Genomic DNA, 57,671 nt, shown 5'->3' on the forward strand with positions numbered 1-57,671 from the left:
ACAATGTTACCATTGTTCAGCTTTAATTTATAAATTTAATCCTTTAATAATCTGTATCGGTTATTTAGGACTAGACAGTACTATGAACAGCTATCTATCAAGTATTTTAAAACAATTTGAATATTATAAAAGTCTTGGCGATAAAACTTTTAGTCAACTATCTTTTGATGAAATGCAATGGCAAGCTAATGAAGACTCCAACAGTATTTCAATTCTTGTAAAACATATGGTAGGAAACATGTTGAGTAGATGGACCAATTTTTTAACTGAAGATGGCGAAAAACCCTGGAGAAATCGTGATGATGAATTTATTGGTAGCTTTCAAACAAAAGAAGAACTAATCGCTGCTTGGGAAAGTGGTTGGCGTTGCCTTTTCAAAGCTATTAGGCCTTTAATAGTAAAAGATTTAGAACATATTATCTATATAAGAAATGGCGGACATACGGTTCTTGAAGCCATTAACAGGCAACTGGCTCATTATGCTTATCATGTGGGGCAAATTGTATTTTTAGGCAAACTTTTAAAAGGCGCTGATTGGGTGTCATTATCCATTCCTAAAGGGGATTCTACAAAATTTAACAAGGAAAAATTCAACCAAGAAAAAAGCAAGCGTCATTTTACAGATGATTTGTAATATTCTTAATATTAGTAAAAACAAAAAAAGCCTTCAAATTTGAAGGCTTTTTGATTTTTATCAAATTCTATTTAGCATCCAAAGCCTTTGTGCTGATATAAGAAATCCCTCTTTCAATCATCCCTTCATCATTAAAATCGTGGGTGTACATGGCCGGTATTGTAAATTTCTTTTTATCAGACTTTCTGATTAGTTTAAAATTCCACCATGATTGAACGGTATAGTTGTCTCCAATCTCATAGTGCAATAAATCGGGGTATCCTACTACATCAATACTCTCAATAGTGTATTTTTCTAAGAATTTTTTATTGCGCTCCTTAAGCTCTTCCAAATTTATGCTTTGCCCAACAGGCATTTCAAGTCCCGTAAAACTAGCGTCATTAGCCATAAAACCATAAGCTTTTTCCATGTCATTATATTCAAAAGCAGCAAACATTCTACGTACTTTATTTATGTATTCATGCTCATTGTATATGGTTCCATTAGATCGTGGAGATAAGGCAGCTCTGATATCATTTCCTATTGGATAATTATAATTAAGGGCTAACTCGATTTTATTATCATCATTTAAGCGATACAAATTATGGACGGGCATTTCTATTTTAATGCCAGTTTTATCATGAACCCCTTTTAAATAATTCCATGTTTGCACCCAGATTTTACCATCTTTATATTCAATGGCATCAGGGTAAGCCTCACCATGTCGTGTTAAACTAGTGTATGACACCCATTCCTTTCTGCTTTCTACCCATTTTAAAAAACTTTCCTTGTCTGATCCTTTTGAATCTTTATCCATAGTTGTTCCACTATAGGATTTAAAATCATCAGCTAAAAAACCAGCTACTTTTTCGGCATCACCCGCTACGTCTGCTTGCTGCATAGCTTCTACCGCTGTAATTGCAGGATGCTCAATATAAACGGTTCCGTTTTTTTTCTTTTGGGAATACATGACGACAGATAGCATCATCATGGCAATAGTGACATGTTTTTTCATTGTTAAAAAATTTGATTAGTTAATTAATATTTTAAATGTAACTAAAATAACTGAATAACAACGGCTTATATCACTTTAATCTTACAAAGTTAAGGCAACTTATTTTTTCTTCAACTTCTTCTTAAACGGTCTGATAATTAATCTTGCTTCTCTATCAAAACGCACATAATTATATACCCAGTTTACAAAAACCACCATACGGTTTCTAAATCCTATTAAAAAGAAAAGGTGAACAAACATCCAAACATACCAAGCAAAAACGCCTTGAAACTTAAATCTTTTTAGATCTACAACGGCTTTGTTTCTTCCTATTGTAGCCATGGTTCCTTTGTCTTTATATTTAAAGGGTTGCATGGGTTGCTCTTCAATAAATTTTAACATATTGTCACCCAGCTGATCGCCTTGCTGAATAGCTGGTTGTGCCATCATTGGCAAACCATTAGGAAATTCTTCGGTTACCATACAAGCTATATCACCAATGGCAAAAACATGGTCATAGCCTTTTACTTGGTTAAACTCGTTAACCAAAATTCTATTGCCTGTAGTAATAAAATCTGCCGCATCCAATCCTTTTATAGTAGCTCCTTTTACTCCGGCCGCCCATACAACGGTGGCAGACTCGAACACTAAATCTGTATTTGTAGTTACAATTTTACCGTCATAATTAGTTACTCGAACATTTTTCCAAATATTTACACCTAGTTTTTCCAAAAAGTCTTCGGCCTTTTGAGATGCCTTATCACTCATACCCTTCAGAATACAATCACCGGATTGGATAATATGAATTTGCGCCGAGCGTGTATCCAAGTCAGGGTAGTCTTTCGGCAGAATACCTTTTTTAATTTCAGCCAAAGCACCTGCAAGCTCCACACCGGTAGGACCTCCTCCCACAATAACAAAGTTCATAAGGGCATTGCGTTCATTTAAATCGGAAGTTAACAAAGCTTCTTCAAAATTTTCAAGTATTAAACTTCGTAAATTCAAAGATTGTGGCACTGTTTTCATGGCCATGCTGTACTTTTCTATTTCAGCATTACCAAAATAATTTGTAGTAGATCCCGAAGCAACCACCAAATAATCAAATTTTAGTTTGCCTATATCTGTAATTACTTTATTTTTTTTTGTGTTTATCTCTTCAACGTTGGCCAGTCTAAAGAAAAAATTAGGAAAGTCCTTTAAAATCTTTCTTATGGGATAAGCTATAGAATCGGGCTCTAAACCACCAGTAGACACTTGATATAATAAGGGTTGAAATGTATGGTAGTTGTGTTTATCCAGCAGAACTACCTGCACTTCTTGCTTCGATAATTTTTTCGCGAGTGCAACACCAGCAAAACCTCCTCCAATAATAACAATTCGTGGGTAACTTGTTCTTGGTATATTCATAAATTGATACTTGCAGCACAAAGGTAGCATAAAGATGCAAATTTAAGCAGCTCTAAATTCTTTATTAGAAATCGATTTCGTAAATTCGTAGCCTAAAATTAAACACATGAGTAAATACGATATTATTGTTCTGGGAAGTGGTCCTGGTGGTTATGTTACGGCCATTAGAGCATCGCAATTAGGTTTTAAAACCGCTGTTATTGAAAAAGAAAACCTTGGTGGTGTTTGTTTAAATTGGGGATGTATTCCGACAAAAGCACTTTTAAAATCAGCCCAAGTTTTTGAATATCTGAAACATGCAGAAGATTATGGCTTAAACGTAAAAGACGCAAAACACGATTTTGATGCCGTTGTAAAGCGTAGCCGTGGTGTTGCCGATGGTATGAGTAAGGGCGTTCAGTTTTTAATGAAAAAGAACAAAATAGACGTTATTGAAGGGTATGGAAAGTTAAAACCCGGTAAGAAAGTTGATGTTGATGGAACTGAATATAGTGCCGATAATATAATTATTGCCACTGGTGCTCGCAGTCGTGAATTACCAAGTTTACCACAAGACGGTAAAAAAGTAATTGGTTACCGTGAAGCCATGAGCTTGAAAAAACAACCGAAAAAGATGATTGTGGTTGGCTCTGGAGCCATTGGTGTTGAGTTTGCATATTTCTATAGCTCTATGGGTACTGAAGTAACCATAGTTGAATTTTTGCCAAATGTAGTACCTGTTGAGGACGAAGATGTTTCTAAACAATTAGAACGCTCCTTCAAAAAAAATGGAATAGACATTATGACTTCAGCTGAAGTTACCAGTGTTGACACCTCAGGAAAAGGCGTAAAAGCTACTGTAAAAACCAAAAAAGGTGAAGAAGTTCTTGAAGCTGATATTATTTTAAGTGCTGTAGGTATTAAAACCAATATAGAAAATATAGGATTAGAAGATGTTGGTATTGTTGTTGACAGAGATAAAATTATTGTTAACGATTACTACCAAACTAACATACCTGGGTATTACGCCATTGGCGATGTTACTCCAGGACAAGCTTTGGCTCATGTTGCATCTGCAGAAGGTATTTTATGTGTTGAAAAATTAGCAGGCCATAATGTTGAACCTATAGATTACGGAAATATTCCAGGGTGTACATATTGTACTCCAGAAATTGCCAGTGTCGGGTTAACCGAAAAACAAGCCAAAGAGAAAGGAATTGATATAAAAGTTGGAAAGTTCCCGTTCTCTGCATCAGGTAAAGCTAGCGCTGGTGGAAACAAAGAAGGTTTCGTAAAAGTTATTTTTGATGCCAAATATGGTGAGTGGTTAGGTTGCCATATGATTGGTGCCGGTGTAACCGATATGATTGCCGAAGCCGTTTTAGGAAGAAAACTTGAAACGACGGGCCATGAAGTACTTAAAACGATTCACCCTCATCCAACAATGAGTGAAGCCGTAATGGAAGCTGTAGCTGCCGCTTACGATGAAGTGATTCATATATAAATTAGTATCTATTTATAAAAAAATGCAACTCTTTTTGGGTTGCATTTTTTATTTGTCTTTTCGCCATGAAACAATATTTACCTCTAGTAGTCCTATTTACACTCAGTTTAAACGTATATAGTCAAAAAAAAGGTGTCATAAAAGCTGATTTTTCTGGTGTTCCAGAATACAATTTTTATCAGTTAGGCTATGAATTTAATATTCAAAACAATAATTCAATTGAAATTGGATTAGGCTACGGATCAGAACCCGATATAAACCTTTTCGGAATGAGCATTCAATCTCGATACTATCTTAACCAAACTGCTCCCGAAGGATTTCATTTAGGACCTAGGGTTTTAGCTATTTACGCTCAGTCGAAAGAAACATCCTGGTATAATGGCAAACCAAATGCTTTTGGTTTCGAGCTAGATGGTATTTTAGGTCATCAATTTATAATAAGTAACTCGATTACGTTAGACCCTTATATTGGGGGTGGCGTAGCATTAGTAGACAATCAGGCCGTTGGTGGTTTTATTTGGGGCATTACGCTTGGCGTATGCTTTTAGTACGTCTATAAATAACTTTGAATCGCCAACTCATAGCTCTGCAATCCAAAACCTAAAATAACCCCTTTGGCATTAGGGGATATATACGATTGGTGCCTAAACTCTTCCCTGCCAAAAGTATTTGAAATATGGACCTCCACAACAGGAGTTTCGATACCTTTTATAGCGTCACCAATACCTATTGAAGTATGCGTATAGGCTCCTGCATTTAATATAACACCATCGTAACTAAAACCTACTTCGTGCAATTTATCAATAAGTTCACCTTCAATATTCGATTGGTAATAACTTAACTCTACCTTAGGATATTTATCTTTTATTTGATCAAAAAACTCAGTAAACGTTAAACTGCCATAAATATTTGGTTCGCGCTTACCCAACAAATTTAAATTAGGCCCGTTGATGATGATGATTTTTTTCATGGAGTAAATATATAAAATAAAGAATAAAAAAACCGAAGCGAAAGCTTCGGTTCAAGTATAATGTTTATTGTTTTACCTAAGGCATAAAAATAACACCAATATTAAAAGCCGAGGTGGCATTTGTAAGAGTAAAATCGGCATCGATAATATTGATAAAACCGTTGTAACCCTGATATTGAATATAAAACTGAGTATCATTAGAAACATCAAACTTATAACCAATACCAACGCCTAGACCTATATCGAAAGTACTGTCTAATTGATCTTTAATATCAAATTCACCATCTGGCGTATCGGCCTTAGCACTTGCTAAAACCCCTAGGGTAGGTCCAAAATTGAGAAACCAATTTCTAGATGACCCAAAATGCCAATTAACGTGAACCGGCAGTGCGATATAATTTAATTTATCAATATAGTCGTTACCTCCCTGTGTAAGCTTGGTTCCTTTTGAATCATACAAAAGTCCTGTACGCAAACTCCATCGGTCATTAAAATAATATTCTCCCAACACACCAACATTAAAAGCTGTTCTTGTCTTGTTACTCAAATCTTCATTACTATAATAATTCGATAAGTTTAGCCCCAATTGAGGCGCCAAGGTAAAATCTCCTGAATCGTTTTGTGCATTAACACCTGTAATTGCAAAAACAGATAAAATCGTAAGCAGTACTAGTATTTTCATAATCATTAAAATGTTTAGTTTAAAATTATGACAAATAAAAGCTATTTTTAAGACAAACGCTACAGAACAATCGGTCAATTTAGTAATTTGTTTAAGCTCAAATTTTAACTGAACTAAGAATCAACGAAATACAAATAAAAACTTCGCCGAAATAAATTACTAAGCATCAATAACGCACTAAAAAAGGGAAGCAAAAGCTTCCCTTTCATATTAATTCTTGTTAAATCAGGAATACTAAAACCTATATCCTACTCCTACGAACAAACCACTTAGTTTAACTGAATATCCACTTGGCGCATCTTCAATTAGGTTAGCTAGCCCCAAGTTGTATCTTGCTTCAATAAAAAATTCTTCAGAAATATCATAAGATGCACCAGCCTCAAGACCATAATTTAAAGAGCTCATTCCATCCTCAGAATCGAGCATAATTCCTAAAGTTGGACCCGCTAGAATATTGAATTCTTCAGAAATAGGAAATTTGGCCATCAATGGAATGTGGATTTGATCAAGGTCTTCTATTGAAACATAAAGCACCTCTGGTTGAAAGTTAAAAGATTCAGAAACTTCTATTTCCGCAAAAGCACCAATATAAAAACCTGTTTCAGAAACTGAGACACTAAACCCGTCTCCCTTAGTTTTAGCTGAAGCAAAATCAGCTCCCGCTTTAACTCCAAAACTTTGTGCATTAACACCTCCAATTGCGAATACCGCAAAAATTGACAATAAAAATAGTTTTTTCATAATATATAATGTTTTTAGTTTGATTATAACAAATTAACATTATTTTTTTGACAAAAACTATCGCACATACCTAGTTATTAACAATTATATTAACAAAATAAATTAAAATACTCATATTCAAGTACTTTAAAACATAATTATTAACAATATCGAATAAAAATACGTAGAAACACGTATAGTGTTCCATAGATATATTAGCTTAATTTCTTTATTTTTACCTTGATGAAATGGGAAAACGCATTAAAAGATTATCAATTATATTTAAAGATAGAGCGTGGACTGTCCCCTAATTCCATTGATAATTATTCACTCGACGTTAAGAAGTTAATTTCGTTTTTAGAAGACACTAATACCTTTTTATCCCCAGCTAATATAACAACAGGAGTTGTCCAAAAATTTATTTATGAAACTGCTAAAACTGTTAATGCTCGGTCTCAATCACGTTTAATTTCAGGGCTACGGAGCTTCTTTGATTATATGGTTTTTGAGGATTATAGAAAGGACAATCCTTTAGAATTAATTGAATCACCTAAGATTGGAAGAAAACTACCTGATACATTATCTGAAAAAGAAGTAGATTCTATTATTGGGGCCATTGACCTTTTAGCAGAATACAACAATGTAAGAATAGGAGAACGCAACCGGGCCATATTAGAAACACTATATGGATGTGGGCTGCGAGTTAGCGAACTTATAAATCTTAAAATTTCCGACCTCTTTTTTGAAGAAGGTTTTATTAAAGTTACAGGTAAAGGTGACAAGCAACGTTTTGTCCCGATTGTAGATTTAACCCAAAGGTATATCAATATCTATAAAAATGAAGTCAGACCCAAAATAAACGTTCAAGCCGGCTATGAAGACACCTTATTTTTAAACCATAGAGGCAAGCAACTTACTCGGGCGATGGTATTTACAATAATTAAAAAACTCGCTGAAAAAATTGGATTAAAAAAGAACATTTCACCTCATACTTTTAGACATTCTTTTGCTACCCACTTATTACAAAATAACGCCGATTTACGCTCCATCCAATTGATGCTTGGCCATGAAAGCATTACCACGACTGAAATTTATGTTCATCTGGATAAAAGCCATTTAACGGAGGTTGTTGAAAAATTTCACCCTAGAAAGTAACTACTAACCTATTTTCTGAACAAAAAAAATCCAGCGTTATGCTGGATTTTTTTTACTTATTATTTTTAAAATATTTTATTTAGCAATATTAACCGCCCTAGTTTCCCTGATTACCGTTACTTTAACCTGCCCAGGATAGGTCATATCCGTTTGTACCTTTTGCGAAATATTAAATGACAGATCTGCTGCTTTTTGATCATCGACTTTTTCACTCTCAACAATTACACGTAGTTCGCGTCCAGCTTGAATAGCATAGGCCTTTTTTACACCGTTAAACCCAAAAGCAATATCCTCTAAATCCTTTAAACGCTGAATGTAACTATCTAAAACTTGACGGCGTGCCCCTGGTCTAGCCCCCGAAATAGCATCACAAACCTGGATAATTGGTGCTAAAAGTGATTTCATTTCTACTTCATCGTGGTGAGCACCAATGGCATTGCAAACTTCGGGTTTTTCTCCGTGCTTTTCAGCCCATTGCATACCTAAAATAGCGTGTGGTGTTTCCATATCGGTTTCGGCATCTGGCACTTTACCAATATCATGCAACAGTCCTGCGCGCTTAGCCAACTTCGGGTTCAATCCTAATTCTGCCGCCATGACTCCACATAATTTCGCTACTTCACGCGAGTGCTGCAACAAATTCTGTCCATAAGACGAACGGTATTTCATCCTACCCACCATTTTAATGAGCTCTGGGTTTAGGTTATGAATACCCAAGTCAATTACGGTTCGTTTACCTACTTCAATAATTTCTTGATCAATTTGTTTCTTGGTCTTTTTAACAATTTCTTCAATACGTGCCGGATGAATTCTACCGTCAGTAACTAATTTATGCAGAGACAACCTCGCTACCTCTCTCCTAACAGAATCAAAGCAAGATAATATGATGGCTTCGGGCGTATCGTCAACTATAATCTCAACTCCTGTAGCCGCCTCAATGGCACGTATATTACGTCCTTCTCTACCTATAATACGTCCCTTAACGTCATCAGATTCTATGTTAAATACAGATACGCAGTTATCAACCGCTTCTTCCGTCCCTATACGTTGAATGGTGTTTATAATAATTTTCTTGGCATCTTGTTCCGCAGTCAGCTTAGCTTCCTCCATGGCGCTTTGAATATAAGACATGGCGTCATTCTTAGCTTCCCCTTTTAAGGACTCCACCAATTGTTCTTTGGCTTCTTCTGCTGAAAGGCTCGAAATAACCTCCAATTGCTGCACTTGACTTTTATGCAATTTATCAAGCTCATCTTGCTTTTTATCAAGCACATCTAACCTATGATTGTAATCTTTGATTTTAGACTCTAGATTTTCGTTAAGCTTACTGGTTTTTGAAAGTTCACTCGAAACTTGAGACTCTTTATCGCGTGTACGCTTTATAGCATCGTCCATTTTTTTGTTGCGCGATAAAATAACTTTTTCATGCTCAGATTTAAGTTCTATAAACTTTTCTTTTGCCTGAAGTATTTTGTCTTTCTTAATGCTTTCGCCTTCGCTTTTGGCTTCTTTAAGTATTAAAGCCGCACTTTTTTTTGCTTCCTTTATTAATTTTGAAGCGTTACTTTTTTCCAACATTCTGGCTATTACAAAGCCAATTATTAGTCCTAAAATAACACCACCCACTACAAATATAATTGAGTTGTCCATCGTTGTTTAGTTAATTTACATATATAAAAAAAGCCTACACCGGTATAAAGTTTTGTATAAACTCCTTAAAAACAAGTTTAGGGCTAACAAGCTGATCAAGGATCTGCTAGGCACCGAAACTAAGTCAGTACATGCAGCCTGCTTTTACAACTTAAACTCACCCTTTTTAAAGAATTAACGTTGAGTTTATCAAAAAAAATAACCAATGTAGGCAGTAACCTTTTTTATTTTAAAGAACGTTAAGAGACCATATGCGAATCAAGCAATTCATTTAGAGCATTTAATTTACTTTCTACATGCTCGTTTACATTTGCTTTATCGATGGATTTCTGTTCTACTTGAGACGCAAACTGCAAGGCACACATCGCCAATACATCTTGTTTATCTTGAACAGAATAACTTTGCTCAAACTGTTTAATCATAGCTTCAATGTTTTTAGCCGCTTTGCGCAATCCTTCTTCTTGACTAGGGTCAATGGTTAAAGGATAAACTCTGTTGGCTATAGATAGCTTTATTTTAAGCTTTTCTGACATTGATTTTACTTAACATTAATCAGACAATTGAGCAATACAATGGTCAATATCCCTAATTAATGCATTTATTTTAAGCTTAGTTTCTCTTTTATTATCGTCACTACCAAGTATCGTATTTGCCATTTTTAGGGCTTCATACTTTTCCTCCCAATTAGCGATGTGCTTTTTTTGGGCCTGAATCTCTTGCTTTGAAACCTCTAATTCTTCAGTTAATTTCACATTAGCAAGCTTTAAAAGCTCTAATTTGTGTAATACTTTGCTAATCTTGTTTTCTAAAGAATCGACAATATTCTCAATATTACTCATTTACAAATTTCAATACTTATCTCACAAAGTTAACATACCTAACCATAAATAACAATTGTTTTTTCATAAAATTTTAAAAATAGAAATTGCCCTACTTTCATAAAACCATGGCTTGATTTTTGTTTAATTCTTTGCGTTTTAACATCTAATTGATATTTTAGCACCAACACTTACTTATGCGTTTTTTACCAATACTTTTTTTAGTTATTTCGATAGCCTCAAGAGCCCAAAATAATTATCCACAAGATTATTTTAGCAGCCCTTTGGAAATCCCCTTAATACTCTCAGGCACTTTTGCCGAACTACGGTCTAACCACTTCCATTCGGGGTTGGACATTAAAACACAACAGCGAAGAGGCTTAAAAGTTAAGGCCTCAGCCAATGGGTTTGTAAGCCGAATTAAGGTATCGCATTATGGCTACGGAAAAGCACTTTATATCACGCACCCTAATGGTTACACAACGGTTTATGCACACCTGCAAAAATTTTCACCAGACATTGAGGCTTACGTAAAAAAGCAGCAATACAACAAGGAATCTTACGAAATAGAATTGTTTCCGGCGGTAGGTGTACTGGCCGTAGCAAAAGACAGCTTAGTTGCCTATAGCGGAAACTCGGGAGGATCTGGGGGCCCACACTTGCATTTTGAAATTCGAGATAAACAAGAGCGCCCCATGAACCCCCTGCTTTTTGGAATTGACATTAAAGACACCTCCTTCCCTATCGTAAAATCGCTTTACGCCTATACTTTAGATAGAAATTCCTTTATAAACAAATCTCAAAGTAAACAGAGATTACGTTTAACACCTTTAAAAAACGGCGATTATATTGCGGAAAATATTGAAGCCATAGGAAACATTGGTTTTGGCATTGAAACCATTGACCGTCAGGATTACGCAGCCAATTCAAACGGGGTTTACAACATTCAAACTTTCGTTAATGGGAGCAGCACATTCGAACTAGATTTCAAACGCTTTTCTTTCAGTGAGACCAAGCATCTCAATGAGTTGATTGACTATGAGCATTATTCAACCAAAAAAGAACGTATTCAGAAGCTTTTCAAAGAAAATAATCCGCTCAGCATTATTAAACCTAGGGTTAACGACGGTATGCTTTCTATTCAAGATAGCACTCAATCAGTTTATAAAATTAGAGTTTCCGATTTTAAAAATAACGAGTCTTGGGTTACCGTGCAGGTTAAAGGCACTAAAAACAGTACTGCTGAACCAGAAAAACCTCAAGTAACACCATATTATCTTAAATCCAATCAAACCACAAATTTAAAGCAGGGTGGCGTAAAGGTCGATTTTTACAAAGACACTTTTTATAAAGATTTTTATATTGACTTTGAGGTGAAAAACGATACTTTAAAACTTCATGAAGATATCATGGCCTGTCAAAAGAATTTTTCTATAAGTTTTGATGTGAGCAAATATTCCAAAGAGGACATTGAAAAACTATACATAGCCCGTCTTGTTGGCTATAGCCAATACCCTTCGTACACTCACACCAAAAGAAAAGGAAACCTACTAACGGCAAGCACTAAAAAACTGGGCACTTACACCCTTGCAACCGACAGTATAAAACCAACTATATCATCTTCAAATTTCAAAGATGGGCAATGGATGAGCAATTACCGCTACCTAAAAATCAAAATTGATGACGAAGGCTCGGGCATTTCAAATTATAGGGCCGCGGTTAACGGAAAGTGGATTTTAATGGAATACGATTACAAAACCAAAATCCTAACGCACGATTTTAATGACGGCATAATAACTGACACCAAAAACAATTTAAAAGTAATTGTTACCGATAATGTTGGAAATAATTCTACTTTTGAAGCGTTATTTTACCGTAAATAAACTTTTTACATCTCTTGAAGGCAAAACTTTTACTAACCACGGGTTTACTTTTTTCTTTAATTACCATTGGGTTTTCGCAAACTGCCACCATTAGGGGTGTGATTTTAGACGAAAACAAGCAGCCCATTGAAAACGTTAACATTAAAACGACCAAAGACAGTGGTACCGAAACCAATAAAAATGGGTTTTACACCATCGATATCCCCATTAACCAAGACGTAACGTTAAGATTCTCCCATATTTCACATAAAAAAATTGAAAGTACATTCAATTTAAAAAATGGTGAAGTTTACGAATTCAATCCAGTAATGAGTAGATCAGTAGAGCAAATAGCTACTGTTGTGGTAAGCAGCAACCGAAGGAAAGAAGTTGAAGGTATTGTCACCCTAAAACCTGAAGCCATAAGAAAAATACCGGGTGCGAACGCCGGCGTTGAAAATTTGTTGATGACGCTTCCTGGCGTAAGTAACAACAATGAGTTAAGTACGCAATACTCGGTACGAGGGGGGAATTATGATGAAAACCTCGTTTATGTAAACGGTATTGAGGTATATCGGCCGTTTTTAATTCGTTCTGGGCAGCAGGAAGGATTAAGTTTTGTGAACACAAATTTGGTTCAAAATGTCGATTTTTCAGCGGGTGGTTTTCAGGCCAAGTACGGCGACAAATTATCTTCTGTTTTAGACATTACTTATAAAAATCCTTATCAGTTTGAAGTGGATGCTGATATAAGCTTACTCGGCGGAAGCCTTTCTGTGGAAAACATCAGTAAAGACTCAAAATTATCCGGAATAGTTGGTCTTCGTTACAGAGACAACAGTTTATTGGTTAACGCAAAAGAAACCGAAACCAATTTTCAACCTTCCTTTACAGATGCCCAAGCCTATTTTACGTATAAGTTCACAAACAAATTCCATTTAAGCTTTTTAGGAAATGCTTCGCTGAACAAATACGAATACCAGCCGCAAACACGCCAAACCAATTTTGGTACATTGGCAGACCCGGTTGCGCTAGTCGTATTTTACGAAGGCCAGGAAAAAGACCGTTACCAAACCTTATTTGGCGCTTTTAAAGGATCTTATTTTGCGAACGACGATTTAACCCTTCATTTAATTGCATCTTCATACCACACCACTGAAGAAGAGTACTTTGATATTTTTGCTCAATACAGATTGGGCGAAGTAAACAACAATATTGGTGATGAAAATTTAGGTGAAGTAGAATTCAGCGAAGGCATAGGCAGCCAATTAACACACGGAAGAAACGATTTAGACGCACTAATCACCAACATAGAACATAAAGGCGATTTCAAAATAGAAGATAATCGTATTGAATGGTCTGTAAAATATACCAATGAAAATATCCGTGACCGATTGGTTGAATGGGAAGTAATTGATTCAGCCGGGTTTTCGTTACGACCACCAAAAACCTCCACCAACGAGCAGCCCTACGTGCCTTTTACAGGACCTTTGGAGCCATACAATAATGTGAGGGCTACCAACAATACCACAATAAATCGTTTTCAGGCTTATGCCCAGTGGAGCAAGCGTAGCGTTTTAGGAAGCAGCGAAGTTTGGTACAATGCGGGGGTTAGAGCCCATAATTGGTCTGTTAGTGGTGATGGCGTTTCATCGTCTTCACAAGTAGTGGTTAGTCCCCGGGCGCAATTCGCTATTAAACCCAACTGGGAAAAGGACATGCTTTTTAGGGTGGCTTCAGGACTGTATTATCAACCACCATTTTATCGCGAACTCCGAGATGCCGATGGTGTGATTCAATCTGATGTTAAAGCACAAAAATCTTTTCATTTGGTTTTAGGAAATGATTACAGTTTTAAAATGTGGGACAGACCTTTTAAGTTAACTTCTGAAGTTTATTATAAAAACCTAAGCGACGTTAACCCATATACGCTTGAAAATGTTCGTATTCGTTATCGTGCTAACAACAGTGCCAAGGCTTATGCATACGGATTGGATATGCGACTGAATGGAGAATTTGTTCCTGGAACCGAATCGTGGTTTAGTTTTGGATTTTTAAAAACCGAAGAAAATATCAACAACCAAGGCTATATTTCTCGTCCAACAGATCAACGTTTAAAATTTGCAGCACTGTTTCAAGATTATGTACCTAATGTTCCAAGCTTGAAAATGTATTTGAATCTGGTTTATAATACAGGCTTACCAGGAGGTTCACCAAGTTATGCAGATTCATATATTTATCAAAACAGATTACCGGACTACAAGCGTGCCGATTTAGGTTTACAATTTGTTTTGGTTGATGCAAAAAAACAATTCAACCGTGGTTGGAAAAAACCATTTAAGGAATTATCGTTTGGTTTTGAAATATTCAATATGTTTGATGTACAAAACTCCATTACCAATACTTGGGTACGTGATGTAGATACTAAACGCCAATATGCGATACCTAACTACTTAACACCTCGGGTGTTTAATGTGAGAACGACGATGAAGTTTTAAAGCTATTCAATAAACTCTTTTAAAACCTCAATAACATAATCTATCTCTTCTTTTGTATTATAAATACTGAAAGAAAAACGAATGGAAGGTTTCTGCAAATCTTCATCATTTAAAATTTCGGTCAAAACATGCGAGTTTTGTGCACTCCCACTCTGGCAGGCACTTCCTTTGGAGCAAGCAATCCCTTTTAAATCTAATTGAAATAACAACATCGCTGCTTTTTTAGACGATACAGGCAAACACACATTTACAATCGTATAGGTGCTTTTTTCGAGGCTTGGAGATTGACCGTTAAACGATATACCCGGTATTTCGGATTGAATCTTAGCAATAAAATATTTTTTTAAATCAACAACGAACTGCATTTCATGTTCCAGATTTTCATACGCCATTTCTAGCGCTAAGTCCATCCCTAAAATATTGTGCACGCTTTCGGTTCCTGCGCGCATGCCTCGCTCCTGCTCCCCGCCAAAAATCATCGGTTTTAAACCTGTATTTTTTCTAATAAAGACAAAACCAACACCTTTTGGTCCATGAAATTTATGTGCCGAAGCTGCCAAAAAATCTACTGGAATTTCATTTAAATCTAAATGATAATGCCCCACAGACTGTACGGCATCCGTATGTAACAACGCATTGTTGTCTTTACATAAATTGGCAGCACGTTTTAAATCTAAAATATTACCAATCTCATTGTTAACATGCATTAGGCTCACCAAAGTCATTTCATTGCTTTGTAACAAAGATTCTAAATAGGTAAAATCAATATCACCTTTGTCATTAAGTTTTACATAACTCACTTTAATGTTATAGTCAACCTCTAATTGCTGAACAGTATGCAAAACAGCATGGTGTTCTATCTTCGAAGTAATAATATGTTGAACTCCTAAATCTTTAACAGTACTTTTAAGCACTAAATTATCGGCCTCGGTACCGCCAGAAGTAAAAATAATTTCACTAGCCGTTACGTTAAAATATGCAGCAATGGTCTTTCTTGCTTTTTCAATTAAAACTTTTGATGACCTTCCGAAACTATGTGAAGATGAAGGGTTTCCGTAGTTTATATTCATGACTTCTAACATTTTATCTACCACTTCACCTCGCATGGCTGTTGTTGCCGCATTATCAAAATATACTTCTTTCATATTATTTTATCATCACAACCTAGAACAATTTAAAACTAAAATTGCACCTTTGAAACATCAAAAATACTTGAAATAAAATTATTATCAATACACTGCGTTATAAATAACAATTCTATTATTTTTGCCTAAAACCCAAAGCCCATGCGTAAGTTATTATTCGCCTTTATAACCTTAAGCTTATTGCCTCTTAACTCTTGTGATGATGGCGATGTTATTACCGTTGAATTGGATTTTGACAACACTTTTCAAGTTTGCGAAAGTGGTGATGATTTAGTCTTTTACAAAACTAAAAATGATCCTTCTGAATCTTTATCTTTAAAAGTTACAAATCTAACCTTAGAAGACATCTTAGAAGTTGACGAAAACGGCTTATACGAGAACACAATTACTTTAAGTGATGCTAACCCTTTTAATTACAGGACCTATAGTAACACTACTCTTCCAACAGATTTGTTTTGCAATGCTGTGCCTAATTCTGATGTTAAACTAAATGACGATATTGAAGCTAACAGCGGAAATGCTGATTTAAAGACCTCTTTAATTGAAGACGATAATGATGGAATCCCTGCAGAATTGGAAGATATTAATAATGACGGTGATTTAGAAAACGACGATACAGATGGTGATGGCTTACCTAATTATATTGATGCCGACGATGATGGTGACAATGTCTTAACCAAAGACGAAAAGCCGGACCCTGACAACAACGGTATTTTTGACGATGCACAGGATACTGATGCTGATGGCATTCCAGACTATTTAGACGATGATGATGACGGTGACGGCACCTTAACCCGTGATGAAGAAAACGAGTCGCAAGACCAAAATCCGGGCAACGATATTACAAATAGTGAGGTTGGCGCAGATTATTTAAACCCAGATGTTTTGAGTAAAGTTCCAGCAACCGAGTATAGGGAACACACGATATCACAAACTTATGGGGTTACCATGATTATTTCGAATTTTGACCTTACCCTTTTGTCGTTAGATGTTTTCAACTTTGGTAATTTAAAGAACAGTGCATTATCAACCAGCCGAAAAGTAACTCCAGAATTTAATTAGCGGTTTTTAGCATTTTGCAAAATATATACTTCAGTGGCTCCTAAACCGTATTTTTGATAATTGGCATCGTAAAATTTCACGTTACCGTATCGACCAAATAAATACTCCAGTTCCAATTTTAAAACACCTTCACCTACGCCATGTATAAAGACCACTTTTTGAATTCTATTGGCTATTGCAAACTCTAATTTATGTCTAGCCGTGTCTAACTGAAGCGTTAGCATATCATGATTGGTCATTCCGCGTGTAGATTTCACCAATTGATTAATATGCAAATCAACCTCCATAGGCGGAGTATATCGTTCTTTTATTTTCTTTTTGGGCTGATGTTTATTTTTTTTTGTTCTTTTTCCGAAATCACCGAATTGATATTGGAATGTGAAAACAACTGAGATTTTAAAGATTCCTTGGCTTTCTTTTTTACTAATTCGTGGCTTTCAAAATTCAACAAAAAACCCTCATCTGTTTCAATGGTGACCGAATTACCATTAATAGCTTTCACTCTCCCTGAAAGAGCTTCATCTAAAACCAAAACAAAATCTCCTGCTTTTAACGACATTATTGTTAATCTTCAGAATTATCAGAATCATTTTCTTCACTATTTCTACTGGGAATGGTTTTTGAAATCCTATAAACCCCAATCATTAGTAGCACAATACCAAGTATTAATACCGTTTGATTTTGTTTGGCTCCAGCTTTGGCATAAATAGCAACAAAGGCTCCGATAATGATTAAAATATAGTTTAAGTATTTCATTTAAGTTGTAAAATAATGAGCTGCAAATTACATTAAATTTAGTATTTAGACCGTCTATTTTTATCAATATTACAAATCAAGATTAATTCAAATAAAGTTGTCATTAAAATCTTCAGATTATTTAATATTTCCTTAATTCAAATATTATACAATTTGTAAAAATCAATTAAACTAGACAATTCTATTTGCAACCAAAAAATCAAGTTCGGTCAACGACCTAATTACTATCGAAACATAGAATCAACATTTTTACTAAAAATACAGTGTTAATTAGCTTTAACCGACAAGCTATTTTTTACGTTTATTTTTCTTTTTAGTAATTTAGCTGAAACAAAATTTTACCACTTCATGGAAAAGTATATGCTGCCCTGCCTCAACAAAAAACTTTTTGGTATTGAATGTTTGGGTTGTGGCTTACAACGTGCTGTGGCTCTAGTTTTTCAGGGTGAATTTATGGCTGCTTTTAAAATGTACCCCGCAGTATATAGCTTAATTATATTTGTTTTCTGTATCGGTGTAAATATTTTCTTTAAATTTAATCACTCCAACAAGGTTATTGGTGGGCTTGCCATAATTTCCGTTACTACAATTGTGGTAAGTTATATTGTTAAACTAATCATTTAAAAAACAAATATGGAACAACAAAAACTCAACCCAACGCTTGTTTACGTTTTAGCTATAGTTGGCCTTTTTTGCTGCTGTTTTGGTGGTGCTGGTGCCATCCTTTCAGGTATAGCATTCTTTATTGCACATAGTAAATTGAATGCTGTAAAGTTAAATCCTGAAAATTATGAAACTTCCAGTGTAAAAGCTATGAATACAGCTAAAACTTTAGCTTTGGTAATTTTAATTATTAACATCCTTTACCTTATTTACACGATTTATCAAATTTCCATCGTCGGATGGGACCAGTTAATGCAACAATCTCAAGAGATGATGGAACAAATTCAAAATCAATAAAACAAAATATTTCAAGCTAATGAAAAAGGCGACCTATCAGGTCGCCTTTTTTGTTTTTGAATAAGATGATAACATGAGATAATTAAAGCCAATAAACACCTTTAACAATCGGAAACCAGGGTTTAGGAGTAACAACACAAAACTTTAGAATTAAGTTGGTAATCTTATATTTAGAACTTAAAATACATAGACATATCACCCCACCTTCGAACTCTTCATTGAATCCAATATTTTTTACATTTTCCTAATAGACCACCCTAACACATAAAAAACCTCTTGGCGTATACCAAGAGGTTTTTTTATTATTACTTAATTTTCACAATCCTTTGTATGGACTGGTTTAGCTTTTTATCTAGTAACGAATTTTACTGATTTTTGTCCTTCAACTGTTTTAACAGTTGCAATCCAAAGTCCTGTTTTGAATTCGAAGTTTGTATCAACATCAGTTTTTAATGATTTAACCAATGCACCAGTAATACTGTAAATGTTAATTTCAGCGCTAGATGTTACGTTAGAAACATAAACTCTATTACCGATAGCTTTAATACCAGTTGAAACAGGAGAAGCTATCTCGTCAACATCTAGTAATGCCTCAAGATCACCACTTATATCTGTATCACTGATATAAACTCTATAAACTCTAATTTTACCTCCCCTATTAATAAGACTGTATTGTCCAGCATCTACAGCCTGAAACTTCATTACTCTAAAAGACTCGTCTCCTGAATCTGGGTTATCGATTGGACCATTTGGATCACCAGTTCCTGCTCCAATATCAACTACATCAACTGGTGTGCCAGTACCTTCATATAAGAACTGAAAATAACCAGTACTAAATCCTAAAGTTCCGTCGCCCTCAATGTCTGTATATTGGCCTGCCCCCATAACATAAACATACTGTCCGGCTGTTAATTGCATTTGGAAACCTCTTCCTCCTTGTCTATTATATCTTTTTTCTCCAGGAGTTGTGTATTGCAAACAACCTTTAAAATCATCAAGGTTTACATCATCAAGCATCTCTGTTCTTTCATCATAACGCGTAATGTCATTTCTTACCGTGTAAATACGGTCACTGTTACTATCTCTTTTAAAGATAAAATCTGTAGCACCATCTAAATCTGGTAAGTTTGTAGGTTTGGTAAAATCACTGCCTCCACTTAACAATGTTCCTCCTGGATCTGATGCAGACCCTTTAGAGGTAACCTGAAAATTAACCCCAGCATAATTAGCATTAAATGTTGTAGCATAAATAAGCGGTGCACTCTGTCCACTCTCATTAACATACCCTTCGTTCGGGGTATAAACTTGATCTTCGTAAGTTAACTCAATTTGGCGATTATAATTTGCAAATGCATTTAAATACTGCAAGGGCATCATGTTATCGTAACCGGCACCTAATTCTTTCGCTCCAAAATCCCAATACTTTACTTGTGCGCTAAGCGCTACCGCAAAAAAGAATAATGGCATAAATAGTAATTTTTTTTTCATTTTTAAATAGTTTTTTAGTCGTTAAAAATTAATTTTTTATTCATTTATTATAGAGCAATATCGCGAAATATAATTTCATTCACGTTTATTTTTGAACGATGGTCAATTTTGTAATTTTTTTATTAAAAAAACTAACCAAAACTGCACTATATTAAAGCATTTTTGACTTATTAAATTACAACTTTTTTTTGTACTTAAGCCAACAATAAAAGACTTATTCGCTAAAATTCATGTTTTACCGATATCCGAATACATCAATTTCATATTATCAGTCTAGTTTTTACCTAAATAATAACAAAATTATTTACTTTGTTTTGGTTTTTAAAATATTTTGCCAACCAATATAAGATTTATTCACCTCTGCGCTTTCTTTGGGATAATAACTTTTTATAATTTCAGAAGACGGTTTAGGAAAGTCCACGAGACTTTTCCAGTGTTTAATACCCAAACCAGCCATTAAAGCCGCGCCCCAAGCAGACACATCGGTAATACCCATATTGGTAATTGGTGTTTTTAATACATCTGAAAGAAACTGCATCAAAAATTCATTAGCCGTAATGCCTCCATTTACTTTTAATTCTTTTAAAGATGAATTGGTTTCTTCTTCTATAGAGTGAATCACATCTTTAATTTGAAAAGCAATAGACTCTAAAGCCGCACGAATCAAATGTTCCTTTTTTGTCCCGAAAGTTAAACCATGAATGGAAGCTTTCCATTCCTTTTGCCAATAAGGAGCCCCCATACCACTAAACGCCGGTATTAGGTACACACCTTCATTATCAGACAATGATGTGGCCATAGGTTCAATTTGGTCGTATGATGTAAATAGCTCTAATTGGTTTTTAAGCCATTCTATAGTGGAACCACAGCTTACAATCACTCCTTCTAGCGCATAATTTATTTGACCATTTATACTCCAACCAATTGTAGTGAGCATACCGTTTTCGGTTTGTTTATCCAATTTTTCAGCATTCCATAATATAGAAGAACCCGTTCCCAATGTGGCTTTTGCCATTCCGTTAGTAAAACATTCTTCACCAAAAAAAGCAGCTTGCGAATCACCAATTATTCCAGTAATGGGAAGCGGTTTGGAAAAAACACCATCAAAGTGAGAATCACCAAAATGGTCTGAAGAAAATGTAACCTCTGGTAAATTAAGATTCTCGAGATTGAAATCCTTTAAAAGCGATTGGTCCCAATCCAAATCATAAATGTTATAAAACAGTGTGCGAGACGCATTAGTGTGGTCTGTTTTATAACTTCTACCCTTGGTTAGTTTGTACAACAACCACGTATCAACCGTTCCAAAATAGGCATTACCTTCGTTAATGGCGTCGTTAACCTTCTGGTTGTTTTCATTCAACCAAATAACTTTTGTGGCTGAAAAGTAAGGGTCTATTGTCAACCCCGTAATGGCGTTTATTTTTGATTCCAGATTATTTTCTTTCAGTCTTTCACAAATAGAATTTGAGCGTTTACACTGCCAAACCACAGCATTTTGCAATGGGTTACCATTGTTATCCCAAAGCACAAAAGTTTCACGCTGATTTGAAATTCCACATGAAATAATATGTTCTTCTTCACCCGGAAATTGTATGCTAAATTCTGAAAGGCATTTTTTAACCGCTTCGATAACACTCTGGTAAATTTCCACAGGATCCTGTTCCACAAAACTAGATTGCGGATAATACGATTTTAAAGGGGCCGTACCTTTAATAACCACTTTTCCTGATTCATCAAAAATTATGGCTTTCGTACCACTAGTCCCTTGATCTATCGATAAAATATACTTTTTTGACATGATTTTTTAATTTAAAATAATGCTTTTAATCTTCGTATGGATGATTTAATCGGTCCATTATTACAGCAATCAAAATCACAAAACCTTTGATGATTTGTTGCCAAAAAGGTGATACATTCAGCAACACCAAACCACTGTTTAATACCCCAATGATCAGTGCGCCTTGTACCGTTCCCATAATGGAACCTCTTCCGCCAGAAAGCGATGTGCCACCAATAACCACTGCCGCAATGGAATCCAGCTCGTAGCTCATTCCTGCATTGGGTTGTGCAGAATCCAATCTTGATGTTAAAATAATACCGCCCACAGCTGCTAAAATACCAGCGATGGCATACACCCAAATTTTTATTTTATTAATATTGATTCCTGATAAGCGCGCTGCACTTTCGTTACCTCCTATGGCATAAATATGTCTACCGAATTTTGTTTTTTTAGTTAAAATTATCGCCAAAACCACTACAACCAGGGTAATCCAAACAGGCATAGGAATACCCAAAAACCACCCGGTTCCAATAAAAGCAAAATTATCGCCTAAACCTGTAATTGGAAAACCACCCGTCCACAGCATAGTTCCTCCTCTGGCAATGGTTAGCATAGCCAATGTGGCTACAAATGGGGGTACTTTAAATTTGGTAATCATCCAACCGTTGAACACTCCCAAACCTCCACCAACAATCAAACTGGCAAGAATGGCTCCAAAAACGGTAAAACCAACAAAAGTGTTTAAAGAAGGTATTTCTAATCCGAATTTCAACAGACCAGCTGCAATAGCACCACTAAACGCCAACATTGAGCCTACCGATAAATCGATACCCTTGGTTAAAATAACCAAAGTCATACCCACAGAAATACAAACATTAATGGAAATTTGTCGGGCTATATTCCAACCATTTTCCATAGTGAAAAACTTATCGGATAAAATGGTCAATGCAATACATAACACTAAAAGCGCTATAACGGATTGAAATTTTACTAAAGTAGATTTTACATCTGTCATTTTTCTTTGTGGTCGTGTTTAGTTGGTTTGTGGTTATAAAGTGGCTGCCTGCATAATGGCTTCTTCATTGGCGTTTTGTTGGTTGAACTCTCCAGATATTTTCGACTCGCTTAATACTAAAATCCTATCTGAAATAGCCATGATTTCAGGCAATTCTGAAGAAACCACGACTATACCCAATCCTTCTTTTGCCAAATTATTAATCAGGTGGTAAATCTCATTTTTGGCATTAACGTCAATTCCCCGAGTAGGTTCATCCAAAAACAAAACTTTTGGTTTTGTGGCCAACCACTTTGCTAGAACAACTTTCTGCTGATTGCCACCACTTAAGTTTTTGGACAATTGCTTTTCTGAGGGCGTTTTTATTTTCAACGCTTCAATATATTTTTTTGAAAGTTCGGCTTCCAACTTGGTGTTTAAAAAGCCGTTTTTAACAACGCTATCGATGGTTGCCATACTCGTGTTTTTGCTGATTTCCATTTGTAAAACTAAGCCATCTTCCTTTCGGTCTTCCGGCACCAAACCGAGTCCGTTTTTGATGGCATCGGTTACCGACTTTATTTTCACTTCTTGATTATCAATAAAAACACGACCGGACATCACTTTAGGATGCAATCCGAATATGGTTTCGAGCAACTCGGTTCTTCCCGCTCCCATTAAACCAAAAATGCCTAAAACTTCACCTTTTTTCAAAGTGAAACTAATATCTTTTATAATGTATTTTAATTTACTGCCCACATTAGGAAGGCTTATGTTTTCAACGGTTAAAATATCTTCACCCAGTTTTACATCGTCCTTTTTGTACATGTTTTTAATGTCGCGCCCCACCATCAAACGGATTAAATCGTCTTTGGTTGCTCCTTTAACATGTTCAATCGTTCCGACTGTTTTTCCGTCACGTAAACCGATAAATCGGTCGGCAATTAAAAACAACTCGTCAAGTTTATGTGAGATATAAAGGATAGAAACATTTTGTTTTTGTAACGAACGAATAATTTTAAAAAGTACTTCGACTTCCGAATCTGAAATCGCCGAAGTCGGTTCGTCCATAATCACCACTTTGGCGTCTTCGAGTAGTGCTTTAGCAATTTCAACGAGTTGCTGTTCGCCTACCCGTAAATCTGAAACTAATGTTTTCGGATGCAAAGCGCAATCTAATCTTTCAAGTAAAGCTTTTGTTTGCTTCAGCATTTCTTTGGAGTCTAGAATTCCGAATGCATTATGGATTTCTCTTCCTAAGAAAATATTTTCGGTAATGCTCAGGTAAGGAATTAAATTAAGCTCCTGGTGCATGATTGCTATACCTTTTTCCATGGCATCTTTCGGGGTAGTAAAACGTACTTCTTCACCATTTAAAAGTAGCGTACCTCCATAATCAGGATGGACGCCCGACAGGATTTTCATTAAGGTTGATTTTCCTGCTCCGTTTTCACCGACAATAACATTTACCTTCCCTGTGTGCACATTTAGATTAACATCATCTAATGCCGTTACGCCACCAAAACGTTTGGTAATGCTTTTCGCCTGAAGTAAAATATTAGGTTGGTGGTTTTCCAAAGTTTAGTTTTTTAAATCAAGAATAAGGGGTATCACTCTTATATCATTCAATTGCGGCTTTTTGGTATTTACTTTTACTGCGCCTTTAAAATAAAGACTGTCATTTTCCTTTACCGCTTTTTTAAAAGGCGGCACAATGGTTTCCCGAACAATGTTATTTAGTTCTACCGAAATATTGTTATAATCCATCGTATTTTGGAAATCGCCAATATCAGCCATTTGCGCACCTTCACGTATGGCGTTTCCAAAAATAAAATCGGTAGCTATTCTTAACTTTATTTTATCATTTTCATGAAGTACGATAAGTACATTTTCTTCCTCAACAGACAAAACGGTAGCATTTCCGTCAATAATAAAATAGTAATCGTTGCTTATGCCCAGTTTATTCCCTTTTGCTTCAGAATAATTTTTCACATTCTCTGAAATCCCATCGAAAAACCGTGAAGCATCTAGAGCCACTAATTCATCAACTTGATTGTTCATAAATGCACTGGCATAATCTTTTGCATTAAAAACGGTTTTGGACTTTTCTGCCTTAACGACATCCAAATCTTTTATATAAATAGAATTGTAAACCGAAATACCAAGAATTAATGCGATGATAAAGTATTTAATTGGCTTTTTCATTCCTTTTAGTTTTTAGAACCATATGAACCAAATTCATCAATATTTCTTTTAGTAACCACCTGAACGGCCAATGGTGTTTTGGCACCAAAATCGCGCTTTCCGTTTAGGTACTGGTCGGCCATTTCGGCAGCTGTTCGCGCCATGGCTTTTGGCGATTGCATTACGGTAGCTTTTATTTTATCGTCGGCAATGGCATTCATGACATCATCGGCACCATCAAAACCAAAAACCATCACACTATCTTGTTTTCCCGAAGCAACCAAGGCCTGATAAGCCCCCATGGCCATAGCGTCGTTTCCACAGAAAACAGCATCAATATCGGGATTGGATTGCATTACGGATTCCAAAACCTCCATAGCCTTGCTTCTATCAAAATCGGCACTTTGCTGGGCCACCATTTCTAGTTTAGGAAAATGGTCAACCACGCTATGAAATCCTTTTGAACGGTTCCACGTGTTATTGTCGCCAACCAACCCGAGGAGCTCTACATATTTTCCTTTTTTATTAAGCTGACGAACAAAATATTCACCCAACTCTACACATCCAGAAAAACTATCGGAAATAATTTGAGATGCGGGTATATCTAAAGAATTCACTTCCCTATCCATACAAAATGTGGGCACACCCGCCTTTTTTGCACGTTTTACGTTGGAAACAGAACCTTCGGAATCCGTGGGATTAAACAATATAGCACTGTATCCTGCAGCAATTAAGTTTTCGAAATGTTCGGCTTCTTTTGAAGTATTGTTTTGTGAATCGAAAATAGTAGCTTCATAGCCCAATTCCCGTGCGCGTTCGGCAGCCGATTCTCCCAAAACGACAAACCAAGGGTTGTTAAGTGTTGAAATAACAACTGCGACTTTTTTGGTTTCGTCTTGGTTTTTGTTTTTACAGCCAAATGTGGTGAATATGGCCAGTAATAAAATTAGATGTTTTAGTTTGTTTCCTTTAGTTGGCATCTTTATAAAAATCTAATTTTTAAATTTTCAGCAACTTTTTACCTGTTTCGTAAATACCATCTTTTGAAATGCCGTAATGGTTAAAAATCTCGACTTGCGACCCCGTTACCGTATATTCATCTGGGATACCGACAATTTTAAACGGATTTTTGAAACCTTTTTGAAACAAATGCGAAGCGCAAGCTTCACCCAGTCCACCGTTCACCATATGCTCTTCAACCGTTATGATTGGTCTGCCATTTTCAGCAAGTTCTTCCAATAATTTTACATCAAGCGGTTTGATGGTGTGCATACTTACCACAGTGGTTTTAACACCATGCTCGTCCTCTAGCTTTTTGGCTGCAGTCCATGCTGGGTAAACCGTTTCGCCCGTTGCAACGATAGCTAAATCGTTACCTTCTCTTACCACACGTCCTTTTCCAAATTCAAATGTTTTATTGTCTTCATTTAAAAACGGCATGGCTTTTTTACCATAACGCATGTAAACTGGTTTATCGTGTTTGGCGGCCAAACGCACAGCTTGTTCGGTTTCAAAATTATCGGCAGGAGCCACAATGGTTATATTATTAATGGCGCGTAAAACCGCAAAATCATGTAAACTATGATGTGTTGTTCCTAATGCTCCATAACTCACACCAGAACTTATTCCAACTAAAGTCACGGGGTTATCCGAATAACAAACATCGTTTTTAATCTGCTCTAAAGCACGTGCACTTAAAAAACAGGCCGGCGAAACGGCAAATGCTTTTTTTCCCGCGGAAGCCAAACCTGCGGCCACACCCACTAAATTCTGTTCAGCAATACCCACCTCAACAATTTGATTTGGGAATTTTTGCCCGAAAGGCACCAATTTTCCAGATCCACGCGAATCGCTAGTAACTGCAATAATATCTTTATCGGTTTCTGCCAAGGCTTGCATCGTTTCCGAAAAAACGACTTGGTTGGCTTCTCCCATTTTTAAATCTTTTTCTTCTATTTTATCTAATTCCATAATACTTTAGATTGAAGCTTCTACGGCATTTAATTCTGAAAGAGCCAATTCATATTGCTCCGGACTTGGTACACCATGGTGCCATTTTATGTTGCGCTCCATATAACTAATCCCTTTACCTTTTATAGTATGGGCAATGATGAAGTTAGGCTTTCCTTCTTCTAGCGGACCATTGTTTAAAGCATTTTCAAGTTCTTCAAGATTGTGACCGTCCACTTCTTTTACAGCCCAACCAAAAGATTCCAGCTTTTCACGAACGGAATTGGTATTCATCACTTCGCTATTGTCGCCTGTAATCTGCTGCTTATTGTAATCTAAAATAGCATATAAATTATCTAACTTGTAGTGAGCAGCAGACAAAAAGGCTTCCCAATTGGAACCTTCAGGCAACTCACCGTCACCTAAAAGCGTAAATACTCGATGCGGTTTGTTATCCAATTTGGCAGCAATAGCCTCTCCAACACAAATGGGCAAACCATGACCAAGTGCGCCTGTATTTTGCTCGACTCCATTCACTTTTTTTGTTGGGTGACCAATATAATGCGACTGGTATTCACAAAGCGTTTCTAAGTCTGACATCGGGAAAAACCCTCTATCGCCCAAGGTTACAAAAAGTGCTTCAACACAATGCCCTTTACTTTGGATGTACCTATCTCTATTCGGATTTTGAAAATCGTTTGGGTCTACATTTAAAACCCTGTTGTAAAGCACGTTCAAAGTATCAACACATGATAAGCTTCCACCTGTATGACCTGCTTTAGCTTTATAAATGTATTTTAGTAGGCTCTTCCGAAGAAAAACCGATTTTAATTTTAATTCTTTATTCGTCATTATTTAGATGATTAATCTATTATCCTTTGTGATTGTATATTTCCCAACCCATATAATTTCCTAAGGCCTCCTCTAAGATGGCTCCCGTTTTTGAAGCATTCATCACAACGTGGTGCTCAAAACCGTTTTTACAAACATGGTTCATTAAACCTTGTAAGTCTCCAATTTTGGCAACAGCTCGGTTACCAAATGTTTTTAATGGATCGTCGGTTAATTCACCTTCACCAAAATATGCTTTAATAATGCCTTTGGGGTCGTCTGTACTAATTCTTCCGTAGGTTAACGGCATGGCTGGAGTACGACCATCTAGTGCCCCATAGGTGTTTTCAACCCCTACCGAAGTCCCTAAAATGGGTGCGTTGCTAATTTCGATATCTGGTAAAAACGATTTTGCCCAGTTACCGCAGTGGAACAGCACACATTTCTCAGGGTCGTCTGCGTAATTATTGTTCCAATCTACCAATGCACTCGGCGAACCTGATGCCAATTGCATGGCGTACATACTTAACGTACCGGTAACATCCACCTCACAGGCTGATGGCAACATATTTTCAGACATAATACTCATACTGGTGCATACGTTGCAACCATAATTTTGCTGTAAAGAGGTCCAACACTGAATGGCTGTTGCGTCCAATTGATATTCCTCTACATACTCTTTTAAAACCACATCCAGTTTTGCCATTTGTATCATGGCTGCATCTGGGGTTTTTCCTTTGGGCGCATACGCATTTATAGATTCTATATGTTGTTTTACTGACGCATCATCTTTTGAAAGTTTATTCGCTTTACCTAGTATTTCAGATAAATCTGCCGTTACTACGGTAATACCATTTCTTTGTAATATTTTTTCGGAAAAACGAACCGTGTTAAATGCCCCTGGACGTGCTCCGATAGCTCCTATTCGAATATTTCTCAAACCTTTTACAACTCGGCAAACCGCTAAAAAGTCCAATAAATCCTTTTGAAATGATTCGCCTGAAGGAAATGATACATGCTGACTTGTTAAAGAGTATTTTATTCCGTACTGATACAGGTTGTTACAAACTGATATTTTCCCACACCAAGAATCACGACGATTGGCCACGTTCATTTTAGACAATTCATCTGGGTAGGCCTGTATTAAAACAGGAACGTTAAGGTTGGCTAATTTTAAGGTATCTGCCACACCTCTTTCGTCTCCAAAGTTTGGCAACAAAACTAATATTCCTGCTAATTCTTCACTGTGTTTTTTAAAAAGTTCGGCACATTTCTGAGAGTCTTTATAGGTTTCAACACCACCCAATTTGGTGTCTGTCGTTTCCAAAAGAATGGGATTAACGTTAAGTTTTCCAAAGACATCAATAATTTCTGTTCTAGCTTTTTCAACTAAACTATCTGGGAAAAAATCACGATTACCGACAATGATTCCTATGCTTAATGCTTGTTTTGGCATATTATTTTTTTTAGTTTATTTAGGTTTTTCAATAATTCGTTAAAAGTAGTAAATACAACATAAATTGAGGTAACTTTTAAACGGTGGTCAATTTTATAAAAGTAAGTATATTATGCTATAACAACTTCTATTTCATGTCTTTTAAATACTTTTTTATCGTCTTCCTTTATTGTCGAATCTGTTATAAGATAATCAATCAACGATAATGCGCCTAAGCTAGCTAGAGCCGTTTTTCCGATTTTGGTGCTATCTGCTACTAAATAGGTAATATCTGCTGCATCAATCATGGCTTTTTTAACCACCAAATCACTGATACTAGGATAGGTTAAACCCGATTTTAGGGATATTCCGGCTGTTGCTAAAAACAGTTTTTGAACATTCAAGCCTTCAAAAAAATCAGCCGCTTTTTGACCCGTGAGCGATAAAGTTGGCGGTTTAAATTCACCCCCAGTCATAATTACCTCAATACCGGGTTCGGTTCCCAACATTAATGCAATATTTAATGCGTTGGTAATAACGGTTAGATTTGAATAGCCTTTAAGTTTTTTTGCTATTTCGGTGGTTGTGCTTCCTGAATCAAGAATTATGGTATCTCCGCTTTCAATAAAATCCAAACATTTAATGGCTATAGCTTCCTTTAACTCTAAATTTTCCTGATGGACTAACGAGAAATTCTTGACATTATCCTCCATGTCTTTAAGGAATGCCCCGCCATGTTCGCGTACAATCAAGTCTTTAGATTCCAGTTTTTCTAAATCCTGCCTGATTGTAACTTCAGTAACCTTGAATAACTTGGCTAAATCCGCCACTTTTGCAGACCCATCTTCCTTAAGTAATTCAATTATTTTTTCTCGTCTTTTGTTTGGTAATAAAGCCATAGTGCAAATAAACGAAAATAACCGTAAAATAACGAAAAAGAAAAGAAAAAAATACAACTTGTGGACAATGTTTCACATTACCATGCAGTTACTAAATACCCTTTGCAGTATAAAAAATCCCAATCATTCTGAATTGTATATTTTGGGTTCCTTCTGGCTGTTTGTAAAATAACACTTAACATCAAAAAAATTTAAAGATATCAAAAACATAAAAGGTCTTATTTGTAAAACCCTAAATATTCAACCAATACGTTAACTTTGCTACTAAAGCTCTGTTCCTTTTTTGAAAATTACTAAAAATCTCGGTATTGTAATTATCTGTATATACCAGAAAGAAATCTGAAGCGGGAGCGAAACGCCATTGAAGCCGAGTATTGATACTTAAATTCTCAATCCTGCTATTGTACTGCAAAAAAGTAGACCAAAATAGTTTCTTGGAAAAGGTAAACTCTGTACGCGGGCCAACTAGCCAAAAATTTGCCTTTTTAAACTCACCACCTATATCGATTTTAGTATATTCATAATCCATTGCGATAGAACCAAACGGTTGAAATCTATAAGTAAAACCTCCTTCTATACCTATTTTTGTTCCCTGATAAAACCTCCCAATATTTGGACTTATTTGATAAGAAAACGCCTGTCTTACATCAGATTCATAAGAGACTGTAAAAAATGTGTTCTTATGCTTTGTTCCAGCTCGAAAGAATACATCGTTTGCCTGTATTCGCGTAGGGTCAAAATCCCTCAACAGAATAAAATCCTGAAGCTCAAAACCAATATTGAAATTATGATTGTTTGAAAAATTCGTTTTTAAATCAAATTTTAATTGCATTTCCTCCAAACCAAAATCTTCAATTATGGGGTTGTTGTCCTTTCCTAATTTGTAAAAAATTCGGCTATCTGCCTGGAAAGTGATTTGAGTTATTTTTTCGTTCTTTGGAAAAAACCTAATATCAAATTCTGGACTAAACATTAGTATATCCCTTCTGGGCACAAAACCCACTTCGGCATCAAATCCATCACCTACTAATAATGATACGATCTCGGCTCTATATCGCCTACGATTATATTCCAATTGAAAGAACGAATTATATTTCGTTTGCTTTTCATTAGGCGTCATGGCTTTCATTACGCTTGCCTTTCCCAACCAATAATTATTCTTTGTATTTAAAGTATATTCGACACCTGCAACCCGGTCATATTCATCCGCGGTATTGCCAAATCTATTCGAATTAAATGCTTGTTTGTTTACCAATATAAAAGCTATATTAGACCTATCAAACACTTGTTGTTGGGCCGCCAATACGGTATAATTAAAGCTTGGTAAATCATTTTCTTTTTGTGATGCAGCTTGCAAAGACAATAAGCCAATTCTTAGTTTATTATTAAGTTTGCCACTCAATCTAAAACCTCCATAAATAGCGTTCTGAATATTATTTTCCGTTAACGTATCAATAGACACACCTATTCTTCTAGAGAAAAATGGCCTAGCAGAACTGGTACCAAAACTGGCAAAAAGGTCGGCATTCTCAAGAAAAAATTGCCGTTTCTCTGGAAGCGATATCTCAAACCTATCCAGATTATTTACTTGCCCATCAACTTCTACTTGAGAAAAGTCGGGATTTAATGTCAAATCTAAATTAAGGCTCGACGTAATGCCTAATTTTGCATCACCTCCCATATTAAAATTAGGCTGAAATTTTGTTTCTGAAGGGTTTTCGTAATCTCTAGAAGCACCTACTAAGGCATAAGGAATCAAGGATATCCTTTTACTCGGCTTTTTAAGAGGATTTTCCCAGACTATATCGGCCGTAAAATTTAAATTCATTAAATTGTTCTCTCTCGAGGTTCCCATTAAATTAGAAATCTCGTTGTTTTGCACGTCATTTCTATAACAGTTGAACCCCCATTTGGCTCCCCCTTCTTTATATCTTATTGAACTAAAAGGAATTGCCAACTCACAAATCCAATACCCCTCATAAATTTTTGCATTGCCGTACCATTTGTTATCCCAAGAGATATCAATGGCGTCACTGTTTTTTCCTCCATTGGAAATTAGCGCTTCTTTTTGCGCCCCTAGAGCATTCATGCTAAATTGAAAAGCATTAGTTCTGTCTAGATAGGTATCGAAAATAAAATTTACATTGTCACTTGTTGAAAAACTAAAATCTCTCTTTAAAGACTCCACCCTAAAATTTTTACCAGATGAATAGCATTTTGCTGTCACATATAAGAAATCATCATCATAACACATCATAATTTCTGTATCCCCTAATGCATCAGTATTATCCTTTGGGAAGTATTGACGGAACCCTTTAATCAATTGGGATTTTTGCCAAGATAGTTCACTTAATTGCCCGTCTACTACAATTTTATCAACAGTCCTTCTTATATAAATTTGAGGCACCCCCTCTATTTCAGTGTCAATAGTGCGTTGTTGGCAAAACAACAATAATGGCATTAATAGAGCTAAGCTTGCACAAGCAAACCTTAAATAAGAAGTACAAAATATTAGCTCTATTTTGCGCACATTTAATTTGTTTATTTTATTATTTCAAGTAGAGCCACACAAGGTTTATTACTTGGAGTCTCTAAAGCCACTAAGCCACGGTAACCCCAATCGTGTTTACCGCCATCCCATTTTACCTCGACAACTTGTCCATCCAGACCTCCTATGGAATAAGCACCATAGCCTTCGGCAGTTGGAAAAGCTAATTGCTGAGCTATTGTAGCATTTAGGCTGAATACTACAACAAGCCTTATTAAATGGATTATTTTCATAATACGAAACATTGTTGCTGTTTTGAAATTTTATTTTGAGCTTTAAATACTATTTAAATAGACTTCCAACATGGTGTAACCTTTAGCTGTTTTTTGGTTCCTATCGGAAGCGTCTTTAGGGTTGAGTCCTTTTTTCTTTTCCCAATGGTCTGGCATACCATCTTGGTCTGAGTCTTTTGGTGCTTTTTTACTTTCAAGTTTAGGCCACCCTCCTACTTCTTCTTGGCTTTTAATAATTTTACCTGTACGATTTTTAATGCCTTTTACAATACGCTCATCTACCGCATCGCGTTTTGGTAAAACTGCTCCACCAAATTCCAAAACTTTATTGTAAGCATCAACAGCATCTTTTGTGTTTACCAATCCTGTTTCAAAAGGTTGGGTTTGCTTATAGGCTTTAATTTGATCTTCTCTCCATTCTTTATTGAATTTAACCAACTCCCATTGGTTTTCTGGACTCTTTCCATCGTAATAATTCCCCGAAAAATAACTTTTGTTATATGGAGAACCTGTTGAGTAAGTAATTCCATTAGCTTTTGAATCTTGCCCGGGAATAAGATAATTGCCAACATAATTAAGCTTGGTTACACTTACTTTATCGGCATTATACCCTGCGTGATCACCACCCCAATTGTATAGCACATTATTTCTAAAATCTAATAACAGGCCTTCTGGGTCTTCGGTGTGTGGGTTTGAATTGTAATTTCCAGGGCGTGGGTTACGTCCTCTATTACTTGCATAAAGGTTATAAAGATAACTGTACTTTGCTCCGCCTGTACCTCTAATTAATGAACCAAACCCATGGTTATCTGGGTTTAGCGCTTCGGTAATAAAGCACCATTGTACCGTTACATGGCTTAAAGTAGGATGCTTAGTTGACGAGGATAAAATTTCATCTAGACTCCAACTGGCCGAACAATGGTCTACAATAATGTTTTTTCCTTTTGAAATAGAAATAGCATCTTTCCCTTGTTTGCTTCCTATACCATGCAAACCATCTCCTAGACGCACACGAATGTATCTAATAATAACATCATCTGCAGCTACAGCTATGGTTTCTCCCCTTAAGCAAATGCCGTCGCCCGGAGCCGTTTGCCCTGCTATGGTAATTTTAGGGTTTCTTATTGTAATGCGCTTTTTTAAGTCGATGTTGCCAGAAAGAGCAAACACTACCGTTCTTGCACCTTCTTGATCTACCGCCCAGCGTAAACTCCCTTCTCCATCATCATTTAAATTGGTAACGTAAAGCACTTTTCCGCCTCTACCGCCTTGGGCATAGGCACCAAAACCTTCGGCTGTTGGAAACGCTAATTGTTGAGCCACCAGATTATTTAGGCTAAAAAATAATACAAGCCCAATTAAATTAAATACTTTCATAATATGAATTTTATTTTGAATTTTTATATGCTATTTAAATACACTTCTAACATGGTATAACCGTCTTTTCCTATATTATTTCTATCTTTCGAATCATTGGGGTTAAGTCCGTTTTTCTTCTCCCAATGGTCTGGCATACCATCATGATCAGTATCCTTGGGCGCTTTTTTACTTTTATATTCTGGATAAGCGTTTTCGCCAAAAGCCAACATGGGGTTATCGATAATTCCCTTTTTTTGACCGTAGAAAGGATTATCAACATACCCATCTTTTTTTCTTTTGTCCATATATTTCGGACTGGTTCCCGCTCCTGAAGCTGTTCCTGTTTTTACTTCATGAACAATGCGTTTATCGACATCATCCCTAGGAAACGCCCCTGATTTCTCTAATACACTTTTGTAGGCTTCTTCTGCAGATTCTATTTGGAGTGTATGTGGCATTTGAAAAACATCTTTAGCGATTAATTGTGACCTAGAAACACCTGCTTTCTTATAAGAATCAGCATCCAAACCAAGGGAATTGTCTTTATTTAAGGCTTTATTGGCACTACCTTTCATAATATTTCCTTTCATATACCATTTCGCTATTAAAGAGTCTCCTTGAATGGAATGATGTGATGATTGTGCAAAGTATGATTTTTCACTTCCTGGGTAAGCTGGCCCTGGTTTGTAATAGTTATTAATAAAATTACAATTATAACTTCCATCGGCAATTTCAATATATGCTCCATAAGCTGAATTTGCCTTTCCCCAGTTATAATTTACGTTATTCACATACTCATACTTCACATTTTTATCATGATGCTTACTGCCATTAAATCTTGGAGTTCTGCTATTGTTATGTGCTAGTAAGTTATGGTGATAAGTTGCATGTTGTCCTCCCCATTGGATACCATAACTTCTAGCACCTTTGGAATGTCCTGAGGCGTATAGTCCTTCATGTACAATACACCATTGAACTGTTGTAAAGTCGTTGTCATACATGGTCATATTTTCTTCACCAGACCAACCAAACGTACAGTGATCGATAATCACATTATTTGCGTTTTCGATACCGATAGAACCTCCTTCTACAAAGGTGCCATCTTCACCTAGTCCCATTCTAAATCTAATGTGACGAATAATTAAATTAGAGCTTCCTCCTAGGTTTACTTTATTTCCACGAATACAAATACCGTCTCCAGGAGCAGTCTGTCCTGCCAGCGTTAACCCTTCTTTAAACTTACCCCGTAATTCAGCTTTTAAATTGATAATACCCGAAACCCGAAACACAATAGTTGTTGGTTGCGAAACAGCTTGTTTAAACGCCCAACGCAAACTCCCTTCAATTTGGCCTTCTTGGTCATCTTTCAAATTGGTAACCTCAATTACTTGACCACCTCGACCACCTTTTGAATAGGCCCCAAATCCTTCAGCTTCCGGAAAGGCGAGTTGTTGAGTATTTGATATTGAGAAAAAGAATAATGAAAAGACTAATGCTATAATATACTTTATCATGAATAAGTTTAATTTATTTTTAGTAATAGTTGTTATTCAACTACATCAATTATAATTCGTTTATATCTTGTTAAGCGAGGTGTACCATGGTCGGTAACAGCAAGTATTATATGTATAGTTCCAGTACCCGGAGGCATCACACGACTAGTTTTTATTTTTAGCCAAGCTTTAGGTTGATCAAACCCAACGATATCATGTTTAATACCAGTTCTAGAGTTTGACATGGCTCGTGTTCCTGCCTCTTCATAGCAAAACCATTCGTATGACAATGGGTCACCATCAGGATCCGTTGTGCTAATGGCACTAAGTTCAATACGATTGCCTTTTTTAGCCTTTACATATGATGGTGTATCTAACTTCACCACTGGTGGATGATTTGCCTTTTCATAGGGTAAAATAGTCCAATCCATTCTTGCAGCAAAATCATTTTGATACGCTTCACGCCATCTCCATACCGTTGCTTGGTTGGTTTCATGCCATTCTCCGTCTTTACCTAACACTTCATCATCGGCATTTGTCCAAATTGGATGTGTCTCGGGTTGATAGAACCACTTTTCAGTTTTTGGTGTATACAATTCATAGCGACCTCCCCAACTTCCCCAATTGGGATGTTCAGGGTTATTAAGACCATTATTTATGAGATAAAGAAAAGAAGGCGTATCTCCTTCCATCATGTATTCCCAGTGTGGGTACATTTTTCCTAAGGGACCTTTTTTACGTATGTTGCGTTCAAGCCATTCGTTAGTAACTAATTCAAAATCCGCTCCTCCAAAACGCCCATGAAACTTATCACCACCAATACCTATCCAGGTAGAATGATGAAAACCACCGCCAGCATTGGCACCAGGTGTAACTATATAGAAAAGCTCCGGAAATTCTTTACGTATCCATGGGCCGCTATTATCTTGATCGGAAATTGCGTAAACACGAAGCTTGGCAACAAATTTGTCAAGATCTTGCTTTGAACGTGTGTTACGTACTTTCCACAATGCTTGAGCCAAAACACTTGGTCCTCCCCAAACATTCACCCATAATGGTCTTGAATCTTTATTATCTACTGTTTTTATAAGTAATTCTGATCCCGGTGAATCTTTACCTTCTCCAACACCATCCATTCCTCCAATAGGTATTCCTTTTGAAATGCAATCTTCTAAATATTCAGCTTCTGGATATCCAGTTTCATGAAGTTCTAAATTGTCACGTACTTTAGCATAGTTTTCAACTATCTGTTGAATACGTTCAGGATTAACCTCATCTTTTACCTCAGTTGCAACAAGTCCTTCAATATCTATTTGGTTAGCATAGGTCATTAATCTTACCATAGACATTTGGTCATCTGGATCACCACCAATATCGGTAAGAACGAATAATCTAGGTTTTTCTTGAGCTAATAAAATATTTACTCCAAAAATCGTAAAAAATATTAGGGACTGAATTATTTTGGACATACTTATATGTTTTATTTTAAAGAGTTCAAATAAATTTCCAACATAGTATATCCATCTTTGCCTGTATTATTTCTGTCATCAGCATTTTTTGGATTCAGATCGTTTTTAAGTTCCCAAGTATCTGGTATTCCATCATGGTCTGTATCTATTGGAGCAGGTAAACTTTTAAGTTCTGGCCAACCACCAACATCAGTTTGCGAATCGATAATACCGGTCTTTTTTGAAGGATTAACAACATCAACTATTTTTTTATAACCTTTTCCCTCATAAGTGGCGTAACCACCTTTCACTTCTTGGATAATACGCGTATCAAGCACGTCCCTTTTCGGTAATTTTGCACCGGCTTCCTTTAGCACGAGTTTGTAAGCTTTTTCTGCCGATTGCTCGTTAATTGGCATGGCCTCCCAAGGCTCATCCATTTTAACTTTATCAAAAGAAATATCAGTTTGTACTCCACCATTCCAATTATCGTCCGAAACCATTTCGTTCCCTTCAACCGTATTTTTATTGACATACCATTTACCAAAATCATCAACTTCATTTCTATAACCAGGATTGGCAATTCTATAAGATACCTTACCTGGCTTTGTAGCTGGGCCAGGCTTGTAATAGTTACCTACAATATTAAAGGTTGAAAAATTAAATTTATCATTGCCCTTCTGTTGTGCTTCACCACCATATAAACTTTGATACCCCCAATTATAAACCACATTATTTCTGTAATCGGTATAGCCAGAACCTGAAGCCATTCGAGGGTTACGACTAGAATGATGCGCCAGTAAATTATGGTGATATGTGCTGTAATTACTCCCCCATATACCACCAAATCCATGAGAACCCTTTACATGGTTTGAACCACTTAAACTTTCTGCAATGAGACACCATTGCACAGTAATGTTACTACAATGGTAAATGGACATGCATTCATCAATACTCCAGCTGGCTGATACGTGATCTACTATGATGTTTTTGACGTACCTGCTGGATACTGCATCATAATCTTTTCCTGAAACATCGCCTGGTCTAACCCTGATATACCTAACAATTACCTCATCTGCTCCAATACCTAGAGGATGATTTTTAAGACAAATACCATCTCCCGGCGCTGTTTGTCCGGCAATAGTAATGTAAGGGTTTTTGATATTAATTGGGCTTTCAAGCTCAATATTTCCAGACACCTTAAAAATCACAGTTCTAGGGCCTTCAGCCTCTATAGCTGCACGAAGACTTCCTTTCCCTGAGTCTTTCAAATTGGTGACTTCAATAACTGTTCCGCCTCGACCACCTTTCGTGTATTTCCCATAGCCTTCAGCAGTAGGAAAGGCTAATTGATTTTGTGCATAACTGAAATGTGCTGATAACAAGATTGATATCAGAAAAATTATTGTTGATACATTTTTATTCATTGTTTTTTGTTTTATTGATTAATTTAATTTTTTAAAAAAATGCTTACTTATTTGTATTTTTTATAATCTTTGATTTACTATATTATTATAATTTGACCCAAAGGTATATCGAATGCCTAATTCCGATGACATTTCAAAATTAGAAGCCAACTTTCTCTGCTGCAATAGTATATCATCCCTTGATGTTTCACCTGCTGGAAGATATAATTGGTCGTGTATTAAATCGGTGTCCAATTCCACGAAAAAAGACAATCCTCTTGCGACTCTAACCGAAATATTGGTCTCAAACGACACCTTATTTTTTGAAAAATCGTGGAAATAATGTGAAGCTTCCAGATCACTTTCTATTGTGCCCCAAGGCTGTCTTAATACCAATGATACTCTAAGCGCCTCAGAGGTTAGCCATTCTTCAGACTCATCATATATTGTTATTTCATTATATTTAAAATAGTTGGCCTTAATATGATAGGCGAAGGTGAAGATTTTGTTATCCGATTTGTCCCAAGGAAAAATATTATATTCAATGGCAGGTTCAAAATTTGTTCCAGTATTAATATTAATATAGGTAGAGGTATAAATTTTACCAAATACACCTACGGACCATCTTGGGCTCATTGAATAGATTAATCTTGTCTTAAATTCGGCTTCTTCTTTAGTGGTTCTAATTACTTCACTATCACCATTATAAATTTTTCTATTCAAGTCATATGATATTTCCGATTTAAATTTAGAAATATCATTTATTCGGTCCGCTTTGAATGCACCACTCAAATCATATTCCTTTTTGCTTTTTTCTCCTTCAAATTCGGTACCTAATTCAATGCGGAAAATCCAATAGTCCCATGGATCCATTTCCGGTTCTGTTTCATTGGCTATTTGGTTATGATGCTCAATATCAATTTGAGATATATCCGAAGTTCTAGACAAATAGGGTAAAAGACCAATGTCGATTAACTTTAACAACCTTTCCCATTTCACAATATCCGTGTCATCTTGTGTAGACATTGTTTTTAGTTTATAGTTAATATCTGAATACTGATTGGCTCCTATAAAGTTTATAACATACTCAGTGCCATTGCTTCCCGTCCCTTGTTCGGTTACAAAAAGATGTATACCTGCCAATTTTGGGTCTCTTACAAAATCTATATACTCTAAATTATTACGAAAGAAATTAAAATTGCAATCATCACAATCAAGATATATTTTAATCTTACTATCCACTGGTTCATCTAATGTTTCATCGATTGAATTATTTTGCGAATAACTAATTAATGAAAAAAGTAATAACGCTATATTCAAAAAAGCTAGTTTCATTTTAGCTATTATTTTTATAAAATCTTTTAATTCACTTAATTTCCAAAACCTTACCTCTCTCGTTAAAGGTTAGATAAACTTGCATTTTCGAGTTTCTCAATCTCAGGATATAAATAATTTTTCCATTTTCTTCTTTTAAATCGACATCCCTAATATCATGGTCCGGATAGTTTGATGCAATAGTTTTCATTATCGGAGCTGGAATTTCTGAATCCTTAAGATCCTGAGTATGTTTTAGTAATTTTACCTTATGATCAAAGGTGAAATTATGGTCTGAATCATTAATTTCTCCCCTAATGATGTAGATGATCTTGTTTCCTTCTTCAACATATTTAGCATAATTAATGTCCAATTCTCCATAGATTTTGGTAATGGCAGACATAATAGTTCGTGGAACTTCTCTATCTTTTAATTCTTTTCTATATTTCAGTAATTTACCGTTTTCGTTAACCCAAAAATAGCTGTATTTTCCATCGACCTTGAACTTGATTTCGTAAGTAATTCTGTTATCTCTTTCATATCTGTCTGCGTCATGCACATCAAAATAGGTAGCCTTGTTACGAATGGTTTCCAGAACTATTTTTGGAATTTCACTGACATACAAATCTTGGTTATGTTGCATAACGGTCCCTCTAGAGTCCATTTTTAAAAAATGCGACTTACCGTTTACCTCATAATCAATTTTGTAGTTTCCATCATCCAATTTCCATCTAGACTCCTGTGCATTCGGGAATTTTAACTGAAAAGCATTGAGTATTACTGCTGGAACATTGTTTTGGTGTATTTTTTGGGCGAAAGTACTTTTTGCAAAAAGTATAACTATAAGTAATCCTATTATTCGTTTCATATGTGATTTTAAATTTGATACAAATAAATAACATGAATTTGGAAACAAATGGGAAAGAATCTGGAAAGAATCTGGAATCGTAAAACAAACGATTTACTTTATAATTTAGAAAAGTGCTAATTATTTTTCCTGCTCACTTTAAAAACATGCTTGTTACTATTATATGAATAGATAATCAATAGGTCTGAAACATCTGCAATTGCCTTTACAATAGCCAAGCCTAACCCTGTTGAACCTTTATGATTTGAGTTTTTATTAAATCTTTGAAATAATTTATCTGATGAAATTTGAGGTAAATTACTTGTGTTTTCAATAGATAATGAGGCGGAAGTTAATCGAATTATAATATCACCTTCTTTTTGGTTATGAACAATAGCGTTTTTAACTAAGTTCAAAATAAGAATTTCAGCTAGGGTTTTGTTCATATTAAAATGCCATTCACCTTCTTTTAGGTAAGTTATTTTAATCTTTTGGTATTCTGTAAAATCTGTAAAATCGTGTATTATTCTGCCTAAAATTTCATCAAAATTCAATAATTCTTTAGAGATAAATTGTTTGTTTTCTATTTTGGACAGTAGCAATAAGTATTTGTTCAATTCTGATAAACGTCGAAATGATTCAATAATATCACCTATTTTTTGGATTTCCCCAGGCGACAAACCAGAATCCCCTGCAAGCAATTCAAGCTTATTAATGCCTATTGCCAGCGGCGTTTGTAGCTCATGTGATGCATTTTCAATAAATTGTTTCTGGCTGTTAAAAATATCAACATTGGTGTTCAGAAGCTTTTGGACGGATTCATTCAATAAAGAAAATTCCTTGATGTTTGTTTTGTGGATTTTTTGGTTTGTGCCTTTGTCCAACCTAAAATCATCGAGATATTGTAACAATTTATAAAAAGGTTTCCATGTTTTTTTTAGCACCAATCTATTTACCAATACAGTAATGACAAATAAAAACAAAAACAACCACAACAGGGATACTACAATTTTTTCAATTAAATTCCCTTTGTTCAATTCATGCGAAAGCACTTTCATTTCATAATACTTCCCAGACGAAGAAACAAAAGCCGTTGTAAGTAAGCGCGCTTGATAATTACTATTCTTTAAGCTGGAAAAAATTAAGGTATCTTTATAGGAATCTCTTACTTGAAGTGCATAATCTTCGCTTACATTTTTTATAATATAGCTTTTGTCTTGAAAATCGTCATGTTCGGCAATAAGGTCATCATCTTTTAAATTGTCTATGATGGCTATTTTATGGTTAGAAAGACCTTCGTCTATTGTGACCTTAACTTGATTTAATAGCTGGGAATAAAAAAGAATAGCCCATAAACCAACCGTTGTAAATAATATTACTGAAAGCACCCATAGTGTATGGTTTATCAGCTTCATTTAACAATTAATTTATAGCCCATTCCATAAACTGAATTGATGTCTATTTCTGCTTTATTATGGCGGAGTTTTTTTCTTAGATTTTTAATTTGTGAATAAATGAAATCAAAATCATTAGATTGATCAATATAATCTCCCCAGATATTTTCTGCAATGGCAGATTTGCTTACAATTCTGGATTTGTTCATGGCAAAAAAAACAAGAATGTCAAATTCTTTTCTGTTTAATTCTACTGGTTGATTGTTTATTAGGGCTAAGCGTTCTTCTATGTTGATCTTGATGTTTTCCAATTCCAGTAATCTTCGTCCATCTGATTTTCTGCGTCGGATTACAGATTTTATTCTTGCGTTTAGTTCGGTGATATGAAAGGGTTTTGTGAGATAATCATCAGCCCCCAGGTTCAAACCTATAACTTTATCATCAATAGAATCTTTTGCTGAAATAATAATAACGCAATCGCTTTTATTTAATTTTTTTAATTCTTGCAATAAATTGAGCCCATTACCACCAGGAAGTGTAATATCCAGTAGTATACAATCGTAATCATAAGATACAATTTTATCCATACCTGAATGAAAATCATCGGCTACTTCTACCACATAATTTTCATCTTCAAGGAATTGTTTTATCAATCCTTGCATTTCGGGCTCGTCCTCTATTACAAGTATTTTCATATTATACAATCAATTCATTCTATTCCTGGCCACTCACTTTTCAAAAGAAAATGAAACGTGCTATTGCGCGAATTAGGTTTCGTTGGTTTTATCTCTATTTTATCGTTTTGCAACAAGCGAATGATTTCCACCCCAGCATAAAGCACCGGTCCGTAACCATGTGTCGCATATATACTTTTTCCTCGGTGGTAATAATAGGTATTGTCGTGGGCGAAGGTTGTGCCTTCGCACGTACCATCAACAGCTCCATTTTCCAATACTCTGGTTTGGATAGCATTCCATCCGGTTAAAGCTATGGGGCCATAAACATGGTTTATCCACCCTTCATTTATACCCTTGGCTATAGCAAAAGTAAACATAGCTGTGCACGACGTTTCCAAATACGTATCGGTCTTATCCAATAAATTATGCCAAAAACCACTGCCATCCTGTAAGTTTGCCAAACTACGAATCATAGAACGAAATAAATGTAATATCTCATCTCTACCTTTATAATCTTCAGGCAATATGCTTAACACTTCAGCCATAGACATCAACACCCAGCCATTGGCACGTCCCCAATAAAAACGGGGATCGTAGTCTCCTGAGGTGACATTCCAGCCATGGTCAAAGATTTCTTTATCTTTAATGTATAGATAACTTGCCATTTGCAATACTTGTTTTACGGCATCATCAAAATATTTATTGTCTTTAGTAAGTACTCCCATATTAATTAAAAACGGAACACTCATATACATGTCATCTGCCCAAACCGATTGATATTGCGGTCGGTTCCGCGCCAATGTTCCATCATCTAAACGATATTGATTATTTGAAATATGTTCGGCTGTACGGTTTATTATAGTTAGATACCTGTCGTCCTTATTTTTCAGGTAAGTTTTTATCATGGCGGCAGTTATAGAACCGCAATCATCTAGGGCATGAAAATTCAATATTCTTCCCCAACCTCCAATTTTTTCTTTATTGATTTGGTCTTTGTTTTTCTGAAAATAGGGTAAATTTTCAACCACATAATCATAAAACTTGGTGTTGTTTTTGAAGAACTTATCGTCTTCAATCACATCATCAATATATTCAAAAGCCGAAAGTACAACACCATGTGTATAAGACCATTCGCTTGAGAAACCTTTGGAAGGCACAGCATCAACATTAAACGACTTAAAACTCGTTATTTCTTCACCTGTTTTAGAATCAACAATGATTTGGTTACTTGAATTTTCGTAAAAAACCCGAACTCTATTTAAAACATCCTTCACACCTTCAACCTTAGGCATGGTATATGGAATTTCATATTCAGGAATCCTGCCATCTGAGTTTTGTTGCGCAAAAATTGTTGTGGCGAATGCAATCAGTAAAACTATTGTGATATACTTTTTCATATTTAAACTAATCTTTTAATCTTTCTAATTTATAATTTTAAGAACCAATAAAGCATCTTCCCATCTAGCTGGAGGCGCCATAATTCTAGATTTATTTCTATTGAAGTTTTCTTCTATTTCTAATTCTCCATTAATAGGATTAATCCAAAAAGCTTCAGCTTCTTTTTTTAATACATTTTTCACAGTTGTACTTGAATTATTACTAAAGTAAACCAAAGCCATATCTTCCGATGTTGTAGTGACGGCTGTTTTGAGTTCATTACCCATCCCTGTGCCAGAAATAACATTTCCATTTGGAATCCATTCATGCCATTTATAATCTCTCAGAATTTGTTTTCCAATAGCTGCAACTTGTTTTGCTCCCGGAAAATCGAGTGCTTGTTGCCAAGTATAGCCACAGTTATAATCGCCTTCGTTACCACGCATAGCCCAGATGGGCCCTGCACCATAAGTATGTCCAGAACCTCCGGCAAAAAACGTTTGATAAAACTGCCTGCGAACCCTAACTGGTGTTACCCATCCGCACTCATGTCGATACGTTCCATATTCATAAGAGCCTTCCAAAAAAAGACTAGGCTTAATAGGATTTGTTAATTGGTAATCATCCACCATAGTTCTGTAAACATCGTTGACCTCTTTCCAAACCTCAACACCGTTAGCATCAAGCCAAACATCTCCGTGAAACCATTGCGATGATCCATAAGGATAATCACCATTGGGGTGATAGGTTAGAAACACGTCATCCCATGCAGGATTTTTTTCATTCCATTTTAGGTTTTTTCCCGTTACACCTTTACCTATTCCTTCTGCCATGGAGCGATATACATCACGATAATCGTAGTCACTGTATTTTTGGTTTTTATCATAACCTTTAAATTGTGCCTTTGTGTCGCCACCAAGCACCCAAATAACATGAGGTTCTTTAGCATAACGCTTACCTAAAAAGGCTCCGAAGGTTTTGGCTTCTTCAGCTGTATATTCACCTGTACCAGTAACTAATTGTGATGCCCAACAAGGTAAAACAGCCAAATATAGATTACGCTTTTTAGCGGCCTCAATAACATAATCGACATGGTCCCAATAATCGTTTGGTGATTGTGCACTTCCTCCTTTAACCGTTAGAGGTTCGGAGGTGTTTGGGGAATTTTCATCTCCTGTAAACGGATGATGCCCATACGCATTCGCGGCATTATCTGGGCTTCTTCTTAGTCCACCACCATGTGGCGACCAATGCGCCACCGTCTGAATAACGGTAAAACCTAATTCCTTTCTATTGTCAAGATATTGGTCTACTTCTTCTCTGGTGAGTTGTTGCATCATTCCCCAGCCCGTATCGCCAATCCATAAAAAAGGGGTTTTATCACTATGTTGAATATAATGACCGTTTTCGGAAGTTTCAAGTTTTCCGTGTTGTTCCCAAGGTGACTGGGCAAAGGATAAAGCCGTAGTAAACAGCCATAATAACAAGGCAGAACGCAATTTCATAGTCTTTTTAATTTAGGTAGTTTAGTTTATGTGTATTATTATTCGTTGATATCTCGTTAATGCTGGTATTCCTGTATCGGTTACTTCGCAAATAATATGAATGGTGTCACCTTTTTGAACATCAGTAGGCACTGTAAAAGATGTTTTTTGCTTATTGGGATTTTCAATTTCAAAGGATCCTTTATAGGTATCTGCTTCTTTATATTGCCACCATTTATAAACTAACTTATCCTTATCTGGGTCTGACGTTTGACTAGCATCCAATATTATTTTTTTTCCAGATTTTGTAACAATATCTAAAGCTGTGCTTAATTTAACGACGGGAGGATGATTGGCTTCTTCAAAAGACTTAGCGCACCAATCGGCTCTTGCTGCAAAATCGTTTTGTAAGACATCTGCCCAACGCGTTATTGGTTTAAAATATTCAGCCATCAAATCTTGATTGTCTGGATAGGTGTCTCTCATATATTTTCTGCCCCATGCCGAACTTGTGTACCACCTTCCTTCTGGATACCTATAGTTAGGCTCTGGAACAGGGTCGAGCCAAGTATTTTCCCTTACTTTAACATAACGACCACCCCAACCACCATAGCCTGGGTTTTCTAGATTTCGCAACCCCGTATTGATGGTATGGATAAATGCTGGTGAGTCACCTTCAGATCTAAAATCGTCTATACTAAAATCAGTATCACCCGACAACCCATGACTACCTTCAATATGAGCTTTATAAAGCCCACATAATGGCCCGTGGTCTTCTAAAATATTAGATGTCATCCAATCACTTCTAAAATACTTTAATTTATCCTTTGGCATAATCTTATTCCATTGATAAGCAACCGCCCAAAATTGATCGGATATAATTGTTGGTATGTTATACTTGCCCCAATGTGGACGTATATAAGACTGATAGGTACTATCTTGCTCCCAAATAAAGAAAAAGCGTAGTTTATTCGCCACTTGCTCCATCTTATCGGGGTGCTTTTCTTCTATGGATTTTAAAGCCCTGGCAATCGTGTTTGTACCCCCCCAGGCTTGTAGCCAAATAGGACGACTATCAGATTCGTCCAAAAGGACTTTTACAATGTGTTTAGATCCTGCTGTTATGGAGTCCATTTCACCTTCATCATCAACATTACCCAATAAGGTTACGGATTTTAAATATTCGGGTGAAGGATAACCCTTGTCATGCACTAGTAAATTAGGATAAACGTTTTGGTAGGCGTCCAGATAAGGTTCTGCCCAATCATCGCCAGCCCATCTATGACCACGCCAATGGTATTGAGAACTCGACGAGATAATGCCTTCCACGTCCCATTCGTTAGCATAAAGTAGAAACCTAACGAGGGAACATTCGTCATCAATTTCACCATCTGAGGTCACTATAACACGTGTTTTTTGATTTTGGTCATTCATTTGGGCTTTTCCTGCACATGAAAGTATGATAAAGCTTAAAAAAAATATTTTCTTCATATCGTTTAATTATTTAACCATTTCCATCGTTTGGCCCAATCCATTAAAAAAGCTTTACGATGCTTTGAAACGGTTTTTGCTCCTTGTTGATCTTTTAAAAACAAATCTTCATCTGGTCGGTCCCCATACCAGTTATCACCCAAAGTATAATCGTCTTTATCTTTTTTACCTGGCCATGATTTTATACTTACATACTGCCCTGTTTGACCATCCAATTCGGGAATAGCACTCGACGTTTTATAACTGGCCGTTTCTGGTTTTTTAGAAGAATATCTAGTCGCATATACGCCATTTCCTAAATAATAACCTGGCCAAATTTGTTTCGAAATTTCCATGGTAAAACAAACCGAATCTTGCGATATATCCAGTTCCGGACCTTTAAAATACCATTCTTGAATACCGTAAGCCTTCACGGTATCATTAATCCTGCTATTACCTTGGAATATGGTGCGTGAACTGTGGCTGATTTTTATAAACTCACCACCCCAACTTTCTGTCGTTGGGTCATCTGGTTTACCATTCATTACATAGGCCAATGATGGCGTATCACCCATTTTTATTCTGCCGTCATAATAATTCACGAAGTCCTTACCCATATGCCCTCTACCTTTTATATAGTTTGCAAAATAAGTATCTCCCTTAAGATTTTCTGGTGACTCAGAATCCATAAACCACCCGCGGTAGGTGGCGTTATTTTCAATCATCCAAAGATTGGGATGGTTTTCAGCAATGTATGCATACGCATTGGCTCCCCACTTCTTATTAGGGCCACCTATCCAATACACCCTAATTTTATCTTCAATTTCTGGCGCATCGTGCAGTGCCTGAGCTACATCTTCAATACCACCCCAAACCAGAACCCATAACGGCTGATTACTTTGCTTTTTAGCACATTTTATAATCCAATTGGAACCTTCTGTAGATTCACGATAACCCCTGAAAGGCGCGCCTTTCTTTGTTCCTTGCTTTGTTACAGCTCTTAAATCATTAGGATTAGGAAAATCTGACGCATGTTTTTTTAATTCAGATAAATCTTTTTCATAAAGGTCTATCATCTCCAAAATATTCTGGGTTGTACCTGTTTGAAAAGAGGTTGACACCAAACCTTCAATTTGAAATTCGTTGGCGTACATCAACAAATGAATCATAGACTGATTATCGTCAGGATCCGTACCACCAATATCGGTGCTGACCAAAATTCTAGGTTTAATCTTTTCTTGTTGATTCTCTTCACATCCATACATAAACAGAAAGAACAGTATGGCTATAAAACGAAGCCCAAATAGGTAACCAGACATAATGAATTATTTTGGTTTAGTGGTAAAATTATGTGTTTGAAAATTTTTCAAATTCAAAACAATAACACAAATAAACGAAAATAAAAACAAATAAACGAAACTAAATACAAGAAAATCAAATAACTAAGACTACTTTCTTTCTCTTTGCTTTCTCCAATAATTGGCCAATACAGAGCCTGAAATATTCATCCATGGACTAAAAACGGCTGCCGCTAAGCCTAAAGTAGCTAGTTTTCCCATGGCTCCTGCTAACCCCGAAGCCATGCCTCCATTTTGCAAACCGACCTCAAAAGCAATGGTTTGACTTTGTTTTTTATCCAATCCTCCTGCTCTGCTAATCCAATATCCAAATATGTAGCCAGCCGTATTATGCAATATGGCAGCAAAAAACAGTAAAATACCAATTTCAATTAAATTATCCCGACCAGCTGCAGTGGTCACTAATGTGAAATAAACGATACCAAACATGGAGAACAACGGCATAAAATCATCAACCTTTGGCAAGACTTTATATAAGTAATGATAAAGTACGCCCACTACAAAAGCAGCACATAAAAAGTTAATGATTTCAATTAGGCTATTAGGTTCGGAGCCTATTATGCTACTTCCAAAAAAGACCATTATTAATAACCATAAACCACAAAAAAATGAAATAAATTTTATCTTTTTCCGAACAGGTTCTCCATAAATTTTTAATGCATCATGAATCATAGCAGCTGTTAAAGGCACTAATACAATTTTAACAATATTCATCATCATACTGAAAAAATCAATTTCGATAAATGTTCCAGCAAAGAGTTTCATTAAAAAAGTAGTCATTATAGGCGCTGTTAGCGTTGAAATAGCGGTAACCGTAACCGACAACACCAAATCACCTTTAGCAATGTAAGTCATTACATTTGATGCCAAACCACTACTACAGGAACCTATGAGTACAATTCCGGCGGCGATTTCTGGTTCAAAATTGAATGTTTTTGCAATAAGAAAACCAACAATAGGCATTATAGTAAATTGGCAAAGCAGTCCCACCAAAACACCTCGTCCAGATTTTTTAATCCCTGTAAAGTCTTTGATACTCATTTGGGTGCCCATACCAAACATCACCAATTGAATGATGATAAGAATAAGCCACTTATTCCGTAAATCGACACCACCTATATTCAAAAATGTATCAGGGTAAATTAAGCCCGCAGCGACCGCAGTAACAATCCAAAAGGTGTATTGATAACCGGATAATGACTTGATAGCAGCTACACCAATGGATAAAGAAGTTAAACCCAAAACCAGTCCCAATTTACTTAGCCAACTTATATCCTGCAACCATCCAATACCAGAAGAAATAATTAGAATAATAGCAAAATAAAGAACGTATTTACGCATGTGATTTTGGTTTAGTTTAGTTGGTTAGTTTTAAATTGGTTTTGATTATTAGTCTTAATCCTGCCCCCTCCTATCAAGGGGTTATTTAAAAATAGGTTTCGGCCAATTTTTTCATAGCAATAGCTGGACTAGCCAAAATAGGCACCACTTTTTCATCGTCACTCAAGCCATCAACTACTCGCGACATCGAGGCCTGCGCCAATACAATCACATCAACCTCTTTCATCAACTCCTTTAACGCTGAAGCCACCATTTGGTCATGATTTGCACCATCGCCACTCATTAATGCTTCAAAAGCACCATCGCATAATTTTGAAGTAATGGTTACAGCTTTCCCAGCCACTTCTGCTCTACGTTTTACCAAATCGGTTGTTGGCTCTAAGGTTGTTGGCAATGTTGCAATAACTCCTATTTTGTTGCCGGTTTGAATCGCCTCGTCGGCCATCGCTTGATCCACGCGAATTACAGGAACCGTACTTAAAGTCGCGGCCGTTTCAATAGCCACACCAATAGATGAACAGGTTACCAAAATCACATCAGCTCCAGCGTCTTCAGCCGCTTGAATATGATGCACCACGCGCGCTGCCGTATTCGGCTTTAACTCGCCTTTTTTGATAACATCTTTTATCAAACTGTCGTCAACAATATTGAATGTTTCAACGTTTTTCAAATAATCGTTTGTTAACTGCTGAAACAAAGGCACCAATGTAGCCGATGTGTGTACAAAACCTAATGTTTTTCCCTTCATAATTTTTCTCCTTTTAATACTTTTATAAAATAATCTTTTGTTCCTACTTGGCCGCCTTTAAAATTAAGCTCCAAACCATTTATTAAATCAATATCCGAAATGGTCTTGCAAAGCGGAGCACCAGGCGCTAATGGCGCTATCATTTGTAGTGCCGTAATGTTTAATTCTGAAGCCGCATAGCTCGATGTATCGCCACCTGCAAACAGAATTCTTCGTAAAGTTGTTCTTTCTAACACTTGTTTAGCTATTTGTCCCAATATATAACCATAAGTTGAGCTGCAGGCGTTTTGAATATCATCAGAAGCTATGCCTTGCTGTTTGAAAATACTTTCCGTTTCAAGAATTCGCGGGTCCCCAGGACCTTTACTGGTATGTAAAACAATACTCTTTCCGTTATTGAAATGCGTTTCTATTTTTTCGACCGTATCCTCTATAATTTTGTTTTGAACTGACTTGCTAACGGCTTCGCTCGAAAGAGCAATTTCTTCAAAACCAGAATCGACCGCAAATTCAATTTGACCTTTGGTTACTGGGGAACAACTGCCCGAAAGCACTAAAATGGGACCGTTATCTCCACAGGCATCAAATTGTTTTTTGCCTTCAATAATGCCTTGCTTCTTCCAATCTAAACCGAGTGCCATAGCAATACCTGAAGAACCAACAGAGAATAAGGTCTTTTCTTTTGAAAATTCATTGAATACACTACCAATCGTTTCCAAGTGTTCTTTATTGAACCCATCGAAAAATAAGATTTCGGTGTCTTGATTATTTTTAACTTCTGAAACTACCGCAGCCTTCCCCTCTTCTATTTTCGTTAAATTGACCAATCCCATAGATTTCGACGTCTGCTTGGCCAAATGTATTCGTAAATCGCCTTCCAAAGCTGGTGTAACAGGGTGTTTACTCATGGACGGATGCCTATCTACCCTATATATTTCACCATCGCCAGAGGTGCCCATTTTGGCGAACAAATTTCCAAAAATGCAATAACGTCCCAAATGTGGTGCTGATGGTGATACAAAAACCATTTTTTGCTGAAAAATGCTACTTCCGATTTCTATAGCTTTGCCCATATTGCCAACATGCGGTGCCGAATCGAAAGTGGAGCACACTTTATAATGCACATGCTTGGGGGCAAGTTTTTTTAAGGTTTTAAAAACAGGAACAAGTTCATTTTCCATCGCTTTTGGCGACATAGAACGACTTTTGCCTGCCACACCAATAGCTTGAATATCAGGAAATTTGTCCAAATCCTTTTGCAACGGTTTTTTTAAAAACAACACTGTTTTTATGCCCGCCAGGGTTAAAAATTCCAAAGCATCGGTAGAGCCTGTAAAGTCATCACCATAATACGCTAAAAGTAATTTTTTATCACCAATCATTATTTTGAAAATTTTTTTACCGAAGCCGCAAAAGCTTCATGTTTATTGGCTGTTTCTTCTAAGGACAACCCTTCAACAGCCCCTTTCCATGCTTGTTGTAATGCTGTTACTCCTGCCTTTGGTCCCATGGGATGCGCTAAAATTCCGCCACCGGCCATGTAGAGTAAATCGGTTGTTTGGGTTCTTCTATAGGTTTCAAAAGCTTGTCCGCCCCATTGCCCCGAAGAAACGACGGGCAAAATTTTATCATCACCAAACATTGGTGTTAAACATGATTTTATGGAAGTCACCACAGAATCGTCTGATTCCCAAAATTTATTCAGAATACCATTAACATGCAGTTGGTCAACTCCTGCCAAACGTTGAATTTTTTGGTAAGCCGGAAACTCAATTCCTAACAATGGATGCCTGTTGAGCATTCCCCAACCGTTTCTATGACCGTGAATAGCTAATTCTCCCCTATCACAAATTTTCTTAGTCCCAGCCAAACCAACGCTGTTAACACTTATCATCGCACAACTTCCGCTTTCTTTTATAATGGTGTCATAGTTACGTTGCATTTGGTCTATTTCATCCGAAATATTGAATGCGTACATCACCTTTTTTCCGGTTTTCTGCTCATTATCCCGAATCACTTTCATGATGCCCTTAACGCGGTCTTCGAATGGTGAATTGGCCGCCGAGCCCATCAATTCATCATCCTTTATAAAATCGATACCTGCTTCAATTAACGACTGCACAAGGCTAGCGGTTTCATCGACTGACATCCCGATACTCGGTTTTATAATGGTACCAATCATCGGCCTATCGACAACACCACAGGATTTTTTTGAACCTTTTATACCGAATTTAGGTCCTGAATAATGATTTTTAAACGAATCAGGTACTTCCAAATCCATTAGTTTCAATCCTGTAAACTGACTGATTTCATATAGATTACCCTGCAAGGTACTCACCATTACCGGTAAATTATACCCAAAATTTTCGATTGACCAGCTCACTTTAACTTTGGCCCGTTGGTATTTTTTCCCTGGAATACTATTTCCGGGAATGGAGGGATTATCGGCTACATCGAGCAGTTGTAAATCCTCCACGCGCGCCGCAAAACGTTGTTTTAATTCTTCCGTTTCACCAGGAACGGAAACGAAGGTGCCCGACGATTGTTCACCGGCCAAAACCGCCGCAGCATGCTCTACATCGTATGGCGTTTCAATATAATATTCTGCAAAAATTCTTTCCATCAATTCTAATTTGTTGATATTTGAATGCCATCTGATACTAATCCATCAGATGTCGCTTTTAATTGAATACTCTCGGCCTTTCCGTTCGATTGGATAATAACCAAGCATTTTCCGTTATAGACTTTTCGGTAATCGGCCTTAAACGGCTCCAAACTGGCTTGATAGCCATTATCGACCCCTACAATTTTTCCGCCGCCGGAAACTTCAAAATGGATTAAACTATCTGCTTTTGGCACTAAATTTCCATCGTCATCCAACACGTTTACGGTTACATAAACCAAATCGTAATTATCATTTTTTACGGTTTCTTTATCAGCTTTCAATTCTAATTTTGAAGCTGTTCCTGCCGTGTAGATTTCTTTTTCCAAAACCACGTTTCCATCTTTTCTAGAAATGGCCTTTAGCGTTCCAGCTTCAAACGGCACGCGCCACATCACATGTAAATCGTCGTTTTCTTTCGATTTTGTTCCTAAAGATTTTCCGTTTAAAAACAATTCCACCTCATCAGCATTATTGTAATACGCCCAAACGTCAACTTCCTGACCTTGCTCCCAATTCCAATGTGGAAAAATATGCAACACATCTTTATCGCTCCACTCACTTTGGTACATGTAATACACATCTTTTGGGAAACCGGCCAAATCGACAATACCAAAATAGGAACTACGCGCCGGATACGGATATGGAATGGGTTCGCCAATATAATCAAAACCTGTCCAAATAAAAGTTCCTGCCATATAATCTAGTTCTTTTACTGTTTTCCAACTTTCCTCGTGGGTGGCGCCCCAATAGGCTGACACTTGGTCGTAGGCAGAAACAGTTAAATCGTCATTACCATCAAAAGGTTCGTTGTGCGCCGGTGGCCAGCGTTTTATTTCGGTAGAAGGTAAATCGTAGTGACCCCGGGTGGCTAATGCCGAAACACTTTCGGAAGCTAATATGTTTTCGCTTTTAAACTTTTCGGGGAAATCGTAATAATCTTTATGCTTATAATTGAAGCCCAATAAATCCAACGATCCAGATTGATAAATAAAGTTTTTCTCCACCACGTTTTCAGTTAGTGCGCAAGTTACCGGTCTGGTTTTATCCAAATCCTTCACAATATTTACTAATTTTTTGGTCATCGTAATGCCAGTGCTGTCAAACTGTTCGCGGATTTCGTTACCAATACTCCACATCATCACCGACGGATAATTTCTATCACGCTTCACAAAATCCTTTAAATCCTGCTCGTGCCACTCATCCCAATACATGTTGTAATCGGCTTTTACCTTTTTCTTTTTCCATACATCAAACGCTTCCACCTGAACGATAAAGCCCATTTCGTCACACAATTCCAACATTTCCAACGAGGAAGGGTTGTGCGATACGCGAACCGCATTGGCGCCCATATCCTTCATAATTTGAAGTTTTCTCTTGATTGCCGTATAATTGGCCACGGCCCCTAAGGCCCCGTTATCGTGGTGCAGGCACACGCCGTGGATTTTTGTGGGCACACCATTCAAAGAAAAGCCCGTTTCAGGGTCAAAATTAAAGTAACGGAAGCCCAATGGCGTTACGTAATTGTCAACCAGCTTATCGTTTTCGTAAACCTTGGTTTCAATTTTATATAAATACGGATTTTTGGTATCCCATAAACTGGGGTTTAATACTTCAAAATTTTGAGTAGTAACTTCTGACGCGTTTTTTCTGATATTGCCTTCGGAAAGGGCATCTGCGACAACCAAGTTTTCTTTATTTAAAATATTACTCACCAGTTTAAACGATTTATCTTCACTAGCATCATTTTGAAGTGTGACCTCTAAATTAACAGTCCCTTTTTCTTTTGAAACTTCTGGCGTTGTGGCATAAGTACCCCAATGTGATACATGCAATTTTTCAGCAATTACCAATCGTACATTTCTGTAAATACCCGAACCGGAATACCAACGTGAATTGGGTTGTTCGGAATTATCAACTTTTACGGCGATGATGTTTTCCGCTTCACCGTAATTTAAGTGTTCCGACAAATCGTAAGCAAAAGAAATATAACCGTTGGGACGAATGCCCAAATACTCACCGTTTATCCAAACCTCACTTTTTCTATAAATGCCATCAAATTCAATAGAAATGGATTTGTTTTTGAAAACTGAAGGAAGTTTGAATATTTTGCGGTACCAACCTATTCCTGTGGGTAATGCTCCGCCTTCTGGTTTCGCCGGATGGTCTTCACTAAATTCACCCTCAATACTCCAATCGTGAGGTAAATTAAGGGTTCGCCAATTTTCGGCATTAAACGTAGAATCGATGGCTTCTGGATAATCTCCCAAATTGAATTGCCAGTCGAAATTAAAATCTTCGACAATCCTCTCTGCTTTTTCTTCAGACTGATTGCAGGCCGTTATTAAAGTAAGAATACTGCCTAGTATTATTAAATATCGCTTCATTGTGCTTTTTCTTTTTACTGGTTGTTCGTTTTCCGTCATTACATCTTGTTTTTGTCATGCCGAACTCGTTTCGGCATCTCACAATATTTTTAAACCGACATTTCATTATGAGACCCTGAAATTAATTCAGGGTGACACTCAACTTTATGAACGATAACGGTAATAAACATTCTTTTTACTGAAATTCAAACGATTCAATTCGCAAGCCTTTCATTTGGTTAGATTCTAAAGTGATTTTATAAGTTCCAGCATTAATAAATCCGCCTGACGTCGTATTTAAAATTTTCCATTTGTCATTTCTAATAGGAAATTCAATATCATCATTGCGCAACAAAATGCCGTTGGCATCTTCAATTTTTAGTCGCACTTTTACAGGATGGTCGTTCATATTCATATAGCGGTAACGCATTAAATAAATATTTGCAACCCCCGGATTTACGGTAAATGTAATGCTGTTTTCTGTATTTTCTGTGAACTCAATGTAATCGCTTTTCTTAAAAAAGGCCGTTTTAACACCGCTACCGGTTGTGGTGGTGTTTTCGGCTTCAAGTTTTACGATAGGTCGGCGGTCCTGCTCTTCCATGGAATAGGTTGGTACAACGGCAACAGAATACATTTGATTGTTTCCGTTACTTCCTAAATCCAATGTTTCGCCTTTCTTCAATTCTTTTTTGAAAACATTGAAATTTGTACCTACCGAATTCTGTACTGTATCTACTGTTTTTTCAAACCCATTTAGCCAAGGCAATGAAGCTTCAGAAAACACATATACATTTGAGTTTTCTTTGGATGTGAATGACACTGAACTCGTCTTTTCTGAATTTGAAAACTTTAAATAATCAGCGCCGTAAACTTCGGATGGCAATTTTGTAAAACTGATATCAGAATCCACATATTGCTTATCGGTGATGTTTAGCCATGATACTAGCTGGTATTTTCCATTGACGGAAATATCCACAATATTCTTTGCAGATGGTTTTGCTGGTTTCACATCTTGATTTTTTGTTGAAATAGCAATGGCTGAAATAACCGCTTGCCCCGAAGCTACCTTAGGAAACGAAATAACAATTTTTCCATTTTCACTTTTTACATTATAAGCCTTTTTTAATGCTGAATCGTGTTCTACTTCACTCCATATATCAAAGTTTTCTTCGACGGTTTCATCATTTATAGCCACATCAAAAACGCGCCATTCGTTACAATTCATGCTACCTCCAGCGCCATACCATGGCTCAATAAAAAACAATTCGACCTGATAATCTCCTTCTGGGGTAGGAAATTCATATTTTAATTTGTCTGCTCCATACCTAAAATCTTGAAACAGTTTCCAATCTTTGGTATTGGCTATGGGGTCGTAAACCGTTCTTTGGCTAGCGTAAAAAGCAGGTAGGCTTTCAAAATCATCAGTCCATGACAGTGAACCCCAAGTATTTTTATCTGTTTTGTGTACATCGGCCAGCCATGTGTTTCCGTGTAAATCTATATAGTCTGAACCTCCACAATTTACTCGGTACAGGTATTTATTATCGTTGTTTGGTTTTAAAACTTCATTCGATGCACTTACTAATTTTTCAAAGTTGGGTGCTCTGGATAAATTACCTAAAACTATGTAATCTTTAGCGACTGGTTTTCCCTTTACATAACCCACAGCATATAATACATTGTAATTGATTTCAACATTATTCCATTGAAAATGTTTACCCAACCCAGGATTTTTAAGTTTTCCTAATGACTTGTTTTCAAAATCGTTAAACAACTCAACTTCATCACAATTGGAGTACACATC

51 protein-coding genes and 1 other RNA gene (1 of these 52 running past the window's edge) are annotated in these 57,671 nt (G+C 36.4%); 9 read left to right on the forward strand and 43 right to left on the reverse strand.

Annotated elements, in window-relative coordinates; all coding sequences use genetic code 11:
• The first annotated feature begins 82 nt into the window (after positions 1–82).
• Positions 83–634 carry a DUF1572 family protein gene (locus ACIEHO_RS08260; protein WP_406971082.1) on the forward strand — a complete coding sequence of 184 codons (552 nt, stop codon included), beginning with the start codon at positions 83–85 and terminating at the stop codon, positions 632–634.
• A 67-nt stretch (positions 635–701) separates the two neighbouring features.
• Here ACIEHO_RS08260 and ACIEHO_RS08265 read toward each other — a convergent pair whose 3' ends face one another.
• Positions 702–1,628 (reverse strand): nuclear transport factor 2 family protein, encoded by a 927-nt coding sequence (locus ACIEHO_RS08265; RefSeq protein ID WP_406970555.1) that lies wholly within the window; start codon positions 1,626–1,628, stop codon positions 702–704.
• Between the two features lie 99 nt (positions 1,629–1,727).
• A complete protein-coding gene (locus tag ACIEHO_RS08270) occupies positions 1,728–3,014 on the reverse strand; it encodes an NAD(P)/FAD-dependent oxidoreductase (RefSeq protein WP_406970557.1) in 1,287 nt (428 codons plus the stop codon).
• A gap of 106 nt (positions 3,015–3,120) precedes the next feature.
• On the opposite strand from ACIEHO_RS08270, the gene lpdA reads away from it, so the two are divergent.
• Positions 3,121–4,497, forward strand: coding sequence for a dihydrolipoyl dehydrogenase (lpdA, locus tag ACIEHO_RS08275; RefSeq protein WP_406970559.1), 1,377 nt, complete (start codon positions 3,121–3,123; stop codon positions 4,495–4,497).
• 65 nt (positions 4,498–4,562) lie between these two features.
• Positions 4,563–5,045: a hypothetical protein gene (locus tag ACIEHO_RS08280; RefSeq protein WP_406970561.1), complete on the forward strand. Its 483-nt coding sequence runs from the start codon at positions 4,563–4,565 to the stop codon at positions 5,043–5,045.
• 5 nt (positions 5,046–5,050) lie between these two features.
• Here ACIEHO_RS08280 and aroQ read toward each other — a convergent pair whose 3' ends face one another.
• From aroQ to ACIEHO_RS08295, 3 genes are all read right to left on the reverse strand, one after another.
• Positions 5,051–5,467: a type II 3-dehydroquinate dehydratase gene (gene aroQ, locus ACIEHO_RS08285; RefSeq protein WP_406970563.1), complete on the reverse strand. Its 417-nt coding sequence runs from the start codon at positions 5,465–5,467 to the stop codon at positions 5,051–5,053.
• Positions 5,468–5,543: 76 nt separating this feature from the next.
• Positions 5,544–6,149 carry a porin family protein gene (locus ACIEHO_RS08290; RefSeq protein WP_406970565.1) on the reverse strand — a complete coding sequence of 202 codons (606 nt, stop codon included), beginning with the start codon at positions 6,147–6,149 and terminating at the stop codon, positions 5,544–5,546.
• A 234-nt stretch (positions 6,150–6,383) separates the two neighbouring features.
• Positions 6,384–6,890 (reverse strand): porin family protein, encoded by a 507-nt coding sequence (locus ACIEHO_RS08295; protein WP_406970567.1) that lies wholly within the window; start codon positions 6,888–6,890, stop codon positions 6,384–6,386.
• A 222-nt stretch (positions 6,891–7,112) separates the two neighbouring features.
• Here ACIEHO_RS08295 and xerA point away from each other — a divergent pair, with 222 nt between their 5' ends.
• Complete coding sequence (gene xerA, locus ACIEHO_RS08300) at positions 7,113–8,024, forward strand: site-specific tyrosine recombinase/integron integrase (RefSeq protein WP_406970569.1); 912 nt, start codon at positions 7,113–7,115, stop codon at positions 8,022–8,024.
• A gap of 75 nt (positions 8,025–8,099) precedes the next feature.
• Here the strand turns inward: xerA and rny are convergent, their stop codons facing one another.
• The 4 genes from rny to ACIEHO_RS08320 all read right to left on the reverse strand — a co-directional run bounded on the left by rny (position 8,100) and on the right by ACIEHO_RS08320 (position 10,513).
• Positions 8,100–9,674, reverse strand: a complete 1,575-nt coding sequence (gene rny, locus ACIEHO_RS08305) for a ribonuclease Y (RefSeq protein ID WP_406970571.1) — start codon at positions 9,672–9,674, stop codon at positions 8,100–8,102.
• 58 nt (positions 9,675–9,732) lie between these two features.
• A non-coding RNA gene (gene ssrS, locus ACIEHO_RS08310) (6S RNA) lies at positions 9,733–9,860 on the reverse strand.
• Between the two features lie 53 nt (positions 9,861–9,913).
• Entirely contained in the window at positions 9,914–10,207 is a 294-nt protein-coding gene (locus ACIEHO_RS08315) for a cell division protein ZapA (RefSeq protein WP_406970573.1), read from the reverse strand.
• A gap of 15 nt (positions 10,208–10,222) precedes the next feature.
• Positions 10,223–10,513: a hypothetical protein gene (locus ACIEHO_RS08320; RefSeq protein WP_406970575.1), complete on the reverse strand. Its 291-nt coding sequence runs from the start codon at positions 10,511–10,513 to the stop codon at positions 10,223–10,225.
• A gap of 176 nt (positions 10,514–10,689) precedes the next feature.
• On the opposite strand from ACIEHO_RS08320, the gene ACIEHO_RS08325 reads away from it, so the two are divergent.
• Together ACIEHO_RS08325 and ACIEHO_RS08330 are read left to right on the forward strand one after the other, a co-directional pair.
• Positions 10,690–12,375 carry a M23 family metallopeptidase gene (locus ACIEHO_RS08325; protein ID WP_406970577.1) on the forward strand — a complete coding sequence of 562 codons (1,686 nt, stop codon included), beginning with the start codon at positions 10,690–10,692 and terminating at the stop codon, positions 12,373–12,375.
• Positions 12,376–12,389: 14 nt separating this feature from the next.
• Positions 12,390–14,852: a TonB-dependent receptor gene (locus ACIEHO_RS08330; RefSeq protein WP_406970579.1), complete on the forward strand. Its 2,463-nt coding sequence runs from the start codon at positions 12,390–12,392 to the stop codon at positions 14,850–14,852.
• Positions 14,853–14,854: 2 nt separating this feature from the next.
• On the opposite strand, the gene ACIEHO_RS08335 is transcribed toward ACIEHO_RS08330, so the two are convergent.
• Positions 14,855–15,997 carry a cysteine desulfurase family protein gene (locus tag ACIEHO_RS08335; protein WP_406970580.1) on the reverse strand — a complete coding sequence of 381 codons (1,143 nt, stop codon included), beginning with the start codon at positions 15,995–15,997 and terminating at the stop codon, positions 14,855–14,857.
• Between the two features lie 141 nt (positions 15,998–16,138).
• Between ACIEHO_RS08335 and ACIEHO_RS08340 the strand changes: the two genes are divergently transcribed.
• Positions 16,139–17,059, forward strand: coding sequence for a hypothetical protein (locus ACIEHO_RS08340; protein ID WP_406970582.1), 921 nt, complete (start codon positions 16,139–16,141; stop codon positions 17,057–17,059).
• Here ACIEHO_RS08340 and ACIEHO_RS08345 read toward each other — a convergent pair.
• The 3 genes from ACIEHO_RS08345 to ACIEHO_RS08355 are packed head-to-tail and all read right to left on the reverse strand — an operon-like array spanning position 17,056 to position 17,815.
• Complete coding sequence (locus ACIEHO_RS08345; protein ID WP_406970584.1) at positions 17,056–17,346, reverse strand: Smr/MutS family protein; 291 nt, start codon at positions 17,344–17,346, stop codon at positions 17,056–17,058. The genes ACIEHO_RS08340 and ACIEHO_RS08345 overlap by 4 nt on opposite strands.
• A gap of 20 nt (positions 17,347–17,366) precedes the next feature.
• A complete protein-coding gene (locus ACIEHO_RS08350) occupies positions 17,367–17,618 on the reverse strand; it encodes a hypothetical protein (RefSeq protein WP_406970586.1) in 252 nt (83 codons plus the stop codon).
• Positions 17,619–17,623: 5 nt separating this feature from the next.
• Positions 17,624–17,815: a hypothetical protein gene (locus tag ACIEHO_RS08355; protein WP_406970588.1), complete on the reverse strand. Its 192-nt coding sequence runs from the start codon at positions 17,813–17,815 to the stop codon at positions 17,624–17,626.
• 348 nt (positions 17,816–18,163) lie between these two features.
• Here ACIEHO_RS08355 and ACIEHO_RS08360 point away from each other — a divergent pair, with 348 nt between their 5' ends.
• Positions 18,164–18,439 (forward strand): DUF2752 domain-containing protein, encoded by a 276-nt coding sequence (locus ACIEHO_RS08360; protein WP_406970590.1) that lies wholly within the window; start codon positions 18,164–18,166, stop codon positions 18,437–18,439.
• A gap of 9 nt (positions 18,440–18,448) precedes the next feature.
• Entirely contained in the window at positions 18,449–18,775 is a 327-nt protein-coding gene (locus ACIEHO_RS08365) for a CCC motif membrane protein (protein WP_406970592.1), read from the forward strand.
• 348 nt (positions 18,776–19,123) lie between these two features.
• On the opposite strand, the gene ACIEHO_RS08370 is transcribed toward ACIEHO_RS08365, so the two are convergent.
• The 30 genes from ACIEHO_RS08370 to ACIEHO_RS08515 all read right to left on the reverse strand — a co-directional run.
• Positions 19,124–20,263, reverse strand: coding sequence for a T9SS type A sorting domain-containing protein (locus ACIEHO_RS08370; RefSeq protein ID WP_406970594.1), 1,140 nt, complete (start codon positions 20,261–20,263; stop codon positions 19,124–19,126).
• Between the two features lie 304 nt (positions 20,264–20,567).
• The gene (locus ACIEHO_RS08375; RefSeq protein WP_406970596.1) at positions 20,568–22,064 is read right to left on the reverse strand and encodes an FGGY family carbohydrate kinase; all 1,497 of its coding nucleotides are present in this window, start codon (positions 22,062–22,064) and stop codon (positions 20,568–20,570) included.
• A 25-nt stretch (positions 22,065–22,089) separates the two neighbouring features.
• Positions 22,090–23,061 (reverse strand): ABC transporter permease, encoded by a 972-nt coding sequence (locus ACIEHO_RS08380; protein WP_406970598.1) that lies wholly within the window; start codon positions 23,059–23,061, stop codon positions 22,090–22,092.
• A gap of 33 nt (positions 23,062–23,094) precedes the next feature.
• Complete coding sequence (locus tag ACIEHO_RS08385; protein ID WP_406970600.1) at positions 23,095–24,618, reverse strand: sugar ABC transporter ATP-binding protein; 1,524 nt, start codon at positions 24,616–24,618, stop codon at positions 23,095–23,097.
• Between the two features lie 3 nt (positions 24,619–24,621).
• Positions 24,622–25,245, reverse strand: coding sequence for a DUF2291 family protein (locus ACIEHO_RS08390; protein WP_406970602.1), 624 nt, complete (start codon positions 25,243–25,245; stop codon positions 24,622–24,624).
• Positions 25,246–25,250: 5 nt separating this feature from the next.
• Positions 25,251–26,204, reverse strand: coding sequence for a D-ribose ABC transporter substrate-binding protein (locus ACIEHO_RS08395; protein WP_406970604.1), 954 nt, complete (start codon positions 26,202–26,204; stop codon positions 25,251–25,253).
• Between the two features lie 19 nt (positions 26,205–26,223).
• Positions 26,224–27,195 (reverse strand): transketolase family protein, encoded by a 972-nt coding sequence (locus ACIEHO_RS08400; RefSeq protein ID WP_406970606.1) that lies wholly within the window; start codon positions 27,193–27,195, stop codon positions 26,224–26,226.
• Between the two features lie 6 nt (positions 27,196–27,201).
• Positions 27,202–28,026 carry a transketolase gene (locus ACIEHO_RS08405; protein WP_406970608.1) on the reverse strand — a complete coding sequence of 275 codons (825 nt, stop codon included), beginning with the start codon at positions 28,024–28,026 and terminating at the stop codon, positions 27,202–27,204.
• 19 nt (positions 28,027–28,045) lie between these two features.
• A complete protein-coding gene (locus tag ACIEHO_RS08410; RefSeq protein ID WP_406970610.1) occupies positions 28,046–29,461 on the reverse strand; it encodes an L-fucose/L-arabinose isomerase family protein in 1,416 nt (471 codons plus the stop codon).
• 110 nt (positions 29,462–29,571) lie between these two features.
• The gene (locus ACIEHO_RS08415; protein ID WP_406970612.1) at positions 29,572–30,339 is read right to left on the reverse strand and encodes a DeoR/GlpR family DNA-binding transcription regulator; all 768 of its coding nucleotides are present in this window, start codon (positions 30,337–30,339) and stop codon (positions 29,572–29,574) included.
• Between the two features lie 232 nt (positions 30,340–30,571).
• A complete protein-coding gene (locus ACIEHO_RS08420) occupies positions 30,572–32,800 on the reverse strand; it encodes a DUF5916 domain-containing protein (protein ID WP_406970614.1) in 2,229 nt (742 codons plus the stop codon).
• 80 nt (positions 32,801–32,880) lie between these two features.
• On the reverse strand, positions 32,881–33,120 hold the full coding sequence (locus ACIEHO_RS08425; protein ID WP_406970616.1) for a hypothetical protein: 240 nt from the start codon (positions 33,118–33,120) through the stop codon (positions 32,881–32,883).
• A gap of 42 nt (positions 33,121–33,162) precedes the next feature.
• The gene (locus ACIEHO_RS08430; protein WP_406970618.1) at positions 33,163–34,497 is read right to left on the reverse strand and encodes a pectate lyase family protein; all 1,335 of its coding nucleotides are present in this window, start codon (positions 34,495–34,497) and stop codon (positions 33,163–33,165) included.
• A gap of 23 nt (positions 34,498–34,520) precedes the next feature.
• A complete protein-coding gene (locus ACIEHO_RS08435; protein ID WP_406970620.1) occupies positions 34,521–35,993 on the reverse strand; it encodes a pectate lyase family protein in 1,473 nt (490 codons plus the stop codon).
• 32 nt (positions 35,994–36,025) lie between these two features.
• On the reverse strand, positions 36,026–37,441 hold the full coding sequence (locus ACIEHO_RS08440; protein ID WP_406970622.1) for a nucleoside hydrolase-like domain-containing protein: 1,416 nt from the start codon (positions 37,439–37,441) through the stop codon (positions 36,026–36,028).
• An 11-nt stretch (positions 37,442–37,452) separates the two neighbouring features.
• The gene (locus ACIEHO_RS08445) at positions 37,453–38,847 is read right to left on the reverse strand and encodes a pectate lyase family protein (RefSeq protein ID WP_406970624.1); all 1,395 of its coding nucleotides are present in this window, start codon (positions 38,845–38,847) and stop codon (positions 37,453–37,455) included.
• A 60-nt stretch (positions 38,848–38,907) separates the two neighbouring features.
• Positions 38,908–40,161, reverse strand: a complete 1,254-nt coding sequence (locus ACIEHO_RS08450; RefSeq protein ID WP_406970626.1) for a hypothetical protein — start codon at positions 40,159–40,161, stop codon at positions 38,908–38,910.
• Between the two features lie 31 nt (positions 40,162–40,192).
• Complete coding sequence (locus tag ACIEHO_RS08455; RefSeq protein WP_406970628.1) at positions 40,193–41,008, reverse strand: PepSY-like domain-containing protein; 816 nt, start codon at positions 41,006–41,008, stop codon at positions 40,193–40,195.
• A gap of 116 nt (positions 41,009–41,124) precedes the next feature.
• On the reverse strand, positions 41,125–42,402 hold the full coding sequence (locus ACIEHO_RS08460; RefSeq protein ID WP_406970630.1) for a sensor histidine kinase: 1,278 nt from the start codon (positions 42,400–42,402) through the stop codon (positions 41,125–41,127).
• Positions 42,399–43,076 (reverse strand): response regulator transcription factor, encoded by a 678-nt coding sequence (locus ACIEHO_RS08465; protein WP_406970632.1) that lies wholly within the window; start codon positions 43,074–43,076, stop codon positions 42,399–42,401. The genes ACIEHO_RS08460 and ACIEHO_RS08465 overlap by 4 nt, the downstream gene beginning before the upstream one ends.
• Positions 43,077–43,090: 14 nt before the next feature.
• On the reverse strand, positions 43,091–44,455 hold the full coding sequence (locus ACIEHO_RS08470; protein ID WP_406970634.1) for a glycoside hydrolase family 88/105 protein: 1,365 nt from the start codon (positions 44,453–44,455) through the stop codon (positions 43,091–43,093).
• 24 nt (positions 44,456–44,479) lie between these two features.
• Complete coding sequence (locus tag ACIEHO_RS08475; RefSeq protein WP_406970636.1) at positions 44,480–45,940, reverse strand: apiosidase-like domain-containing protein; 1,461 nt, start codon at positions 45,938–45,940, stop codon at positions 44,480–44,482.
• 21 nt (positions 45,941–45,961) lie between these two features.
• Positions 45,962–47,410 carry a DUF1593 domain-containing protein gene (locus tag ACIEHO_RS08480; RefSeq protein ID WP_406970638.1) on the reverse strand — a complete coding sequence of 483 codons (1,449 nt, stop codon included), beginning with the start codon at positions 47,408–47,410 and terminating at the stop codon, positions 45,962–45,964.
• 5 nt (positions 47,411–47,415) lie between these two features.
• Complete coding sequence (locus tag ACIEHO_RS08485; protein WP_406970640.1) at positions 47,416–48,708, reverse strand: nucleoside hydrolase-like domain-containing protein; 1,293 nt, start codon at positions 48,706–48,708, stop codon at positions 47,416–47,418.
• 129 nt (positions 48,709–48,837) lie between these two features.
• The gene (locus ACIEHO_RS08490; protein ID WP_406970642.1) at positions 48,838–50,088 is read right to left on the reverse strand and encodes a bile acid:sodium symporter family protein; all 1,251 of its coding nucleotides are present in this window, start codon (positions 50,086–50,088) and stop codon (positions 48,838–48,840) included.
• A gap of 85 nt (positions 50,089–50,173) precedes the next feature.
• The gene (locus ACIEHO_RS08495; protein WP_406970644.1) at positions 50,174–50,836 is read right to left on the reverse strand and encodes an aspartate/glutamate racemase family protein; all 663 of its coding nucleotides are present in this window, start codon (positions 50,834–50,836) and stop codon (positions 50,174–50,176) included.
• A complete protein-coding gene (locus tag ACIEHO_RS08500) occupies positions 50,833–52,218 on the reverse strand; it encodes a four-carbon acid sugar kinase family protein (RefSeq protein WP_406970646.1) in 1,386 nt (461 codons plus the stop codon). The genes ACIEHO_RS08495 and ACIEHO_RS08500 overlap by 4 nt, the downstream gene beginning before the upstream one ends.
• Positions 52,218–53,459, reverse strand: coding sequence for a ribulose-bisphosphate carboxylase large subunit family protein (locus ACIEHO_RS08505; RefSeq protein WP_406970648.1), 1,242 nt, complete (start codon positions 53,457–53,459; stop codon positions 52,218–52,220). The genes ACIEHO_RS08500 and ACIEHO_RS08505 overlap by 1 nt, the downstream gene beginning before the upstream one ends.
• A 5-nt stretch (positions 53,460–53,464) precedes the next feature.
• Positions 53,465–55,924, reverse strand: a complete 2,460-nt coding sequence (locus tag ACIEHO_RS08510) for a sugar-binding domain-containing protein (RefSeq protein ID WP_406970650.1) — start codon at positions 55,922–55,924, stop codon at positions 53,465–53,467.
• A 136-nt stretch (positions 55,925–56,060) separates the two neighbouring features.
• Positions 56,061–57,671: the final stretch of a malectin domain-containing carbohydrate-binding protein gene (locus ACIEHO_RS08515; protein ID WP_406970652.1), read on the reverse strand. 1,902 nt of this gene lie beyond the right edge of the window; the window shows 1,611 of its 3,513 coding nt (coding positions 1,903–3,513); its start codon lies beyond the right edge, outside the window; it ends in the stop codon at positions 56,061–56,063.

Source organism: Flavisericum labens (assembly GCF_045446075.1).
Taxonomy (GTDB): Bacteria; Bacteroidota; Bacteroidia; order Flavobacteriales; family Flavobacteriaceae; genus Flavisericum; species Flavisericum labens.

Excerpts from the sequence above, each read along its gene's own strand:
- ACIEHO_RS08495 (WP_406970644.1), bottom strand. The coding sequence starts at position 50,836 with ATGAAGGGAAAAACATTAGGTTTTGTACACACATCGGCTACATTGGTG.
- ACIEHO_RS08340 (WP_406970582.1), top strand. The coding sequence starts at position 16,139 with ATGCGTAAGTTATTATTCGCCTTTATAACCTTAAGCTTATTGCCTCTT.
- xerA (WP_406970569.1), top strand. The coding sequence starts at position 7,113 with ATGAAATGGGAAAACGCATTAAAAGATTATCAATTATATTTAAAGATA.
- ACIEHO_RS08335 (WP_406970580.1), bottom strand. The coding sequence starts at position 15,997 with ATGAAAGAAGTATATTTTGATAATGCGGCAACAACAGCCATGCGAGGT.
- ACIEHO_RS08280 (WP_406970561.1), top strand. The coding sequence starts at position 4,563 with ATGAAACAATATTTACCTCTAGTAGTCCTATTTACACTCAGTTTAAAC.
- ACIEHO_RS08505 (WP_406970648.1), bottom strand. The coding sequence starts at position 53,459 with ATGGAAAGAATTTTTGCAGAATATTATATTGAAACGCCATACGATGTA.
- ACIEHO_RS08455 (WP_406970628.1), bottom strand. The coding sequence starts at position 41,008 with ATGAAACGAATAATAGGATTACTTATAGTTATACTTTTTGCAAAAAGT.
- ACIEHO_RS08460 (WP_406970630.1), bottom strand. The coding sequence starts at position 42,402 with ATGAAGCTGATAAACCATACACTATGGGTGCTTTCAGTAATATTATTT.
- ACIEHO_RS08510 (WP_406970650.1), bottom strand. The coding sequence starts at position 55,924 with ATGACGGAAAACGAACAACCAGTAAAAAGAAAAAGCACAATGAAGCGA.
- ACIEHO_RS08260 (WP_406971082.1), top strand. The coding sequence starts at position 83 with ATGAACAGCTATCTATCAAGTATTTTAAAACAATTTGAATATTATAAA.
- ACIEHO_RS08390 (WP_406970602.1), bottom strand. The coding sequence starts at position 25,245 with ATGAAAAAGCCAATTAAATACTTTATCATCGCATTAATTCTTGGTATT.
- ACIEHO_RS08395 (WP_406970604.1), bottom strand. The coding sequence starts at position 26,204 with ATGCCAACTAAAGGAAACAAACTAAAACATCTAATTTTATTACTGGCC.
- ACIEHO_RS08370 (WP_406970594.1), bottom strand. The coding sequence starts at position 20,263 with ATGAAAAAAAAATTACTATTTATGCCATTATTCTTTTTTGCGGTAGCG.
- ACIEHO_RS08435 (WP_406970620.1), bottom strand. The coding sequence starts at position 35,993 with ATGATAAAGTATATTATAGCATTAGTCTTTTCATTATTCTTTTTCTCA.
- ACIEHO_RS08500 (WP_406970646.1), bottom strand. The coding sequence starts at position 52,218 with ATGATTGGTGATAAAAAATTACTTTTAGCGTATTATGGTGATGACTTT.
- ACIEHO_RS08375 (WP_406970596.1), bottom strand. The coding sequence starts at position 22,064 with ATGTCAAAAAAGTATATTTTATCGATAGATCAAGGGACTAGTGGTACG.
- ACIEHO_RS08480 (WP_406970638.1), bottom strand. The coding sequence starts at position 47,410 with ATGAAGAAAATATTTTTTTTAAGCTTTATCATACTTTCATGTGCAGGA.
- ACIEHO_RS08290 (WP_406970565.1), bottom strand. The coding sequence starts at position 6,149 with ATGAAAATACTAGTACTGCTTACGATTTTATCTGTTTTTGCAATTACA.
- ACIEHO_RS08445 (WP_406970624.1), bottom strand. The coding sequence starts at position 38,847 with ATGAATAAAAATGTATCAACAATAATTTTTCTGATATCAATCTTGTTA.
- ACIEHO_RS08420 (WP_406970614.1), bottom strand. The coding sequence starts at position 32,800 with ATGCCATTATTGTTGTTTTGCCAACAACGCACTATTGACACTGAAATA.
- ACIEHO_RS08465 (WP_406970632.1), bottom strand. The coding sequence starts at position 43,076 with ATGAAAATACTTGTAATAGAGGACGAGCCCGAAATGCAAGGATTGATA.
- aroQ (WP_406970563.1), bottom strand. The coding sequence starts at position 5,467 with ATGAAAAAAATCATCATCATCAACGGGCCTAATTTAAATTTGTTGGGT.
- rny (WP_406970571.1), bottom strand. The coding sequence starts at position 9,674 with ATGGACAACTCAATTATATTTGTAGTGGGTGGTGTTATTTTAGGACTA.
- ACIEHO_RS08265 (WP_406970555.1), bottom strand. The coding sequence starts at position 1,628 with ATGAAAAAACATGTCACTATTGCCATGATGATGCTATCTGTCGTCATG.
- ACIEHO_RS08365 (WP_406970592.1), top strand. The coding sequence starts at position 18,449 with ATGGAACAACAAAAACTCAACCCAACGCTTGTTTACGTTTTAGCTATA.
- ACIEHO_RS08410 (WP_406970610.1), bottom strand. The coding sequence starts at position 29,461 with ATGCCAAAACAAGCATTAAGCATAGGAATCATTGTCGGTAATCGTGAT.
- ACIEHO_RS08490 (WP_406970642.1), bottom strand. The coding sequence starts at position 50,088 with ATGCGTAAATACGTTCTTTATTTTGCTATTATTCTAATTATTTCTTCT.
- ACIEHO_RS08485 (WP_406970640.1), bottom strand. The coding sequence starts at position 48,708 with ATGTCTGGTTACCTATTTGGGCTTCGTTTTATAGCCATACTGTTCTTT.
- ACIEHO_RS08325 (WP_406970577.1), top strand. The coding sequence starts at position 10,690 with ATGCGTTTTTTACCAATACTTTTTTTAGTTATTTCGATAGCCTCAAGA.
- ACIEHO_RS08450 (WP_406970626.1), bottom strand. The coding sequence starts at position 40,161 with ATGAAACTAGCTTTTTTGAATATAGCGTTATTACTTTTTTCATTAATT.
- ACIEHO_RS08345 (WP_406970584.1), bottom strand. The coding sequence starts at position 17,346 with ATGGAGGTTGATTTGCATATTAATCAATTGGTGAAATCTACACGCGGA.
- ACIEHO_RS08430 (WP_406970618.1), bottom strand. The coding sequence starts at position 34,497 with ATGAAAGTATTTAATTTAATTGGGCTTGTATTATTTTTTAGCCTAAAT.
- ACIEHO_RS08415 (WP_406970612.1), bottom strand. The coding sequence starts at position 30,339 with ATGGCTTTATTACCAAACAAAAGACGAGAAAAAATAATTGAATTACTT.
- ACIEHO_RS08440 (WP_406970622.1), bottom strand. The coding sequence starts at position 37,441 with ATGTCCAAAATAATTCAGTCCCTAATATTTTTTACGATTTTTGGAGTA.
- ACIEHO_RS08315 (WP_406970573.1), bottom strand. The coding sequence starts at position 10,207 with ATGTCAGAAAAGCTTAAAATAAAGCTATCTATAGCCAACAGAGTTTAT.
- ACIEHO_RS08405 (WP_406970608.1), bottom strand. The coding sequence starts at position 28,026 with ATGACGAATAAAGAATTAAAATTAAAATCGGTTTTTCTTCGGAAGAGC.
- ACIEHO_RS08470 (WP_406970634.1), bottom strand. The coding sequence starts at position 44,455 with ATGAAAAAGTATATCACAATAGTTTTACTGATTGCATTCGCCACAACA.
- ACIEHO_RS08320 (WP_406970575.1), bottom strand. The coding sequence starts at position 10,513 with ATGAGTAATATTGAGAATATTGTCGATTCTTTAGAAAACAAGATTAGC.
- ACIEHO_RS08380 (WP_406970598.1), bottom strand. The coding sequence starts at position 23,061 with ATGACAGATGTAAAATCTACTTTAGTAAAATTTCAATCCGTTATAGCG.
- ACIEHO_RS08270 (WP_406970557.1), bottom strand. The coding sequence starts at position 3,014 with ATGAATATACCAAGAACAAGTTACCCACGAATTGTTATTATTGGAGGA.
- ACIEHO_RS08475 (WP_406970636.1), bottom strand. The coding sequence starts at position 45,940 with ATGAAATTGCGTTCTGCCTTGTTATTATGGCTGTTTACTACGGCTTTA.
- ACIEHO_RS08400 (WP_406970606.1), bottom strand. The coding sequence starts at position 27,195 with ATGGAATTAGATAAAATAGAAGAAAAAGATTTAAAAATGGGAGAAGCC.
- ACIEHO_RS08425 (WP_406970616.1), bottom strand. The coding sequence starts at position 33,120 with ATGAAAATAATCCATTTAATAAGGCTTGTTGTAGTATTCAGCCTAAAT.
- ACIEHO_RS08350 (WP_406970586.1), bottom strand. The coding sequence starts at position 17,618 with ATGTCGTTAAAAGCAGGAGATTTTGTTTTGGTTTTAGATGAAGCTCTT.
- ACIEHO_RS08355 (WP_406970588.1), bottom strand. The coding sequence starts at position 17,815 with ATGAAATACTTAAACTATATTTTAATCATTATCGGAGCCTTTGTTGCT.
- ACIEHO_RS08295 (WP_406970567.1), bottom strand. The coding sequence starts at position 6,890 with ATGAAAAAACTATTTTTATTGTCAATTTTTGCGGTATTCGCAATTGGA.
- lpdA (WP_406970559.1), top strand. The coding sequence starts at position 3,121 with ATGAGTAAATACGATATTATTGTTCTGGGAAGTGGTCCTGGTGGTTAT.
- ACIEHO_RS08360 (WP_406970590.1), top strand. The coding sequence starts at position 18,164 with ATGGAAAAGTATATGCTGCCCTGCCTCAACAAAAAACTTTTTGGTATT.